The organism is Arthrobacter sp. AK01, from assembly GCF_021109375.1.
Taxonomy (GTDB): domain Bacteria; phylum Actinomycetota; class Actinomycetes; order Actinomycetales; family Micrococcaceae; genus Arthrobacter.
In genome coordinates this window covers 111,739-156,094 of record NZ_JAJOHP010000002.1, presented here as the reverse complement: position 1 = coordinate 156,094, position 44,356 = coordinate 111,739, and the positions used below count along the sequence as shown (strand labels likewise).

At 62.8% G+C, this 44,356-nt stretch carries 40 protein-coding genes (1 of these 40 cut by a window edge); 14 read left to right on the top strand and 26 right to left on the bottom strand.

The genetic code is table 11. The features are described from left to right. Positions 1-839: 839 nt before the first annotated feature. From LN996_RS01525 to LN996_RS01515, 3 genes are read right to left on the bottom strand one after another with little or no spacing between them, the layout of a single operon-like run. On the bottom strand, positions 840-1,319 hold the full coding sequence (locus LN996_RS01525) for a phage tail protein (protein WP_231338438.1): 480 nt from the start codon (positions 1,317-1,319) through the stop codon (positions 840-842). Between the two features lies 1 nt (position 1,320). Next, on the bottom strand, positions 1,321-2,724 hold the full coding sequence (locus tag LN996_RS01520) for a phage tail sheath subtilisin-like domain-containing protein (protein ID WP_231338437.1): 1,404 nt from the start codon (positions 2,722-2,724) through the stop codon (positions 1,321-1,323). 29 nt (positions 2,725-2,753) lie between these two features. Beyond that, positions 2,754-3,446, bottom strand: a complete 693-nt coding sequence (locus LN996_RS01515; protein WP_231338436.1) for a hypothetical protein — start codon at positions 3,444-3,446, stop codon at positions 2,754-2,756. 348 nt (positions 3,447-3,794) lie between these two features. On the opposite strand from LN996_RS01515, the gene LN996_RS01510 reads away from it, so the two are divergent. The 3 genes from LN996_RS01510 to LN996_RS01500 all read left to right on the top strand — a co-directional run bounded on the left by LN996_RS01510 (position 3,795) and on the right by LN996_RS01500 (position 6,297). Then, positions 3,795-5,021: a hypothetical protein gene (locus LN996_RS01510; protein ID WP_231338435.1), complete on the top strand. Its 1,227-nt coding sequence runs from the start codon at positions 3,795-3,797 to the stop codon at positions 5,019-5,021. 126 nt (positions 5,022-5,147) lie between these two features. Further along, positions 5,148-5,513: a hypothetical protein gene (locus LN996_RS01505; RefSeq protein WP_231338434.1), complete on the top strand. Its 366-nt coding sequence runs from the start codon at positions 5,148-5,150 to the stop codon at positions 5,511-5,513. 10 nt (positions 5,514-5,523) lie between these two features. Continuing rightward, positions 5,524-6,297 (top strand): hypothetical protein, encoded by a 774-nt coding sequence (locus LN996_RS01500; protein WP_231338433.1) that lies wholly within the window; start codon positions 5,524-5,526, stop codon positions 6,295-6,297. A gap of 307 nt (positions 6,298-6,604) precedes the next feature. On the opposite strand, the gene LN996_RS01495 is transcribed toward LN996_RS01500, so the two are convergent. The 3 genes from LN996_RS01495 to LN996_RS01485 form a co-directional block, all read right to left on the bottom strand. Continuing rightward, positions 6,605-7,825 carry a hypothetical protein gene (locus LN996_RS01495; protein ID WP_231338432.1) on the bottom strand — a complete coding sequence of 407 codons (1,221 nt, stop codon included), beginning with the start codon at positions 7,823-7,825 and terminating at the stop codon, positions 6,605-6,607. A 178-nt stretch (positions 7,826-8,003) separates the two neighbouring features. Next, positions 8,004-8,168 carry a putative toxin gene (locus LN996_RS01490; protein ID WP_231338431.1) on the bottom strand — a complete coding sequence of 55 codons (165 nt, stop codon included), beginning with the start codon at positions 8,166-8,168 and terminating at the stop codon, positions 8,004-8,006. A gap of 476 nt (positions 8,169-8,644) precedes the next feature. Further along, positions 8,645-10,225, bottom strand: coding sequence for an alkaline phosphatase (locus LN996_RS01485; RefSeq protein WP_231338430.1), 1,581 nt, complete (start codon positions 10,223-10,225; stop codon positions 8,645-8,647). Positions 10,226-10,358: 133 nt separating this feature from the next. On the opposite strand from LN996_RS01485, the gene LN996_RS01480 reads away from it, so the two are divergent. Beyond that, entirely contained in the window at positions 10,359-10,769 is a 411-nt protein-coding gene (locus tag LN996_RS01480) for a hypothetical protein (protein WP_231338429.1), read from the top strand. On the opposite strand, the gene LN996_RS01475 is transcribed toward LN996_RS01480, so the two are convergent. The 5 genes from LN996_RS01475 to LN996_RS01455 all read right to left on the bottom strand — a co-directional run bounded on the left by LN996_RS01475 (position 10,751) and on the right by LN996_RS01455 (position 17,589). Further along, entirely contained in the window at positions 10,751-13,198 is a 2,448-nt protein-coding gene (locus LN996_RS01475) for an HAD-IC family P-type ATPase (protein ID WP_231338428.1), read from the bottom strand. The two genes, LN996_RS01480 and LN996_RS01475, sit on opposite strands and share 19 nt — an antisense overlap. A 136-nt stretch (positions 13,199-13,334) precedes the next feature. Beyond that, positions 13,335-14,348: a hydroxyacid dehydrogenase gene (locus LN996_RS01470; RefSeq protein WP_231338427.1), complete on the bottom strand. Its 1,014-nt coding sequence runs from the start codon at positions 14,346-14,348 to the stop codon at positions 13,335-13,337. After that, on the bottom strand, positions 14,345-15,277 hold the full coding sequence (locus LN996_RS01465; RefSeq protein ID WP_231338426.1) for a carbohydrate ABC transporter permease: 933 nt from the start codon (positions 15,275-15,277) through the stop codon (positions 14,345-14,347). The genes LN996_RS01470 and LN996_RS01465 overlap by 4 nt, the downstream gene beginning before the upstream one ends. Further along, positions 15,274-16,206: a carbohydrate ABC transporter permease gene (locus LN996_RS01460; RefSeq protein ID WP_231338425.1), complete on the bottom strand. Its 933-nt coding sequence runs from the start codon at positions 16,204-16,206 to the stop codon at positions 15,274-15,276. The genes LN996_RS01465 and LN996_RS01460 overlap by 4 nt, the downstream gene beginning before the upstream one ends. A 69-nt stretch (positions 16,207-16,275) precedes the next feature. Continuing rightward, positions 16,276-17,589, bottom strand: coding sequence for a sugar ABC transporter substrate-binding protein (locus tag LN996_RS01455; protein ID WP_231338424.1), 1,314 nt, complete (start codon positions 17,587-17,589; stop codon positions 16,276-16,278). A gap of 288 nt (positions 17,590-17,877) precedes the next feature. On the opposite strand from LN996_RS01455, the gene LN996_RS01450 reads away from it, so the two are divergent. Next, positions 17,878-19,899: a PQQ-binding-like beta-propeller repeat protein gene (locus tag LN996_RS01450; protein WP_231338423.1), complete on the top strand. Its 2,022-nt coding sequence runs from the start codon at positions 17,878-17,880 to the stop codon at positions 19,897-19,899. 129 nt (positions 19,900-20,028) lie between these two features. After that, positions 20,029-21,108: a substrate-binding domain-containing protein gene (locus tag LN996_RS01445; protein WP_231338422.1), complete on the top strand. Its 1,080-nt coding sequence runs from the start codon at positions 20,029-20,031 to the stop codon at positions 21,106-21,108. Positions 21,109-21,130: 22 nt separating this feature from the next. Here the strand turns inward: LN996_RS01445 and LN996_RS01440 are convergent, their stop codons facing one another. Then, positions 21,131-22,117, bottom strand: coding sequence for an ornithine cyclodeaminase family protein (locus LN996_RS01440; protein ID WP_231338421.1), 987 nt, complete (start codon positions 22,115-22,117; stop codon positions 21,131-21,133). Positions 22,118-22,528: 411 nt separating this feature from the next. On the opposite strand from LN996_RS01440, the gene LN996_RS01435 reads away from it, so the two are divergent. From LN996_RS01435 to LN996_RS01415, 5 genes are all read left to right on the top strand, one after another. Further along, positions 22,529-23,731, top strand: a complete 1,203-nt coding sequence (locus LN996_RS01435) for an amidohydrolase (RefSeq protein ID WP_253464633.1) — start codon at positions 22,529-22,531, stop codon at positions 23,729-23,731. Between the two features lie 88 nt (positions 23,732-23,819). Next, positions 23,820-24,755, top strand: a complete 936-nt coding sequence (locus LN996_RS01430; RefSeq protein WP_231338419.1) for an ABC transporter substrate-binding protein — start codon at positions 23,820-23,822, stop codon at positions 24,753-24,755. A gap of 2 nt (positions 24,756-24,757) precedes the next feature. Then, complete coding sequence (locus LN996_RS01425) at positions 24,758-25,723, top strand: amino acid ABC transporter permease (RefSeq protein ID WP_231338418.1); 966 nt, start codon at positions 24,758-24,760, stop codon at positions 25,721-25,723. Positions 25,724-25,749: 26 nt separating this feature from the next. Then, positions 25,750-26,502: an amino acid ABC transporter ATP-binding protein gene (locus tag LN996_RS01420; RefSeq protein WP_231338442.1), complete on the top strand. Its 753-nt coding sequence runs from the start codon at positions 25,750-25,752 to the stop codon at positions 26,500-26,502. A 23-nt stretch (positions 26,503-26,525) separates the two neighbouring features. Beyond that, positions 26,526-27,722, top strand: a complete 1,197-nt coding sequence (locus LN996_RS01415) for an amidohydrolase (protein WP_231338417.1) — start codon at positions 26,526-26,528, stop codon at positions 27,720-27,722. A gap of 70 nt (positions 27,723-27,792) precedes the next feature. On the opposite strand, the gene LN996_RS01410 is transcribed toward LN996_RS01415, so the two are convergent. The 9 genes from LN996_RS01410 to LN996_RS01370 form a co-directional block, all read right to left on the bottom strand. After that, positions 27,793-29,187: a phosphomannomutase/phosphoglucomutase gene (locus tag LN996_RS01410; RefSeq protein ID WP_231338416.1), complete on the bottom strand. Its 1,395-nt coding sequence runs from the start codon at positions 29,185-29,187 to the stop codon at positions 27,793-27,795. 91 nt (positions 29,188-29,278) lie between these two features. Continuing rightward, positions 29,279-29,467: a hypothetical protein gene (locus LN996_RS01405; RefSeq protein ID WP_231338415.1), complete on the bottom strand. Its 189-nt coding sequence runs from the start codon at positions 29,465-29,467 to the stop codon at positions 29,279-29,281. 46 nt (positions 29,468-29,513) lie between these two features. Further along, positions 29,514-30,257, bottom strand: a complete 744-nt coding sequence (locus LN996_RS01400; RefSeq protein WP_231338414.1) for a sulfite exporter TauE/SafE family protein — start codon at positions 30,255-30,257, stop codon at positions 29,514-29,516. Further along, on the bottom strand, positions 30,258-31,697 hold the full coding sequence (locus tag LN996_RS01395) for an NAD-dependent succinate-semialdehyde dehydrogenase (RefSeq protein WP_231338413.1): 1,440 nt from the start codon (positions 31,695-31,697) through the stop codon (positions 30,258-30,260). 58 nt (positions 31,698-31,755) lie between these two features. Further along, positions 31,756-32,571: a carbohydrate ABC transporter permease gene (locus LN996_RS01390; RefSeq protein WP_159706046.1), complete on the bottom strand. Its 816-nt coding sequence runs from the start codon at positions 32,569-32,571 to the stop codon at positions 31,756-31,758. A 4-nt stretch (positions 32,572-32,575) separates the two neighbouring features. Next, a complete protein-coding gene (locus tag LN996_RS01385) occupies positions 32,576-33,481 on the bottom strand; it encodes a carbohydrate ABC transporter permease (protein WP_231338412.1) in 906 nt (301 codons plus the stop codon). Positions 33,482-33,528: 47 nt separating this feature from the next. After that, positions 33,529-34,818 (bottom strand): ABC transporter substrate-binding protein, encoded by a 1,290-nt coding sequence (locus tag LN996_RS01380; protein WP_231338411.1) that lies wholly within the window; start codon positions 34,816-34,818, stop codon positions 33,529-33,531. A 70-nt stretch (positions 34,819-34,888) separates the two neighbouring features. Further along, positions 34,889-35,773 carry an aldolase gene (locus LN996_RS01375; protein WP_231338410.1) on the bottom strand — a complete coding sequence of 295 codons (885 nt, stop codon included), beginning with the start codon at positions 35,771-35,773 and terminating at the stop codon, positions 34,889-34,891. Between the two features lie 16 nt (positions 35,774-35,789). After that, entirely contained in the window at positions 35,790-36,689 is a 900-nt protein-coding gene (locus tag LN996_RS01370) for a PfkB family carbohydrate kinase (RefSeq protein WP_231338409.1), read from the bottom strand. Positions 36,690-36,823: 134 nt separating this feature from the next. Between LN996_RS01370 and LN996_RS01365 the strand changes: the two genes are divergently transcribed. The 3 genes from LN996_RS01365 to LN996_RS01355 all read left to right on the top strand — a co-directional run bounded on the left by LN996_RS01365 (position 36,824) and on the right by LN996_RS01355 (position 40,269). Then, positions 36,824-37,966: a Gfo/Idh/MocA family oxidoreductase gene (locus tag LN996_RS01365; RefSeq protein WP_308102684.1), complete on the top strand. Its 1,143-nt coding sequence runs from the start codon at positions 36,824-36,826 to the stop codon at positions 37,964-37,966. A gap of 74 nt (positions 37,967-38,040) precedes the next feature. After that, a complete protein-coding gene (locus LN996_RS01360) occupies positions 38,041-38,823 on the top strand; it encodes a DeoR/GlpR family DNA-binding transcription regulator (protein ID WP_231338407.1) in 783 nt (260 codons plus the stop codon). A gap of 189 nt (positions 38,824-39,012) precedes the next feature. Then, positions 39,013-40,269: an AGE family epimerase/isomerase gene (locus tag LN996_RS01355; RefSeq protein ID WP_231338406.1), complete on the top strand. Its 1,257-nt coding sequence runs from the start codon at positions 39,013-39,015 to the stop codon at positions 40,267-40,269. 353 nt (positions 40,270-40,622) lie between these two features. Here LN996_RS01355 and LN996_RS01350 read toward each other — a convergent pair whose 3' ends face one another. The 5 genes from LN996_RS01350 to LN996_RS01330 form a co-directional block, all read right to left on the bottom strand. Continuing rightward, positions 40,623-41,414, bottom strand: coding sequence for a glucosamine-6-phosphate deaminase (locus LN996_RS01350; RefSeq protein ID WP_231338405.1), 792 nt, complete (start codon positions 41,412-41,414; stop codon positions 40,623-40,625). A gap of 34 nt (positions 41,415-41,448) precedes the next feature. Then, positions 41,449-42,417, bottom strand: coding sequence for an ROK family protein (locus LN996_RS01345; protein ID WP_231338404.1), 969 nt, complete (start codon positions 42,415-42,417; stop codon positions 41,449-41,451). Between the two features lie 79 nt (positions 42,418-42,496). Next, positions 42,497-43,417 (bottom strand): Gfo/Idh/MocA family protein, encoded by a 921-nt coding sequence (locus tag LN996_RS01340; protein ID WP_231338403.1) that lies wholly within the window; start codon positions 43,415-43,417, stop codon positions 42,497-42,499. Then, positions 43,414-44,280 (bottom strand): carbohydrate ABC transporter permease, encoded by an 867-nt coding sequence (locus LN996_RS01335; RefSeq protein WP_231338402.1) that lies wholly within the window; start codon positions 44,278-44,280, stop codon positions 43,414-43,416. The genes LN996_RS01340 and LN996_RS01335 overlap by 4 nt, the downstream gene beginning before the upstream one ends. Continuing rightward, a protein-coding gene (locus LN996_RS01330; protein ID WP_231338401.1) for a carbohydrate ABC transporter permease crosses the window boundary here: on the bottom strand, positions 44,277-44,356 show its 3' portion. It continues 877 nt past the right edge of the window; the window shows 80 of its 957 coding nt (coding positions 878-957); the start codon falls outside the window, past its right edge; its stop codon occupies positions 44,277-44,279. The genes LN996_RS01335 and LN996_RS01330 overlap by 4 nt, the downstream gene beginning before the upstream one ends.

Here is a 44,356-nt window from a genome sequence, read left to right as displayed (position 1 = left end):
TCGTAGTGGTGTGGGCGGGGCGTGGGGTGAGCTCGGGCCACGTGCCGTTGACGGGCGGCGCGGGCGTGTGAACCCCGACGGCGCTTGGGTGTCCTTGGGGTTGGGCTTGGGGGATCGGGCGGGGTTCGTAGTGTCGGGGTTCGTTGCGTTGCGGGGTGTGTTGTGGGGCGTGCTCTGCGCGTTGGGGTTCGTAGTGTCGGGGGGTGTATTGCGGGGCCTGCTCTGCGCGCTTGGGTGCGCTCGAGTCACGCATATCGGGCCCCGCAACGGGTGGTGCCTCGCCCGGGGTACGTTGCGGGGCCTGTTCTGCAGGGTTTGGTGGTGTGGATGCGTGTAGAGCGGGCCTCGCAACGTTGGGGGGTGGTGCAACGGGAACGGGAACGGGTCCCGGCCGAACCGGGCGGAGCCTCAGCGCGGGTATGTGTTGTGGGGCCTGTTCTTCGCCTTCACGGGGAGCCGAAGGGTGCACGCCGGGCCTCCCAATGGGAGGGGTGCGTTGTGGGGCCTGTTCTGCAGGGTTTGGTGGTGTGAATGCGTGTAGAGCGGGCCTCGCAACGGGTGGGGAATCGCGGCGAGGAACTTGTGGGGCCCGCTGTGCTCGCCTGAAACGGGTCCAAGGGCGTAGAGCGGGCCTCGCAACGGGCGGGGCCAGCCCGGCGTCGCGGAGTAACTGGACCCAATGCTCGGGTGCGCCATCCAGCTCAAACCCTCGCACCGGCGTCGTCCCTTCCGGCGAAACAGGCCCCACAGATTCAAAAGACTCACGCGGCCCACCATCCAGCCACCCCGCCACGCCCCGCAACCGTCGCGCTGCCGCCCGGCGCCAGGAAAACGCAGGCTCAGGCGACGGGAGCGCGGGCATCGTCGAGCTCCAGGCGGTCGTACGCGATGCTGAGGGATTCGATGGCGAGGTCCTTGCCCAGGGCGTCAAGGGGCGCGCCGAACCAGTCGCACGGCCAGGCGCCCAGGAGGTTCCAGCGCCGTACTTCCACGGATCCGGCGTCGTTGAGCATTGCGACGGACACGTTACGCCGCTCCACTTTTCCGTCCACTGCCTTGAAGAGCCATTGGAGCATTTCGGTGGAATCGGTGAGCCCGTACTTGAGGGTCACTGGCGTGTACTCCACCTGGCCGGGGATGACTCGGACGGTGCTGTTCTCGCCGCCGGAGCGGTAGAGGATGCGGTCGATCTTCAGTCCGAGGCCCTCCACTTTGGTGAAATGCCCTTGGACGACGCCTTGGATGACGAGCTTGAAGTTGTAGGCCCGATACGGGTCCACCACGTTTCCGGGCTGGGCGGCAGGTGTTGGGGTTGTCATGTCAGGCTCCTGCGCTCTCTGTCTCGCTGGTGTTGTCCGCCGACTGCATGAGCTTGAAGATCACGAATTCGGCCGGTTTCACGGGCGCGATCCCGATCAGCGTGACCACTTGCCCAGCGTCGCGGACCTCGGGCGGGTTGGTTTCCTCGTCGCATTTCACGAAGAACGCTTGTTGAGGAGTAGTCCCGAGCAACGCTCCATCCCGCCAGACATTCGTCAGGAACGCGCCGATGTCGCGGCGGATCGACTTCCACAAGGTGTGGTCGTTGGGCTCGAACACCACCCAGCGCGTCCCGTCCGCCACGGATTCCTTGATCATGTTGGTCAGCCTCCGCACGTTCACATATCTGTATTCGCTGGCCTCAGGTGCCTTGGTCCGTGCGCCCCAGATCCGGATGCCCTCACCGGGGAAGTAGCGGATGCAGTTCACCCCCGCAGGGTTCAGGACCTCCTGCTCGCCGCGGCTCACCCGCCGCACCAGATCGATGGCGCCCTGGATGGGCTCGTTGGCAGGTGCCTTGTGGACGCCGCGGGTCGCGTCAACGCGCGCCCACACACCAGCGATATGGCCCGACGGCGGTTGGGTCACCTTCTTGCCCGACACGGGATCGATCATCACGATCCACGGGTAGTACAGGGCCGTGTAGCCGCCGGGGGATTGCGGGGCGCCGAGGTCCTGCTGCTCACCGGCCTCCGCTGTGGGGCCGGCAGAGGCGGACGCAGCGGGTCGCGTTGAGTCGGGCCAGTCAGGTGCATCGGAGGCTACCGAAGAGGAGGACGACGACGGCGGGTTGCCGCCGGCGTCGTCCGTCTCCTCCGTTGAGTCCCCGGCTCCTTCAGGGTCGTCATCCGAGTCCGCGTCCGCCGTCGTGTCTTCAGCCGAGTCCGCAGCCCGGGCACCTTCTGGAACGCCCGATGTCGCCGCCCGTGTGAGCGCGCCGACGTCGTCCACCTTTTCCACCGTGTCCAGGATGGCCATGCGGTCCTGGCGTAGCGGATGCTCAACGTGTGCCTGGAGGGCGGCGTAGGCTTCGGCGGTGGCGAAGCCAGGAGCGGCCACCATGGAGATGTCGTCCACCGCTTCGAAGAGCGTCAGTCCGGTAGGCTTTGCGGCGGTTCCTGTGAGGCTGCCGTCCTCGCCAATGTTCACCACATAGCAACGGCTTCCTCCGTTGGAGAAGAAGCCGTACACAGCGTTCGAAAGCGGTGTGCCCGCTGTCGCGTTGCCGACGTATTGGTCCACGAACTGGGTCCAGTTGTCCAGGACCCGGAGCTCGTCGACCAGGGCGTCCCGGTTGGGAGCGAGGCCCACGAACCCGGCGATGCTGGTGTTGACCTGCCCAATCGCGCGTGCGCCACTGGGAACTTCCTGTACATAAACGCCTGGCGCCTGATAGTTCGCCATGGTGCGCTCCCTCTTACTTTATGGACGGTTCACGTCCACCGGATGATGACCGGCAGGCTGCTGGTGCTGGCCGAGACTTCCCGTTCGGTGCCGAGGACAGCCACGGCAAAGTGCTGGAGTTCATCCGTCGAGGCCAGGACCTCAAAGTGGCCGGTGGCATCGCTGACCACGGCCGTGGCGGAGGAATGGGCGTGGATGTAGGCGTCGGGGATGCCTTTGTTGTGGGCGTCCACGAGGCGTCCGTGGATTCGGCGGGCAACGCCTGTCTTGGCGATGAGCGACTCCAGGACGGGAGGCCCGGAGGGTTCTTCGAAGCGGAGGGCAACAGGGATACGGACAAGGAAGCCCAGTCCTTGTCGGATGGCGCCGGAGTATTCCTCGGGACGGAATTCCCCGGTGGACACCACTGAATACTGGCTGTGGTGCTCTACTGCCAGCAGGAGCTTTTCCATGGTGTCGAGTTGTTCCGGACCATGGCATTCGACCGCAACCCGGAGTTCCAAGTCCAGGACCGGGCCGTCGCGGCGTGACCTTCCCACGCGGTTCAAGGTGATGGCGTGGACGGTCACGGGGGTGTCCGGAGGGGGAACATCTGCATCGGGGGAGCCGTCGTCGAACCGCACGCGTTGGGGAGAGATGGCGTCGGAAAGTACACCCAGAAGGTCGGTCAACGACGAACGCACATAGCCCACGGCAGAACCCAGAACTCGAAAGGTGACCACTAATGCAACTGGGACTAGGGTACTCCCGCTGTTGCGCGTAGTCACTGGGGTTTCAGGGGTAATTCCATTCGATTGATGGTGGACCCTAGGTGCCTCACCCGCCCATTGCCTCAGAAAGTCCACAAAAGCACTCGGCTAAGACGGTATTCATCGAGACGACTTTCCAAGACAAGAACCATGCCGAAAGGATGCGGTAGTCCGCTGGCACCTTCGACTCGGGGCGGGCGTCTTGAAAACCTGTACTTTTCCAAGACGACCAGTAAACCGGTGCCATGTCGATTACCGACTTCGCTTCACACACTCTTGGGGCAGGTTTGATGGAGGAGCGAACACATCTAGCCTGTGGTCATGTCATATGACCTTGCTGTGTACCTGCCCGAAGCCCTGGACGCAGAAGTCCTTGCCGCTCTCGTGGACGCTTCACCAGGTTTGCAGTTGGAAGAAATCGTCGACGGAAGCGCTGACGGCCCGCAGAACCGGCACATCCTGCGCGGCAAGAAAGCCGCGTACTGCTTCACCCTGGAAGGCCCGTACCTGGTCGAGCCCGAAGACGTTCCGTATGAGGTCACAGCCGCCGTCCTCGGCGCGGGCGTCATGTACAGCATCCTGGTTGAAGGCTCCGATCCGGGATCCATCCCGCACGCTGTCCGATTCACTAAACGCCTGGCCAAGGAAGCCAACGGAGCAGCGCAGGACCTCCAGACCGAAGAGGTCTGGCCCAAGACCAGCAATCGCGGGGCGGCAAAACCCGAACCGAGAACCATAGTCGACATGGTTGAAGTCCGCTGGTACCACCTCATAAATGAGGTTCGAGACAATTTCCCGCAGCGCTACCTCGATCTCGCGCGACAGTATTTACCGGAGGCAGTACCGAAGCGCTTCGGCAGCTATGAACCCCATCAGGGAAACCTGGCCCGTGACGGTGACCAGGCATTTGTCCGCGCCTTCGCTGAAAATGAGAGAGTATCCACAACCGGGACCTTCCCTGTTACCGGCGCTTACTTCAGCGGCGTCTACGGCGGCAACTGGAACCAGGACCGCCCCATCCGCCAAGGCGACGTGCAAGCTGTGTCACTCACTATCCATCGCGACGTCCTCGAGGACCCGCAGTGGCGGGACGGATTCCAGCGGTTCTTTGTTGCTGTGGCCGCAGAGCTTCGCAGCTTCTACGCAACGGCCGAAGTCGACCCGGGACGCTGGGAATGGACAGGGCGTACGCTTTGGTCACTTCCCTCGCCCCTCACTCTCTACTATCAAAAAACAGCTTGGGGCCGCTGGAAGGGCCTCACCGCTCATCCGACGTGGATGGCCTGGTTCTCCCCGCTGTACACCGATCTTGTCCGACCCCACCTGCAAGGAGCCGTTCAGGAATATCCCGAAGGGCTGTTGCACCACGTAGGGGATGGGCCCTTGGATCGCGAACAAATCATGGAACGTTGGCCGGAAGCCTCCCAGTGGGTACCGGTTGAGCTGACCGCCGTTCCGAACCCCAACGAAGAAGACCGGTTCGCTGAGACCATGCCCGAACGGCTCACCCGGATGCTCGTGCCGCCGCCGAAGCCGGACTGGACATAGAAACATACAGAAAAATCTTGTCCAGCAGAATCCGTCACTTGCGGCCCGCCCACCATACTAACCAGAGGACCTCATTTGTCTTATGACCCGACGCTCTACTGTCCTGGTTCCCCCACCGTTGATCAAGTGCGGGTGCTCGTGGGAAATACCCGTGGACTGCATGCCGATCCGGAGAATTCCGATGGCACCGGTGTAGTGGTGCTTCGAGGTGTGAAGCGTGGCTACAGCTTCACCGTCGATGGCCCGTTCTCCATCGAAACCGAGGACGTCCCGGAGGAAACCATCGCGGTCCTACCTGAGGCCACGACGATGTTCCAGGTCCTGGTGGAGGGAACCCCCAGGGGCAGAGATCCCACATGGGGTCCGCTTCGCACGGAAACTAGCCAAAGCCTGCCAAGGTCTCGTTATGGACGAGCAAACCTCGGAAGTATGGCCGCAACCCAAGACGGAAAAGGAACAACCACCACGGACGGAACCACAAAAGGAATATAAGGACGTCTGGATGAGCTGGTTTCTCCTCCAAGACGACCTCCCGGCAGACTATCTGGAGGGCTATCTCCGGATAGCCCGAGAGCTACTTCCCGAAGCTGTCCCCGTGCGTTTCGGCAAGTACGAACCCCTTCAATTCAGGTTCGATTCGAGCGGCGAAAAAGGCTTCATCGACGAGTACTACAACGACGAATCCAATGGCTGGGACATCTACTACAAGAACCCGCCACCGGTTCGGTACGGCAGCATCGAAGCCGCGGAGCGTGCCTGGGGTATCCCGTTCACCCGAATCACCCTAGTCGTGGACGGCCATGCTCTTGCCGAGAGTGCGCTCAGGAGCGCACTGCGCCGGTACTTCCTTGCGGTGACCACCGAGCTCGGCGCGGTCTATGCATCTGCCGAAATGGTTCGCGGGCAAGACATGCAGCGGCGTCCGTTCTTTCGGCTTCCACCTGATCAGTGGGTAGGATTCCCGCCCTACCCACTCTGGTGGGTTTGGGCCGGCCCCCGGCTCGTACCCGAGATTGGGCAATTTCTTGGGCCCGAGGCTTCCGAACACGCCGGTGGCCTTTTTCGCGCTTTCAGCGACCAACCCCTCGACCGCTGTGAGCTCGCCGAAAAGCTCGGAGCTCAGAACCTACCGTGGGTCCCTGCCGAATACTCCGCAACCTACTCCGACCAACAAATGGCGCCACTCGCTGTCGCGTCCGTGATCCCTGAAGTCCTCCGCAACCGCGAACCCCTCGACCTACCACCAGACACCTACAACCCACCGAGGAAACACTGAACTACGAGGCCCTAGAGGGCAGGCTTAACCGGCTGCAGAAATTCAGAAATCACACGCTCGGCTAAACCCTTGCGGACAGCGTACGCGACAGATAGCGCTGCAGAAACACCGCCATTTAGCGCTGAACTCCACAGGTGGGGGAGCGTCCCAGGGGGAGTGTCCCACTTCTAAGGAAGTGGAATAGCCGCATCGGCTTGTTTAGTGGTGTTACACCTAGGCACTGATTACCCAGGGCGCAGTTCATTGTGACTTTCGAGGCCTATCATTTCCCGCCACGTCGTCGGTTTCATGGTGGAGACCTGAACTGCTATTCGCCTAGGTTGTTCGGGGTGTTTACTGGCATTCGAGCCTCCCGGAGGCGGGGAGGCACGTTCTGGGCGAGCTCGGTGGGCTCTATGGTGTGGTCATTTTCGTAAACACCGCTGTATTCGTTTGGGATCCATGCGTGGGCCGGTCCTGGGAGCAGGCTGCTGAGTTGGCGGCGGTCCGACGGGCTTTCGGTCCAGGAATGGAAAATACCTTCGGGATACTCCTTTACGTGGCCCGTCAGGTAGGGTCGAATCATGTCTACATAAAGTGGCCCAAACCACATCCACCACTGTGGATGAGCTTTCAGGCCGACCCATTGGTAGCGGGCACTGGGCGAGGTGCACGTGGTTGACGAGTAACGAAATATGTCTGCGTAGAATCCGTTGGGCAGAACGGGTATTACTTCTGCGTGCGCATGGAAGGCGCCTATCTCTATCGCAAACTGGACGAAGAAGTCCTTTGTTCTGGCACGAAATTCCCCTGATTCAAGGGCACTGCGCTGGATGGTCATGCTCATCACGCGCACGTCACCCATCAAAGGGTCCGTTATGTACTTGAGCGACGCGCTTTTCACAGGCAGCGCTGTTTTGAGAACGAGCGTTGCTGCCGCGGAGCCTTCCCATTCTCGTTTGAGTCCGTCGATGCCGTCTCTAGCAAAGTCTCCTTGATAGGGATAGAAGGATCCAAAGCGTATGGGCAGTGCTTCGGGAATGTATTCCCGCGCAAGATTTACATAGATCTCTGGAAGATCTTCGGGCAATTCATCGGCGAGGCAGTACCAAGCGAACTCCACTACGTCGCCATGTTGGTGGGACGGGGAGACGTCGGTCGCCCCCATTCCGGATTTGGGCCACATTTCCTGCCGTTGTTCGTCGAACGCAACGCCGTGACATGCCTTGGCCAGCTTTTTGGCGAATCGGATTCCATGGGCAATCTCAGATTCGTCGTTTCCCTCTACGAGCACCTGAAAGAGCGTCGAAGCCGATGGGAGTGCGGCAGCAACCTCATCGGGGAGGTCCTCCCTGATGACGTTGAATGGGCCATCAACGGTGAAGCTGTAAGTGGCCTTCGCTCCGCGCTGCACAAGCACTCCGCTTGACGGTTCATCGAACAGGCCGGTTCCTTTGTTCCAACTCAGGCCGCGGGTGTTATCGATTAGTAACAACACCCGCTCCATCGATGGCGTGTCAGGGCAGTAAACGGAGAGGTCGTAGGACATACGTCTATTCTCTTCACATTCCGTAGCTCTATGGGGCAGGAGGGGGCGTGCCGTCCAAGGCGTAGGGGAGATCTTTGAACTCGATACTGGCGTTACGGATAGCGGCAGCTACCTCCGGGCTAGTCCGGGGATCAGAAAGCTTCGTCCCAATCGTGTTGTACCGAACGTGAATGACTACCTACGTTCCCGCTGGCTTAGTGGCATCGCCATGCTTGGAGTACGTCATGAAATCTCGGATCTGCGGTGTCATCCTGAACTCTTTAACGTTCTTGACTTCAACTACGTTTCCGGTGAGGACACCGTTCACTCGTTCCATGGAGTCCGGGAACCGCAATTTGCTCATTCCCGGGACCTTGACACCGGTCTTGCCCGTCGGCCTGATCCGTGCGATGGAAAATGCAAACTGCGGATCGGAAATGGAGAGCGGGTCAACGGCGCGCCCTCACTATGGGGCTACGTCAGCGTCAGGAAGTCTCCTGTTGATTGGCGCGGGAAGTTTGGACGCAGTTGACGTAGAGGTGGGTTATTCCGAATTACAGTCCTGCCTCAGTAAGTGGGACGACGTTCTCCGCGATTGCGAAGCCATCGTGGAAGCCTTCACGACCAAAGGTTCCTACGCCGCGTCCTAAGATATCGACTCCCAAGCTTTTTTCGAGGACTGCTGGCACCTGATGGGGGGACTGCTGGGGTTTACGGCAACATCGAGGCCTGTCTCAAGCCGTGCCAAAATAGGCCCCACTCGATCCTCTGCCCGATGACCGGCCGCGCCGCAGGGATCACCCGCCGAGCCAAGCACGTGCTGTTACCTACTTGGGTGAATCAGGCGAGCCCCGGCACGCCGTCGGTGATCGTGAAGGACTTCCTTGTGCTGACCGGTGCCCCCGGTGTGGTGACGTAGTCCAGCACACGGAAGTCCGCGGTCATGGCGTCCCTGGTGATGCGCGTGTTCACGTAGCCGCGGTTGTCGTTGTAGAACTTCAGGTGCGGGTTCCACGCCATGGTGGGGTCGGTGGTGGAGCCATTGCCGTCGCCGGTGGAGGTGATGGACGAGCACACCAGTTCCGAGCCGACCACCGCCCCCGCCGGGTCCTTGTAGTCCACTTTGAGGTCGGTGGCCCAGTGGCGGTGGACGTCGCCGGTAAGTACGACGGCGTTGCGCACCTTGGCGTCCACCCAGCCTTGGGTGATGCGGCGGCGGGAGGCGGCGTAACCGTCCCAGCCATCCATGGAGACGTCGTCGATCTCCGGCGCCTTGTCGCGGTCCCGTTCGGCGAAGAAGACCTGCTGGCCCAGGATGTCCCAGCGCTGAGTGGAGTTCTTGAAGCCGTCCAGCAGCCACTTCTCCTGCTCGGCGCCGGTGATGGTGCGGTTTTCGGCCAGGCGCTCGGCGACGTTCTTCCGCCAGCCGTCACCTGCCAGCTGGTCGTCCCGGTACTGGCGGGTGTCCATCATGTGGAAGTTGGCCAGCTGGCCCCATTGGATGGTGCGGTAGATCTTCATGTCGAACCCGGCAGGGACCGAGGACGCTCGCAGGGGCATGTTCTCGTAGTACGCCTGGAATGCTGCCGATCGACGCTGACGGAAATGCTCCGTGGTGTCATTGAGTTGGCCGGGATCGCTGTTCTCGGGGATGTCATCGGCCCAGTTGTTGTCCACCTCGTGGTCGTCCCACACCACCAGCCACGGCGCGATGGCATGCGCAGCCTGCAGATCGGCGTCGGCCTTGTACTGTGCGTGCCGCTGTCGGTAGCCCGCGAGGCTGACGGTCTCCGGTCCCTCATGATCGCGGGGGTTGCCGCCGCCGATCACGTAACTGTCCTTCTTGTATTCGTAGAGGTAGTCGCCCAAGTGCAGCACCAGGTCCGGGTGGTCCTCGGCCAGGCGTTTGTACGCAGTGAAGTAGCCGTGCTCGTACTGGGCGCAGCTGGCGAATGCCATGGCCAGCGCGGCGGGCGTCTCGCCGGGCGCTGGGCTTGTCAGCGTGCGGCCAATTTCGCTCACGTGCCGTCCGGTGCGGAAACGGTAGAAGTACTCCCGGCCCGGCCGGAGGCCCTTCAGTTCGACGTGCACCGAGTGGGCGGTTTCGATCCTGGCATGTTCGACGCCGCGGGCTACTACCCGGCGCATCGCGGGGTCTTCTGCGACCTCCCACGCGACGGCGACGTTGCGGGAAGGCATGCTGCCCAAGCCGTCTTCGGCCACGGGATTCACCGCCAGGCGCGTCCAGATCACGAAGCCGTCGGGCCACGGTTCGCCCGACGCGATGCCAAGCGTGAACGGATCGGTGCGGAGACCGGCGTCGTCCGCTGTTGAAACCGCGACGGCGGTCTGCGGCAACGCGGCGACGAGTCCAGCCCCGAGCCCGGCTGAGATGAGGGACCTGCGGGAGATGTTTTCCATACGTCCGACCCTAGGAAGCCCGGGTTGACTGGACTCAAGAATGGCATGAATGAGTGGTTAATTGTGTGACAAAAGCTGTTATCCCGGGCTGAGCCGGTGCCGGCCTCGAGGAGGGCTCGTCTATGCTCAGACCATGACTACGGGGGAGAGCCCTAAACGGCCTGGTGCGGTGACGTTCTCGGTGGTGCTGATGTATATCGGCGGCATCGCGCAGATCCTTCTGGGGATCCTGACGATTTTCCTGCGGTACACACCGGAGGCCCAGTCCGGCGGCATTGCCTTGCCTATTACGCTGCTCGGCGCCGGCATGATCCTGTTCGGCTTGTTGGTGATCGGGCTGGCGTCCGGGGTAGCCCGGGGAAGCAGCGCGGCTCGCCGTGGTGCGACAGCGGTCATGCTGCTGGGACTGGTTTTTGCCGTGCTGGACCTTATCGTTGCCGCTGACGGTGACTGGTCAGCTGTGATCTCGCAATCCATCGCTACTGTGGCCGTGCTGGTTCCCTTGTGGTTCGGCCGGGGACGCCGCTACTTCGGGACGCGCTGATTTGAGACCCGCTGATGCAGGGCTTCCTGGGCGTCCCGGTACGCAACCCGGCGGTGAACAAAGCGGACGATCTCGATCAGCGCGATACAGGCCGCCGATGTTCCCAGGACCAGTAGCGCCGTGGGCAGCGTCGGATCGGTGAACTGCAGGAAGTCGCGGGCGATCGGTACTGAGTAGACCAGGACCAGCCCGATCATCATGGCGCCGATCACCAGCCCCTTGAACCGGGTGACAGGGCGCGACAGCACCACGAGGATCCAGATACCGATGATCGCCAGGATGAGGGTGGACCCGGTCCTGATCTCGGCTTCCGGAATCTGCAGATTGGCCGCGAGCCGGGCGTAGGAGGCAAGGCCCAGGGTCACTGATACACCCGCCGGCACGGCGAAGGTCAGGGATCGCCGGAGGAAACCCGGAATATAACGCTGGGCGTTGGGCAGCAATGCCAGGAAGAACGCCGGAATGCCGATGGTCAGGCCGTCCGTTACCGAGAGCTGCCGTGGAAGGAACGGGAACGGCAGCAGGAGGATGCCGAAGGAGATGGCAAGGAAGGTTGCGTAGGCGGTCTTGGTGAGGAACAGCATGGAGACGCGCTCGATGTTGGCGATGACCTGCCGGCCTTCAGCCACGACGCTGGGCAGGTGTGAGAACTTCCCATCAAGGAGTACCAAACGGGCAACAGCCTTGGTAGCGGCGGCACCTGAGTTCATGGCGACACCGATATCGGCCTCCTTGATGGCCAAGGCGTCGTTCACCCCGTCGCCGGTCATGGCCACCGTATGGCCGGCCGCCTTCAACGCCACCACGATCCGCTTCTTCTGGTCCGGGGTGACCCGGCCGAAAACAACGTTGTTGTTGATGACCTCCAGGAATTCCTGGTCATCGTCCGGCAACTCGCGGGCATCAAAGCCATGCGGTGCATCCAGGCCAACCTCGCGGGCGATCGCAGCCACGGTCTGCGGGTTGTCACCCGAAATGATCCGGACGTCAACATCCTGGGCGGCGAAGTACGTGAGCGTCTCCGCAGCATCGGGACGGATGTTCTCCTTGAACGTCAAAAGCACCACCGGGACGGCGTCTGCTGGGACGGTCTCGTCGTCGGTGGGTGTGCCGTGGGCAAGGACCAGCGTGCGTCGGCCCGTCGTCGCCAACTCGGCGGCCTGGATGGCGAGCTGCTGAAGCACGGGATCAGCCGAGTTGCGTGCTGGAAAGACCATTTCGGGGCCGCCCAGGATCCACATTCCGTCGTCGAAAATTACCGCGCTCCACTTGCGGGCGGACGAGAAGGGCACCCGGTCAAGTGGGGCGCCAGACGGCTCAGTGAAGTGCCCGGCGAGGCTCCGGGCCGTTGCGTTGGCATCCTTCTGCACTCCGTACCAGGAGAGCACAGACTCCCACCCTTCACGGGCGCTCAGGGGATGCGCGGCGTCGAAAACGATGTCGCCTTGGGTGAGTGTGCCGGTCTTGTCCAGGCAGATGATGTCCACGCGTGCCAGTCCCTCGACGGCCGGAAGCTCCTGCACCAGCACTTGCTGGCGGGCGAGTTTCACCGCCCCCACGGCGAAGGTGATGCTGGTCATCAGCACCAATCCGAGGGGGACCATGGCGACGACGGAGGCGATGGTCGCCGTCGCTGCGTCCCGCCAGGCGCCGCTTGCGGAGGCCTCGGCCCACCCGCCCTGCGCAATCATCTGCGCGTTCAGGACCAACAAAGCCACGGGACCCACGAACCAGGTGACCCACTTGAGAACGCGGTCGATCGAGGACCGGAGTTCCGAGGCCACCAGCGAGAACCGCTTGGCCTCGGCCGCGAGTGAATTGGCGAAGGAATCCGCGCCCACCCGGTCCACTACTGCGGTGCCTTCTCCTGCGACCACCACGGACCCGGACAGGACGCGGTCGCCGTCGGCCTTTTCCACGGCATCGGATTCGCCGGTGAGCATGGACTCGTCCACTTGGAGGCCGCGGGATGCGGACACCAGTCCGTCGGCGGGCACCTGGTCACCGGCCCGCAGGACAAGGGTGTCGTCCAGCACCACGGCGTCCAGGTCGATTTCGGCCTCGGAACCGTCGCGCATCACCCTGGCGTGCGGGGCGTTCAGGAGGGCGAGGCGGTCCAGGGCACGTTTGGCCCGGTACTCCTGGACGCTGCCGATCACCGCGTTGGCGATGGCGCTGAAGCCGAACAGGGCATCCTGCCAGCGGCCGATCGCAAAAAGGACGATGAAGCAGGCCAGGATGATGCCGTTGAACAACGTGAGCACGTTGGCGCGGACAATGCTCCACACGCTGCGGCTGGTGTCCTGGACAAACGCGTTGGTTTGTCCCGCGGCCACCCTTTCGGCTACCTCGGCGGAGCTCAATCCCTGCACCGATGACCCGACGAAACGGACCGCGGCCCCTGAATGATCCTTCTCGTTTTCCGGCACCCAAAGCCCCCTGCTGTCGAGCCGATCCAACATCGATCCCAGGAACTGAGTCTGTCCAAGGACGGGTGGAGCGATGCGTCTGAGTATGCCAGCCGCGGGGCGTTAAGTCGCCGTCGTCAGTGTTGTGGCGTGAAGGTCATGCCGTGAAGGCGAGGTCCTTCGCTTGGAGCCTGTGGAGGAGTGGTTCGCCCCGTGAGATCCGCGCGGCTTCCTCAATGGTGCTGACCGCCATCCGCTCAAGTTCCATGCCCAGTGAGCCCGCCAAGTGCGGTGTGAGCAGCACGTTGGGATGCGTGTAGAAGCCTGAATCGGCCGGGAGCACCCAGGGTGTGGTGACGTCCAGGACCGCGTACAGGTCGCCTTCTTCGATGCGTCGGAGCAGGGCGTCCTGGTCCACCAGTTCACCGCGGGCGGTATTGATGAAAGTAGCCCCCGGCTTGAAGCTGGCCACCAGCCCTTGGTGGATCAGGTTGTAGGTGGACGGGAGCGACGGCGCGTGGAGGCTGACGACGTCGCAACTGGCCACCAGTTCCTCAAGGCTGAGAAGTTCGACGCCGAGCGCGGCTGCCGCTGGCTGGTCCAGGAAGGGGTCGGAGACGACGACCTCGACGTCGTAGGACTTCAGGAGGCGGATGACGTGCTTGCCGATCCTGGATGCTCCGATGATGCCCACGCGTTTGCCGAAGTTGCCCATGTCCGGGAACACGTTGTCTGGCTCAATTTCGGTCTTCTCCGAGTGCAGCTTCCGGGCGATCTGCAGGACCCTTTTGTTGGCCAGCAGGATCATGGCCACCGTGTATTCGGCTACGGGGATTGAATTGGCATCGGCTGCCGTGCTGATTTCGATGCCCCTGTCCCAGCACTCCTCGCCCACATGATGCTTGACCGTGCCGCCAGCGTGAAGGACATGGGTCAGGCGCGGGGCCGCAGCCAGGGCGGCTGCGTCGAGCTTCGGGCAGTTCCACCCCGTGATGAGGATGTCCGTCTCCGCCAGGAGTTCCACTGAACGTGGGGAGGTGAAGTCCTCCATGGGCTCCGGGCTGAGCAGCCGCAGGCCGGAGGGCATGGTCTCCAACCTGCGTTGGGGAAAGACCCGGGATACGACGCCGGGACCCATGGCGAGTGCGACGTTCAGTGGGGTTGTGGTCACTTGACGCTCCCTGCGGTGAGGCCGGACTTCCAGAACCGCTGCAGCATGATGAAGGCCAGCAGCAACGGGATGATCGAGAGCAATGAGCCGGTGATGACCATGGGCGTGAACTCAGGCTGCGGAACTGAATAGCCCTGCCAGATGGAGATGCCGACACTGACCGGCAGCAGTTGCTGGTCCTGGAGCATTACCAGCGGAAGCATGAAGTTGTTCCAGACACCCACGAACTGGAACAAGGCGATGGTGATGTAGCCGGGCATCATCATGGGTAGCCCCAGGGAGAAGAAGGACCGGATGGGCCCGGCACCGTCCATGCGGGCAGCCTCGAGTGTCTCTGCCGGGACGTAGCTGGCGGAATAGACCCTGGCCAGGTACACGCCGAAGGGGTTGCAGAGCACCGGGATGAGGATGGCCCAAATGGTGTTGGTCATGCCCACCAAGGAAGCCAACAGGTACATGGGCAGCACAGTGGCGGTGTTCGGAATCAGCACGCCCACCAGGACGAAGCCGAACAGTGAGTCCTTCCACCGGAACTGGAACTTGTCGAACGCGTACCCGGCCATGACCGAAATCAGGCTGCCGAACACGGCACCAACGCCGGCGTACATCACTGAGTTGCCCAGCCAACGGAAGAACAGCCCGCCGTCCTGCTTGGCCACGTTGGCGATGTTCTCGAACAAGGAGAAGTTGCCCAAGGCATAGGCGCTGGTGCCGTACAGGTCTGCAGCGTTCTTGGTGGAGGCGAACACCAGCCACAGGACCGGGACCACCATGTAGGCCGAACCGATGATCAGGAGTCCGTTGACGGTGAACTTGCTGGCGAAACCGCCTCCGCGGTTGGAACTGCCACGGTTGGAACGGGATCCGGGGCGGCGGCTCGCTGGTTTCGGCGGGGCCGTGTGGGGACGGGAGAGTGTTGAGGAGCTCATGATTTGTTCATCCTGGAGCTAAGGCGGGTGACGGCCAGGGACAGGATTGCGGCCAGCCCGGCGATGATGATGGAGGCCGCCGCGGCCTGGTTGAGGTTGTGGCGGATGAAGGCTGCGTCATAGGCCCACAGGTTGGGAACCCACGTACTGGTCACGGAGGCGGTGGCCTTGGAAATGATGTTCGGCTCCGTGAACAGCTGCAGGGTGCCAATGATGGTGAAGAGCATGATGACGCTCAGCGCCGGCAGGATCAGCGGGAACTTGATGCTGATAGCTGCCCGGATTTCGCCGGCCCCATCCACGCGGGCGGCTTCCAGGATTTCCCGGGGAACGGCCTGCAAAGCGGTGAACAGGATGATCACGTTGTAGCCGGTCCATTCCCAGACGCCGATGTTCACGATGGACGGGAGCACCATGTGTGCGTCCAGGAAGTTGATCTGGATCCCGCCGCCCTGGAGTGCTTGGACCAGCGGGCTGATCCCAGGGGTGTAAAGGTAGGCCCAAATGAGGGCGGCGATGACGCCCGGAACCGCGTGGGGAAGAAAGACAAGAAGCTGGAAAAGTTTGCGTGCTTTGGCCACCGTAGCGTCCAGGAGGAGGGCGAAGACCACGGCACCGCCCACCATGCAGGGAATGTAGATCAGGCAGTACAGGCCAAGGCGGGCGATGCCTTCCATGAACGTTTCGGACTGGAAGACCTGAACGTAGTTCTCGACTCCAACGAAGACCGTCTTGGCTTCACCGAAGCCCAGCCCGGACTTCTGCTGCGAGTGGAAACTCAGCACCAGTGAGTAGATCACCGGTGCGATCATGGCGATCGCGAAGACCGCGAAGAAGGGGACCAGGAACAATGCGGCAGTCCGTCCGCCGGTTCCCGCCAGTGCGCGGCCTCGGCGGCGCACTGTGGTGGTGAGGGCCTGGGTGGCCATGGGATTCTCCTAGCTTGGGAGGGGGCCCCTCAACGAGGCCCCCTGCCTGTGTGGCTACTCGGTGAGTGGCTATTCCGTGACGGAGAGGCCGTTTTGCTTCAGGCTGGCCACGGTGGCCTCCTGGGCGGTATCGACGGCGTCATGAATGGTGCCGCCGGTGGTCAGCTTGCCGTAGGCGTCCTTGAGGGCTGTGTTGGTGATGTCCCAGTTGGGTCCCCACTGCCAGCCCGGGGTGATGGTGCCGTAGGCCTTGGTGAAGACCGAGTAGATGTCGTTGCCGAAGTAGCTGGCGTCGTAGGCCTGCTGTGCTACCGGCGTCAGGCCCGGGAAGGCAAGGAACGCGGAGCCGGTGTTGCCGCGGGCTTTGATGGCTTCCTGGTTGGTAGTGAGGAACTCGACGAACTTGGCGGCCGCTGCCGGGTTCTTGCTGCTCTTGGTCACGTTGAAGCTGGAGCCGCCATAGAAAGCGCCCGATTCGTTGCCCCAGTTGGGCAGTTCGGCAGCGATCCACTGGCCCTTCTGTCCGCTGGCTTCAGTGCGCTTCTGGATACCCGTGGCGCTCCAGTTTGCGCCAACCACGCCAACAACAGTGCTATTGGCGAGGTCCAGGCTCCACTCGTCGCTGTAAGCCTGGGTGACCTTGACGATCTTCTGGTCGATCAGCTTCTGCCAGTAGCTGGCCACCTTCTGCGTAGCTTCGTCGTTGACTCCCACCTTCCAGCTGTCGCCTTCGGTGCCGAACCACTTGGCACCTGCCTGCCAGGCCAGACCGGCGCTCGCCGCTACCTCGTTGGGGTTGAAGCTGGCCAGGTAGGAGTCTGGCGCTACGGCCTTGAGTTTTTTGCCTGCCTCTTCGAATTCGTCCCAGGTTTTAGGGACCTCGACGCCGGCCTTGTCCAGCATGTCTTTGCGGTACCACATGAGCATGGGGGCCGCGTCGTACGGAAGTGCGTAGGTCTTCTCACCGAACTGGACCAAAGCCTTGGTTTCGTCCGTGAGTTTGTCCACTGTTTCGGCCTTGTTGATCAGGCCATCGAGCGGGATGACCTGGCTGTTGCTGACGAACTGCGGCAACTGCGGGTATTCGATGGTGGCGACGTCCGGGCCGTTACCTGCCGTGATGGCGGTGGAAAGTTTGGCGTAGCCGCCGTTGGCGCCGTTGGGGATGGTTTCGAAGCTGACCTTGATCTTGTCCTGGCTGGCGTTGAACGCGTCAGCCACTTTGTCCATGCCTGCCAAGGAGGACCAGAAGGTGATGGATCCTGACGGATCTTCCGTGGGCGTGGGAGCAGAGGAAGTGCTGGGGCCCGTGCCGCAGGCTGCGAGCAGCAGGGTGCTGGCGGCCAGGCCGGCCACCCCTGTAAATAGGTGACGACGCTTCATGGTGTTCTCCTTTGAAGACTGTGCGATGCGAAGAGGGAACATGTGGTTGGGGCCACAGGCGATGGATCCATGTAATCCGCAAGTTCGAACATCTTCAATATTTCAAACAAATTCAAACATTCTGCTGGGGAAAAATCGCCGTCAGGGGCAGATGAGGCCAAAGAATCTGCAACCGTTTGTGTTTGAACGAACAGAAACGCTGGACGACGTTCGCTCGACGCTGCTATGAATTCTGGACACCCGAACGGCGACTACTGAAAAAGTCACTACCTAAGAACAGGGATTCCAATGGAGAAATCGAACATCAGCAGGCGGGCAGTCCTACAGGTCGGCGGTGCTGCGTCCCTCGCCGCCGCCATCGGCATGGCAGCCGGCCAACCGGCGTCGGCGTCCGCCTTCCTTGCGTCCAAGCCGAAGGCGACGGAAATCCTGGACCTGGGTCCCGCCGTCGTGCAGTTCTCGCTGATGAGCGGGCTGCTGGTGGGCGACGTTCTTTACATCGGTTCCCGCAACCTGGAGCCGGTCCGGATCATCGCCTTCCATGTCCCCACCGGAAAGGTCATCGGCCAGACCGAGCTCACCAACGGGCACTCCATCCAGACCCTGGCTGCTGACGCCTCGGGCCGTTACCTCTACGCCGGTGTTCTGCAGAAGTCGACCGGCACGCAGCCGAACCTCTTCCGCTGGGACCTCAACAGCCTTGGCACCAAGGCCGCGGCGATTGGCTACATCGGCGACCGGGATGTCCGTGACCTCAGCGTGGCGCCCAACGGACGCCTCTATATTGTCGGTGGCGGAAGCCCCACGGCGCCGGCGCTGTGGGAGTTCGACCCCGCAACCAATCAGATCACCAGCCTCGGCATCCCCGATGCCGGCGCCACTCTTGCCCGTGCCGTGGCCGCTACCGACTCCACGATCTTCTTCGGTGCCGGCAGCACGCTCAATGGTGGCAGCGGCGCCAGCCGGGCCTGTTTGTTTGCTTACGACCGCGCTGCCAAGACCTTCACCAACGTCACTCCGGCTGAAATGCTGAAGGATCCCAGCATCCGCGACCTTGGCATCGTGGGAGACAAACTGATGGTGAGCTCCGCCGGTTCACTGGAGAACTCCAAGATTGCCGCTGTGAACCTCAGCAACCCGAAGACGTATGTGCAGGCCCTGTCCGAGGGGAAGACTGCCAAGAACTTTGCGGCCATCGGGGATAAGGTCTACTTCGCCAACGAGACCGGGCTGGTGGCCTACAGCTTGTCCGCCAACGCAATATCGGCTGTGCCGTACCAAGGGCCTTCGTTGGGTGAAATCTGGGGCGTCGACGCCTTGGGCGGCAAGCTGCTGGTCACCTCGGGCTACGGCTTCGTCGCTGAAATTGACCCGGCAACCGGAACCACCAGAACTACCGACCTCGGCGAAGCCGGCGCACCCTCTGATCCGCAATCGGTGATGGGAATTGCTGCCGGAGCAGGCTACGTCTATGTGGGAGGCAACGGCGTCATTGCGCGCCGCTCGCTCCGGACAGGGGACGTTGCCAATATGCTCGCCCCTGGTGAAGCGAAAGATGCGATCGTGGTCAACGGTGCCCTGTATACAGGGCAGTACAGTGGCCAGGGCATTTGGAGCTACGACCCCCGGAATGGGAAGCCGATCACGCAGGTGGCGGAATTCCCCAAGGAACAGAACCGACCCCTGGACGTCTGCTGGGACGAGCGCAACAAACTGGTCCTCGTGGCGGCGCAGGCGGACACCGAGGGCGGTGGTTCGCTGTGGACTTATGACCCGCGCACCGGTAAGAAGGGCTTCTTCCTGAATCCGATCGACAACGTGCAGTTGCTCCGGGCGGTGGCATCCCGCGACGGCGTGGCCTATTTGGGGGGCGGCAATCCAGGTCTCGATGGCGCAGGAACCGTGGTGGCATTCAACCCTGTGGCAGGGAAGGAATTGTGGCGACTGGATGCCGGGGAAGGGGCAGGCATCGCGGCCCTCGCCGTACAGGGTAAGTACCTCTACGGTGTGACGCGCAAGGGCGGTCTTTTTGTCATGGACCTCCCCAAACGCAAGATTGTGCACCGCTCGGACATCAGCGCCGTGAGTTCCGGCTTCGCCGCCTTGGTGACAAACCGCGGTGCTGTCTACGGCGTCTCGAATACGCACGTCTTCCGCTTCGATCCCAAGACCTTCGAGGTAGCCACCGTGGTAACTGATATCGACGGCGCCTGGTACAGCGGCGCACATATCAACAACGATGAGGACGGTTACCTTTATACGATGCGGGGCCGGAACCTCGTGCGGATCGACGACCACCCCCGGCGGTAGTGGCTGGCGTTGCGGGGCCTGCTCTGCGCGCTCTGGCGAGTGTTTTACGCGCAGAGCGGGCCCCACAACGTTGTTTGTATTCGGTCATTTATGCTTGTTTGAACATTGGGATTCCGGAAGAGGATTGGCATGCTCAGCGGGGAACGCCACGAGAAGATACTCCGTGAGTTGGAGCTGCGCGGGACCCTGACCGTGAACGACTTTGCCGAAAAGAGCGGCCAGTCCACCATGACCATCCGCCGGGACCTGACGCAGCTTGCTGCCCAGGGCCTGCTGCGAAGGGTCCATGGCGGGGCAGTCCGGATAGTCGTGGAGCGCCCCGGTGACACTGTCCACAGAAGGCCGCGCCAGCCGCTGGCTACCCTTGGACTGATCGTTCCCACCACCGGCTACTACTTCCCGGAAGTCATTCGTGGCGCTGAAGCCGCAGCCAGGGCGCTGAATGCGCGCCTCATCCTGGGTGTCAGCAACTACTCCGAGGAAGACGAGTTCCGGCAGCTCCAGCGCATGGTGGCCAACGCCGTCGACGGCATACTCCTGGCAACCGCTGGACCCCTTGAGCCCGGTTCGCCGACGTTCGAATTGCTGTCCGGACTGCGCATCCCCGTGGTGCTCGTGGAACGCTCAAGCCGGGTTTTCGAATCAGTGATGTCCGATCACAGTTACGGCGCCGAGCTTGCCATCGAGCACCTTGCTTCCTTGGGCCACCGCCGGATCGGGCTGGCCATCGCCACCAGCCCCACGGCCCCTTGGCTCCGTGAAAGCCATGAGCGCATGGTAGCTAAGTTGGGACTGGAAACTGATGCTCCCATCATGGAATATGTACGGTCAGTAGTGGGCGCAGGCAACAACCAAAAGGAGTTCGCAAAATTCCTGAAAGATTGCCGGCGCACTGGGACGCACGCTGTCCTGGTCCTTCCCGATGAGGAAGCCATCACCCTGATCAACCTCGCTGAGGAGTCCGGCGTCGACGTGCCTGAGGACCTGGCGATCGTCGCCTATGACGACGAAGTGGCCGACCTCGCTCCCGTACCCCTGACCTCGATCGCCCCGCCAAAACGCGACGTCGGATACGCGGCGGTGACCATGTGCATGGAACGCCTCGCGGGAAAGACAGGGTCTGTGGTGTCGCCTGCCCTCCGTCGCGTGAGCCTTGCCCCGAAGCTGATCATCCGGGAGTCAACGGTGATAGGGGAGGACGCGGAGTAGGGAGCCACTCGACTCGCGGACTTCAGCGGGACATGTCAATGGCCGTTCCGAGACCGTTCCGGAGGGCCGCGTCATAGAGCAGCCGGCCGATGGCCAGGTCCTGCATGCCGATGCCGACTGAATTGAAAAGAGTGACGTCGTCGTCGTTGTCACGCCCGGCCAACTGACCGGTAATGACCGCGCCGAGCTCACCCCGCACGTCGTCGAGCGACATGAATCCTTCGGACACGGCCAGCATGAGGTCGCCTGACTTCTGGACGGCGGTTTCCATGTTGTCGACGAAAACCCTGGAGCGGCCCATCCCGTCCGCATCTATTTCACGGTGGGTGGGCCGGGGGCGGGCCCCCACCGCGTTGATGTGAAGCCCCGGACGGAACCATTCGCCGTGGACCAGCGGCTCTACGGACGGTGTAAGCGTGCAGAGGACATCAGCGGCCTCCACCGTTTCCTGGACACTGGATGCTGCCACGATCTCGATGGCGCGATGCGTGGTCCTCGCCTGGAAGGCTTGGACAGTGGCGTTGGTGCGGGACCAGACGACTACCTTCCTGATGGGTAGCACGTGCAGCATGGCCTCGACATGGGCAATCGCAAGGGCGCCTGCGCCGATCAGGCCGAGTGTTGAACTGTCGGGCCGGGCAAGGTACTTGCTCGCCACAGCGCTTGCCGCAGCCGTCCGGACCCGCGTGGGAACTCTGCCGTCGAGAAGGGCGAGGGTTTCCCCAGTGAGCTGGTCCGCCAGCAGGATGCTTGAACGCTGCGTGGGGAGTCCGGCCTCGCGGTTGGCGGGAATATCGGACAGCAGCTTCACGGCCGCGAGTCGCTGTGTATCGGCCAGTCCGGACATGAGCAGATACCGTGCGTCCGAAGACGGCAGGTGAAGGGACAGCGGAGCTGGCTGCTGGGCGGTGCCTCGGGCGATATCGACGAATCCACGTTCGACGGCGGATATCGTTTCGGACATGCTGGCCAGATCTTCAAGGGCTGAAGCGGTGAGAATGAGTGTCATGGGCACCTTCGGAGGTTGAGCGCTATGAATCGGAGTCGACTGCGCTCAAGGTATACCAAGCTTGAAATCCCCGTCAATGATCCGCTGGATAACTCGCTGGATCACGGTGTTAATTAGTCACCCAACGACACCAACTCATATAGATAACTCTACTTGGTATACCAGCTATCCGGACCCGAGATGCAGGCGGGCCCTCTCCATCTAGGGAGCGATGTGGGACCTTCGCGCATCAAAAATTCTGTTTGGTATGCCAAGTGGCAACTCCCATATCTCAATTGATAGCTGAATCCCCTGGTTGCCTAGAAAATATTCGGAATCTTTTGCCTTGACTATTGCCATGGGATACCAAATGAATCTACTGTGTGCCTATCTAGTTCACGTGACGATCGTCATGAAAGTGGGAGATTTGGGATGCAGGACATGATTATCGAGCGCGTACGGCTGGCTCATGGATCGCGGCCAGTGGACCTGCTCGTCCAGGACGGCCTCATCGCACAGATTCAGCCAGCTGGCATCATTGACCCCGCTACGGCGGTGCGCGAGGACGGTGCTGGTGCGCTCGCCCTGCCCGGAATGGTCGACGCCCATTGCCACATCGATAAGACCCTCTGGGGCCGCAGCTGGGTTCCGCATTCCGCGGGGCCCGCGCTCGAGGACCGCATCGCCAACGGCGAGCGGGGCCGCGCGGAGTTCGGCCTGCCGAGCCGCGACAGTGTGTACGCGCTGCTCGGGCAGATGGCCGCCGCGGGGACGACCCTCGCCCGCACCCACACCGATGTCGATCCCGACATCGGGCTCCGCGGTCTCAAGCTCGTCGCCGGCGTCGCCGAAGAGCTGGCCGACGTGATCGACGTCGAACAGGTCGCTTTCCCGCAGGGCGGACTGCTGACCCGTCCCGGCACGGCCGAGCTGCTTGAGTCGGCTCTTCAACAAGGGCTTGTCGGATGCCTGGGAGGCATCGACCCCGCCGCGCTGGAGCGTGACTCGGTGCGTCACCTCGATCTGATCTTTGGGCTCGCCAAAACCTACGGCACACGGCTCGACATCCACCTGCACGAGCGTGGCACTCTGGGCGCGCACACGATGGAACTCATCATCGAGCGAGTGCTGCGGCACGGGCTCGAGGGCAGGGTCGCCATCTCGCACGGCGTAGCCGTCATCGAGGTCGACCAAGCCCAGTCCGAGCGGATCTCGGAGGGCCTCGCGGAAGCAAGGATCTCCCTGCTGACGGCAACGGTCTACAACACGCCGGTGCTGCCGATTGCCGAGCTGCGAGGGCGGGGTGTCAACATCGGCGCAGGCAATGACGGCGTGCGGGATCACTGGGGACCGTACGGTAACGGCGACATGCTCGACCGCACCTTTCACCTGGCATATCGCAACGGTTTTCGCACGGACGAACAGATCTACTCGGCATTCGACGTCGCAGTCACCGGCGGGGCCCTCGCCCTCGGGCGCGAACCCGCCCGGATCGAACCCGGCGCACCCGCCGATCTCTTCCTCATCGATGCAGCGAGCATCGGCGAGGCAGTAGCAGCCCGGACGCCACGGCGGCTCGTGCTGAAACGCGGCAAGGTCGTCGCGCGCCAGGGGAACCCCCTGCGCGCGGGATGACCCAGGCCCCGGCGAGCGGGATCCCGCTCGCTTGCTCCCCCCAACCAGTTCCGCATCCCGCGGAACTCCGCCCCGAAAGGCAAGAACAATGTCGTTCTACCGCAACACCTACGCACGCCGCGCTGCGGCCATCATCGTGGCAGGGGGCCTCGCCGTGCTCGCCATGACCGGCTGCGGCGTCTCAGGCTCCACGGCCACGGCCGCCGGGCCATCGGAGAAAACTGCCGTCCTCGATGAGAAGGCGCCCCTCTTTGACCTGCTGCCGCAGAAGGTCAAAGACAAGGGGGTGCTTACCGTCGCCACACAGCCCGACTTCGAGCCGGCCAACTTCACCCCGGCCGGCGAGACCGGCATCCAAGGCTACAACGTCGATCTCATGGAGTCGATGGCGAAGCAGCTCGGTATCCCGGTCAAGTGGGAGAAAGTGCCATTCGACCAGATCCTGATCGGCATGCAGAGCGGAAAGTTCGACGCGGCGATCGCCGGTATGACCGACCGCAAGAAGCGGCAGGAACAGGTCGACTTCATCGATTACCAGTGGGCCGGCACGGTCTTCATGGTGCAGAAGGGCAATCCCAAGGGCATCACGAGCGCCGTCGACGGCGGCTGCGGCGTCAAGATCGGCGACGTAAAGGGCTCCGACGCCCACCGCCTCGTCGACCTGATGGCCGCAGCCTGCACCGCGATCGGGAAGCCTGCCACCGAGCTCATCTCCTTCCCGAACTCGAGCGATAAGAATCTGGCGCTAACCTCCGGCCGCATCGACGCCATCTTCTGGCCCGATATGGCGGTCTCGGTCATCCAGCGCGAGACCGGCGACAAACTGGAGTCGCTCCCCGTAGATTTCGAGGAGAAGGTCTACCTTGGCATGACTTTCAACAAGGCACAGACCGACCTTCGCGACGCTTTCCTCACCGCCCTCAAAGCAATCCACGAGGACGGCTCATACGACGGAATCCTGAAGAAGTGGCACGTTGAGGTCATCGACCTCGACACCCCGGGCATCAACCTGGCGAAGAAGTGATCATGCCCGACATCACTCAGTCACCACTCCCGACCTCGACGATGCCGTCGCACTTTGTACGCAGGGCCGGCGACGAGCCACCCGTGCAGGACGCACCGATCCGTGCGAAGCGGCGACCCCAGTACGGCCAGATCGTCACGGGCTTCGTTGCCATCGCGCTGCTGGTCCTCTTCATCCAGTCCCAGGCCCAGAACCCCAATATGGAGTGGAACGTCACCTGGGAGTACATGTTCAACCCGGTGGTGCTCCAGGGCGTCGGCGTAACGATCCAGTTGGCGATCTTCGCCATGCTCATCTCCATCGTGCTCGCCTTCGGCATCGCATTGATGATCCAGAGCAACAACAAGGTGGTCAGTGTTATCGGACGCGCTTACGTTTGGTTTTTCCGCGGAGTCCCGATGCTTGTTCAGGTTCTGCTCTGGTTCAACCTTGCAGTGCTCTTTCCCGTGATCCTCGGACAGGATACGAACGCCCTCATCTCGGGCTTCACGGCAGGCCTCATCGCCCTCTCACTCGCCGAGTCGGGCTACATGGCCGAGATCATCCGGGGCGGCATCATCTCGGTGCCGACTGGCCAGACCGACGCGGGCGTGAGCATCGGCCTCACCCGCAACCAGGCCCTGGCCCGCATCGTGCTGCCCCAGTCGATCAGGGTCATCATCCCGCCCACCGGCAACCAGTTCATCGGCATGCTGAAGGCAACCTCGCTCGTGTCAGTGATCGGCGGCAGCGACCTGCTGACCCGTGTCCAGCTCATCTATGGGCAGAACTTCAAGATCCTGCCCCTGCTGATTGTTGGGGTGCTCTGGTACCTGATCTTGGTGACCATCGCCGGCACCGGGCAGCATTTCCTTGAGCGTCGCTTCAACGCCTCGCAGCCCGGGTCACGGCGTTCCTCCAAGAGCGCGAGGCCGGCGAAGACCACGAATATTCGGACCATCATCGGAGGTGCGCTGTGGCGCAAGTAGCTCCCGCAGGACCGTCGACCGACACCATGCTGCGTATCGACGGCGTGCACAAGTGGCTCGGGCACAACCATGTGCTCCGAGGCGTGGACCTCGAGGTGCGAACCGGGGAGATCGTCTGCATCCTTGGGCCGTCGGGCTCTGGCAAGAGTACGTTGCTGCGGTGCATCAACCACCTTGACCCCGTCGACGGTGGCGTCATCGAGGTGAACGGGGAGCGCGTCGGCTACCAACTGCACGACGGGCAGCTCTACGAACAGAGCGAACGCCGCGTGGCCAAGGCACGCCAGCACATCGGCATGGTGTTCCAGCACTTCAACCTGTTCGGTCACATGACAGCCCTCGACAACGTCACCTATGGCCCGGCCCGGGTCCTGGGCCGCCCGCGTCGGGAGGCAGTCGCGAACGCGCGGCAGCTGCTGGCCAAGGTCGGCCTGGCAGATAAAGACGACTCGTACCCCAGCCAGCTCTCGGGCGGCCAGCAGCAGCGTGTGGCGATCGCCAGGGCGCTCGCCATGGAGCCTCGACTCATGATGTTCGACGAACCGACCAGTGCGCTCGACCCTGAGCTCGTCGGCGAGGTGCTGCAGACGATGAGGCAGGTGGCTGAGGAGGGCATGACGATGATCGTTGTCACCCACGAGATCGGCTTTGCCCGCGAGGTCGCTGACCGGGTGGTCTTCATGGACCAAGGCCGTGTGCTTGAGGACGGACCGGCACGCGACGTGCTCGACAACCCGCAGCACGAACGCACAGCGTCCTTCCTGAGCCGCGTGCACTGAGTCCGAATAGATAGAGGAACAGAATGACTGACAAGAAATTTACCCTGAGGAACGTGCGCCCGTGGGGCGCCGAGGCTGCGGACATCACGATCAGTGGTGGCGTCATCACGGAGGTGGCACTCGCCGGGGGCACGTTCGACGCCGGTGACCTTGACGGTGGCGGTTTGCTGGCTGTGCCCGGGTTCATTAACGCACACGCCCACGTCGACAAAAGCTGGTGGGGCAAGCCGTGGGTGTCGTACACCTATTCCGACCACCCGACCGTCGAGGGCTGGATCGCGAACGAGCGCGCAGAGCGCGGGAATTACGACATCCCGAACGTGAATTCGGCCGTAGCGGTGCTGCGCGAGTTCCTCCGTCACGGCACCACAGCGACCCGTACGCACATCGACGTCGACCTCGGCATCGGGCTGAAGGGCCTCGAGACCGTGCAAGCCGCGGTCGCTGAGCTGGATGGGGCGATCCAGGTCGAGACGGTCGCTTTCCCGCAAGACGGCGTTCTTCGCAGGCCGGGCGTGCTGCGGCTGCTCGACGAGGCTGCCCAGGCCGGGGCGGATGCCATTGGCGGCCTCGATCCGGGCACCATCGACGGCGACGTCGAAGGCCAGCTCGACGGGTTGTTCCAGATTGCCGTGGAGCGCGGCGTTGGCCTTGACCTGCATCTGCATGACTTCGGCTCGCTCGGCGCCTACGAGTACCGTCAGGTGATCCGCCGCACCATCGACGCCGGCCTCCAGGGCAGGGTGAACATCTCCCACGGTTTCGCCATGGGCTCATTGCAGAAGGGCGTGCAGGAGGAGATCATCGAGGGGCTTGCCGAGGCGGGCATCTCGTGGACCACCGTCGCGATGAGCGGCACCGCGCCGCTGCCCTGGCAGCAGCTGAGGGATCGCGGCGTTCCGCTGGGCCTCGGCACCGACGGCATCCGCGACCTGTGGTCGCCGTTCGGCGACGGGGACCTGCTGCGCGTGGCATTCGCCTTCGCGCGCCTGCATGGGTTCCGCCATGACGATAAGCTCACCAACGCGGTCGAGTACGCGACCAAATACGGCGCGCCTTTCGTCGGTCGGGAGCAGCACGACCTCGTCGCCGGTGCACACGCGGACATCGTGCTCCTCGACGCCGAGAACGTGCCGGACGCGCTCGTGCGCTGCCCCCAGCGGCGGCTCGTGGTCTCGGCAGGCCGCGTCGTCGCCCGCGACGGCGAAGTGCTGGTCTGACGCCACGCCCGCAGCACCTGATCGTTACGATCCTGGCCGCTGCGGGCACCGTGGGGTAGTCCGCTGACGACTACTTCCGGATCATGTCCAGGACAGCATCCCGCATGCGGCCCATGGTCTTTGCATCCTTGGCTTCGACATTGAGCCGAAGCAATTCTTCGGTGTTCGACGCCCGGAGGTTGAACCACCACTCTCCCGACTCTGCGATCACGCTCAGTCCATCCAGGTCATCAATGCGGACACTGGTTGATTGATCGTAGGTTTGGCGCACGTCCGCAATGGCTTGGGCGACATCCACCACAGTTGAGTTGATTTCGCCGCTGGCAGAGTACGGCTCGTATTGCCTTACAAGCTTGGAAAGAGGCGCGGGCTGCCCGCCCAGGGCGGCGAGGACGTGCATCGCTGCCAGCATCCCGGTGTCCGCGTTATAGAAGTCACGGAAGTAGTAGTGGGCCGAATGTTCTCCACCGAACACGGCGTCCTCTTCGGCCATTTGCGCCTTGATGAACGAGTGGCCTACTCGGGTACGGACCGGCCGGCCACCTGCAGCCTGAACAAATTCGGGCACTGACCGGGACGTTATCACGTTGTGGATGACCACTGGATCGGCCTGGCCCGCTGCTTGGACCCTTGAAATCTCGCGTACCGCGATCATGGAGGTAATCGCCGACGGCGTGACTGGTTGTCCGGTCTCGTCGACCACGAAACAGCGGTCAGCGTCGCCGTCGAATGCCAGTCCAAGGTCGGCGCCGTGCTCCAGCACGGCAGCCTGCAGATCCCTGAGATTATCCGGCTCCAAGGGATTGGCTGGATGGTTGGGGAACGTGCCGTCCAACTCAAAGTAGAGCGGAACGATGGCCAGCGGTAAAGCTTCCAATATCTGGCTGCCCAACACTGCGGGAACGGTCAGCCCGGCCATGCCGTTTCCGGCGTCGACGACGACTTTGAGAGGTCGCACGGCGCTTAGGTCCACGAGCGAACGCAGCTTGCGTGCGTAGTCCGCAAGGACGTCGAGCGGGGCCACGGTCCCAACTGTTTCGGCCCCAAGGAAGCCGTGGTCCAGATAGCGCTGGGCGAGGTCCCGGATGTCGAACAGCCCTGAGTCCGAGGAGATGGGGACTGCTCCGGCCTTGGCCATCTTGATCCCGTTGTACTGGGCTGGGTTATGGCTTGCTGTGAAGATAGCACCCGCCGCGTTCAGGGCGCCGCAGGCAAAGTAGAGCTCGTCGGTGGCGATGAGCCCGAGGTCGTAAACGTTGGCGCCCCGGGTTGCTGCACCTTGTGAGAACGCCGAGACGAACCCGCGGGACGAAGGGCGCATGTCACCCCCGCAGAACACTGTCTTGCCCGCAAGGTCCAAGACATCCACAAAAGCTGCCCCGATGGCCTCTGCGACGTGATCGGTCAGCGAAGAGCCGACTATGCCACGGACGTCGTAGGCCTTGAAAGACGTGGAAAGATCCATATTTCTCCTTGCGCGCACGCATCAATGACAGGAAGCGAACGAATTGTGTTGGAAAAGCAACACTATCAGGTAGCTAGCGGCGGGCCTTCACCTAGCGAATGCCGAAGTCCGTATCTGTGTAGGCACCGACGCGTCGACCAGAACCCTCGGCACAGCCGCAGGTGTTATCAACTTCTAGCCGAACGGCCACAGGGTCGGAAGCATCAATCCTGAGTTCAACAGGTTCGCCCTTGGTTGTGGAAACGCGGAGGGTGCCTTCTTTTGATGAAGTGATGGACATGAGAGTCCTTTCGATGGTTGGGGATCTTGAGTTTGTTGGGCGGGTTTCAGCCCATAGCGTCCAGCACACCGCGAATAATGGTGGCGGCTGCTCCGACATAGGCCAGGATGATCAGGAGAATCTGGGCGGCCCTGGTGGAAACCCGCTTGGATGCGAGGTCACCCAGAACCAGTCCGACCAGGCAGGCGGCGGCGACCGCGAGCCACATTGTCATCGGCAGGACAGGAAACGAGGCTGGTGCGGTGACCGCCTTGGAGATCAGGGACAGCGAGCCGATGGTGAAAAAGTAGGGTTGCATTGTGGCGGCGAACGACTTGTGCTGCCACCGGGTGGCGATGGAGTACATACTTACCGCCGGTCCGCCCACCCCTGCCGCAGTATTCATGAAGCCGCTGAGCCCACCTGCGGTGAAGAGGTAGCGACGACGCTGGGGCAGGACGGCTGACTTCATGACCAGCAGGACTGTCAGGCCCACGGCAAGGGTCACTCCGATCGAGATCTCCAGCACCGACGGTGGCAGATAGCGGATGAGGATCGCCGCGGGGACAATGCCCAGGAGGGCTGACGCGGCCAGTGCCAGGTATCTTTTCCAGTCAATGTCCCGCCTGACGCGGAAGATGATCGCTCCGGCCGTCACGGCTCCGCAGACATTGACCAGCACCACGCCTTCAACAGGGCCCAGGAGCAGGACCAGGAACGGGGCCGCCACCAAAGCGAATCCCATGCCGGTGACGCGCTGCATCCCGGCACCCATGACGACTGCTCCCAGAACAAGTCCTGTGGTCAGCATTTATGGCCTCCAGGCTACGTACTGGACCTCCTCGAACTCCTCCAGGCCCAGACTTGATCCTTCCCTGCCCAGGCCGGACTGCTTGGCGCCGCCCATGGGTGTAAAGGCCACGGAAGGGAGGGGATCGTTGACTCCAACAATGCCTGCCTCCAGCTGTTCGGGGATATCCCAGGCGCGCTTGGAACTGCTGCTCCAGACGTACGCGGCCAGACCCATTTCGGTGGCGTTCGCCTTGCGGATCGCTTCCTCTTCCGAGGAGAAGGTCACCACGCCTGCTGCGGGGCCGAAGACTTCCTCGCTCACCAAGGGCGCGTCGTCGGGAACATCGGCCAGGAGTGTGGGGGCCACGAAGGAACCCTGGGTAGGAACCTGGGTCCGTTCGGTGACCCGGCGGGCTCCACGGCTGAGGGCATCGTCCACCAGGGCCTGGACAGCGGCCACGCGCTCGGCGTCGATGACGGGACCAAGATCCGGTACGGGTGTCCCGCCGTCGGGAACACCATGCCCAATGGTCATCGCATCAAATTTGGCAGCAAGTTTCCGGGCGAATTCGTCCGCGATGCTGTCTTGGACCAGGAATCGGTTTGCGGCGACGCAGGACTGTCCTGTGTTGCGGAGCCTTCCGAGTACAGCCCCCTCGACGGCGGCGTCGAGGTCTGCGTCTTCGAAGACGATGAACGGCGCGTTGCCGCCGAGCTCCAGCAACGGCCTCACTACACGTTCGGATGCCGAGGCCATGATCTGGCGGCCCACCCCGGTGGACCCCGTAAAGCTGACGGCGCGGACAGCGGGATGCTTGAGCAGGGCGCCGGTGATTTCGCGTGAAGGGCCGTGGACCAGATTGACGACGCCGGCGGGGAACCCGGCATCGTGCAGGATCTCAAACAGCCCGGTCGCAGCCAGCGGTGCCTTCTCAGAGACCCGGCCCACCACAGTGCAGCCGGCGGCGAGCATGGCAGCGAGTTTGCGGGCTTGGATGGAAACGGGAAAATTCCATGGGGTGAGGCTAAGTGCGACTCCGATGGGCCTGCGAGTGCTGAGGTGCCGGCGGCCGCGGAGCTCGGGTGGGCTGACGGTGCCAGTGGTGCGGCGTACTTCCTCGGCGAACCAGCGGAAGTATTCCACTGAGAAGTCCACTTCGCCTTGCGCCTCGGGGAGTCGCTTGCCGGCTTCCAACGCCAGGGTGAGCGCCAGTTCGTCGCGGCGTTCGGACAACAGCGCAGCGGCATTGTGGAGGAGGTCGGCGCGGGTGCGGGCCGTGGAGCGAGACCAGTCACCAAATGATTCGGCGGCAGCGTCAGCGGCTTTGGTTGCGTCCTCGGCAGTTCCCCAGGCCACCTCGCCTACGGTGCTCCCGTTCCCGGGGTCTGTCACGTCCTTGGACGTTCCTGCTGAGTGCCAGGTTCCGTTAATCAGGTGTTGTGCTGATTTCAGGTTCACTTTGTGTTGCCTTTCGTTGGCTGGGAGGGGTGCGCTGTCCGGCGCGCGGAACGGTGCCTCATCCCTTGCTGGCGCCTGCGGTGATGCCCGCGACGAAGTAGCGCTGAAGGAAGACGTAGGCCACCACCACAGGCAGGGAGGCAAGGATGACTCCGGCGAACAGCAACGGGTAGTTGGTTTGGAATTCTCCCTGGAAGCTCAGCAGGGCCAGCGGCAGGGTGCGGTTACCGGGGGACTGGATGAACAAGAGGGGGTACAGCAGTTCATTCCAATGGATGACGAACAGGAAGATGGCAGCAGCGGCTATCGAGGGCGCCGAGAGCGGGAGTGCGATGGATACGTAGGTCCGCCAAGGTCCGGTGCCATCTATGGAGCATGCTTCGTAGAGTTCTTTGGGCAGTGTGCGCATGAAACCGCCGAGGATGAAGACGGCGATGGGCAGTGTGGAGACGATGTTGGCCACGATGAGGCCGGTGAGGTTGTCCAGAAGGCCCATGCGGCCGAACAAGACATACAACGGCACCATGTTGGCTTGGGCGGGGATGGCCATTCCCAGAACCAGGAATCCGAAGATGGCCCAGGATGCGAAGCCCCTCAGCCGGGCGACCGCATAACCAGCGAGGCTGGCAATGAAGAGTGTGATGGGAACGGAGATGCCGGTGACGATGACGCTGTTCAGGAAGGACGAGCCCAGGTCCTGGCCGCCAATGACTTCCGCGAAATTATCGGGCGCCAGGGACTGGGGCAGGCTGAAGGGACCCTCGAAAAGTTCCTGTGTGGACTTGAAGCTGCCGAACAGCACAACGGTGATGGGGACGATAATGATGACCGCATAGATGGCAAGGATTCCGCGGCGGCTGATTGATGCAAGCATGCTGTCATTCCCCCTTCGGGGTCAGACGGAGCAACCGGCGCTGCAGCCAGGTAACCAAGGCGATCATCCCCATGAAGATGATTGACTGAGCGGCGGCATATCCGAACTCCGAGTTGGCAAAAGTGCTGTAAATGCGGGTGGAGAGAATGTCCAGGGACCCTTTGGGTGGGTTGCCCGCGATACCCAGGATCAGGTCGAAGGCCTTGAACGATTGCACCGTGGTGTAAGCGACGACGATGGACGTGGCCGGGGCTACGAACGGCCAGGTGATGGACTTGAACTGCTGCCATTTGTTGGCTCCGTCCATCTCGGCCGCTTCGTACAGTTCGCGGGGAATGGCCTGAAGACCTGCGATGTAGACCACCATCATCTGGCCCGCATGGAACCAGACTTGCGTGACGGCTACCCAGTACAGTGCCTGGGAATTGTTGCCCAGGTAGGAACCTTGAAGCCCCTCCAAGCCGATGGCGCCCAGTGCCGAGTTGGCGAGACCGAAGTTGGGATCGTAGATGAACTTCCAGATGAAGGCCACCGATACTGAGGACAGGATGGTGGGGAAGAAGAACAAAGCGCGAAGCACCACGTTCCCCCGGGAATTCTTTGTCAGCAGCAGCGCGAGCAGTAAGGAGAACAGCGTTTGTGCAATGACCACCAGCAAAACGAACTTCAGGTTGTTGGTCAGGGCGTTGGTGAACAGTGAATCCTTGGTGAAGGCCCGGACGAAATTGTCCACACCCACGTAATTGAAGGCTGCCGAGAATCCATTCCAGTCCGTGATGGCGTACTGGAACGCCTGCAGCGTGGGCATCACCAGGAACACGGCGATGATGGCCACCGCTGGCAGCGGGAAGAGGTAGAGGGCAGGATTCACGCGGGTTGGGGACCGGCGCTTCTTCGATGCGGCTTCCATAGTGCTGTCCGGCGCCTTTCGCTTGGGAGCCGTTCCGGTATGGGTACTCACAGCCGTTCGTCGACAATCTTCTGGGCTGCCTCGGCTGCTTGTTCAGGGCTGGTGCCTGAAATGACAGCCGTTGCGCTGGCTTCAACGGCGTTGCGGACGTCCAGGTTCTGGAACTGGAACCGGGCGGCCAAGGCCGTCTTCTTGTCCAGCCACGGGCTCAAACGCTTGAGGTCCGAGTTGGTGTATTCGACGTCCTTGACGGACACATGCTGGGCCGTCTGGTTGGCGTAGTAGCCAGCGTTGGCAGGTTCGGACAGGAAGTCAATCCATGCTGCGGCGGCCGCCTGGTTCTTGCTGGCGGAGTTGACGCCCAGGATGAACGTGGCATTGTAGGCGCCCTCATACTTGGCGTTGCCGTCCGTGGACGTGTTGGGGAAGACCAGCTCGATGGGGAACGTCGCACCCAGGTTGCGGACAGCTGCGATGTGGTACGAGCCCGTGGCCAGCATCGCGGCCTTGCCTTGGGAGAAGAGATTCTGTGCAGGCTCCACAGCAGTACCTGTGGCATTGGGCTGGAGGTAGGGGACCAGATCCTTGTACTGGTTCAACATCCTGATGAACCAGTCATCCGTGCACTTGAGCTTGCCCTGTTCGATTTGGGCACACATGTCATCCACCGGGGCGTTGTTGGCAATCATGCAGTTGAAGAGCTGGCCACCATTTCCAACGTCGCCGCCGGGCCAGGAGATGGGGACGACGCCGGATGCAGCCAACTTTTCGCACATGCCCAGGAAGGCGTCCCAGTCTTTTGGCGCCAGTTCGGCGCCGGCTTTGTCGAACAGGTCCATGTTGGCCATCGGCATGGGGAAGACCACCTGATACGGCAGGCCCAATTGGCTGTCGCCCGACTGTCCGGCCGTCAGAAGGCCCTTCTGGTAATTGCCAACAGCTTTGCTGTTCTTCAGCTCGGTGTAGATTCCGGCTTCACTGAAATTGTTGAACTGGGCACCGCGGAAGGTGGCAAACGCGTCACCGATGGCCGCGCCACGCACCTTTTGCAAACCCTGGGCGTTGTAGTCGTTGGACGTGGAGATATCCTGGGCCACCTCCACGCCGGCGTTCTTTGCAGCGAAACGTTTGATGAGTTCGTCGAAGACTGCCTTGTCCTCGCCACGCCAGTGGGCGAAGGACACCCTACCTGTGATGGCACCGGTGGCAGGCGCGGAAGGACCTGTGGCGCCACCTGGGGCAGTGGAGCCGCCGGGGCCGGCGCATGCTGCGGCGGTCGCGCCGAGACCCAGAGCTCCGAGAACGGCCATGGCCTGCCTGCGTGAAATCTGACTCACAATAATCTCCTCGTTGAGTGTTGCTGTGCCTAGTTGTTGGGGAATCGGGCACACATGGTGCCCTGAAGGATCAGGCGGTGGTTCGCTGGGCCGAGACCACCTCGTCGACCACAGCGCAGAGTCGCTGCAGACGACGGACTGCGTCCGTGGACAAGGATTCGACGACGTCGGACGAGCCGATGCAGGACGCCCACACGGCGCGACCGGACAGGAACCCGCTGGCACCTTCCAGGCAAGCCCATCGGACGGCGTCCGGGAAAATCTCCTCCGGTACGCCCGAGGAGAGGACTACCCAGGGACCGTCGATGGCCTTGGTGAGTTCGGCGCAAGCTGCACGGACTTCGGCTTCAGAAGCCTGGCCCTTGAACGGGACCTCCGCTTTATAGAGGTCAGCTCCCAGGCTGCCGAGTTCCTTGGCCGCAGCCAGAATGCCGGCGTTCCAGTCGAAGTCGCCTCCTGCCAGGGGTTTGCGGGAAACAGGTTCGATGATGCTGATCAGCCCGGCGGACTTGCAGCTTTCCACGAATTCGCGGACCATCGCCACCCGCCCTTCGGCGGGCTCATCCGGTCGGTAGAGAACCAGCAGCTTGAGGGCCTTCGCGCCCAGGGCGGCATATTTCTTCGGTTCAACAAGTTTGTCGATGGTCACTTCGCCCACAAGCTCGCCATGGGCAGACTCGAAATGGTCGGCTGAGGCGATGAGCCCGCAGCTTGGGTCAACGACGTTGGCCTCAATGGCCTGATCCAGCGCGAACTGGCGGTCAATGAGAACTCCGGAGGCGTAGGGAGTGAGAATGCGGGCAGCTGCGAGCTTGAAGTCGCGGAGGTCCTCGTCAGTTACGGGTTGGTCGGTGTGCTCGGCAAACATGTTCCGCATGGCTTCGCGCTGGTCAACGGCGAGCATGGCGAAGGCACCCGACGGGCGCTGGAGTGAAGAAAGGTCGATGGTGCTCATTGGCTGCTTCTTTCGGCTAGAGAGTGGGATTGGCGGTAAGAACTGAGGTGACGGTCTGGCGTGGAATCATGGAACGGCCATCCAAACCTGCGCAGGATGCGGAGGCGGTGCGGCCTGCGAATGACGCAGCCTCCACAAGGGGAAGCCCTGCTGCCACGGCTGCCAGGATGGCGCCGTGATAGACGTCGCCGGCGCCCAGTGTGGAGACGATGTCGGCGGGGGTCGACGGGACGTGGAACGGAATGCCATCCCGTTCAAGGCCCCAGGCTCCATCCGACCCCGCCGTGGCGACCACGGCCGAGGCGCCCCCATCTATGGCCCTTTGCAGGAGGACCTCAGGGGCAAGGTCGTCGCCGTACTCGGCCCGCAGGCGTTCGATGGTGGGGACATACAGCTCGACACCCTGAGGGCTGAAGGAGGGAATGGGGTTTCCGGCATCCACGCTGATCCGTAATCCGGGCAGATCTGCTACCGCATTCCAGCCCAAGTGATCCACATGGACCCATGCTGCAGTGCGCAGCAGTTCATGAAAGCGGCTGCCGGCCGGAAAACGGACTGGCGGCACTGGCCGGGTGACGATGGCCCGGCTCTCGCTGGCCTTGCTGACGATAATGACGCTCGCGCCCGTGGCGACCTCAGGGTCACGGATGACAGCGGAAGTGTCCACGCCCTCGGCGTCGAGTCCCGTGATGATCCGGTCGCCTTCTTCGTCCGTGCCGAGGACGCCCGCGAAAGCAGTCCTGGCACCGGCCCGGGCCGCTGCCACGGCTGCCGTGGCGGCCGGCCCACCACCTGCCGTAACGAAATCGGCGGCGACCGTGCGGCTGTCGGCGGCAGGATAATCCTGCACGAGGGCAATGGAGTCCAGAGTGGCACACCCGACAAAAAGCAGGGTTCCGGATTTCGGTTGGGGCACGTTCCACCTCGTTGTAGTTGGACTGGTAGTGAAAAAATATACACACGCTATGTGTGAAAAACAACACATTCGGTATAGTGATGTTCGGGATGCAACGTCGATCCCTTACTCAACGCAGAGAAACGGAGCAATTCATGTCATTGCCTTCTGGAGAGATGGTTCAAACCATTCGCTACGGCCTGATCGGCGCCGGCCACATGGCCCGCGAACATGTCCGGAACCTCGCACTGATACCGGGAAGCCGCATCACCGCGGTTTCTGATCCCACACCTTCCTCCCTTGCGGAGACCTCGCGTGAAATTGGCTACGGGGTGCAGACCTACTCCACGCATCAGGAACTGCTGGCATCAGGGCTTGTGGACGCCTTGGTGATCGCAAGCCCCAACGACACACATCTGGGAATCCTCAAGGACATCTTTGCCAGTGGAACCAACCTCCCCGTCCTGGTGGAAAAGCCGGTGTGCACCAGCGCGGAGCAGGCAGATGAGCTTGAGATACTTGCAGCTGGTTACCCGGCCCCCGTCTGGGTCGCAATGGAATACCGCTACATGCCTCCAGTGCAGGAAATCATCCAGGCCGCTCATGGCGGCAAGCTCGGCACCATCCACATGCTCTCAATCGTTGAGCACCGCTTCCCGTTCCTGCACAAAGTGGACGCCTGGAACAGGTTCGCCGAGCGCACCGGCGGGACCCTGGTGGAAAAGTGCTGTCACTTCTTCGATCTGATGCGCCTGATCCTGCAGGACGAACCCACCCGCGTCTACGCCAGTGGAGGACACGACGTCAACCATATGGACGAGGTCTACGACGGCCGGGTATCGGACATGGTCGACAATGCCTACGTGATCGTGGACTTCAAGGGCGGGCGCCGCGCCATGCTGGAGTTGTCCATGTTCGCCGAGGGGTCCCAGTTCCAGGAAAGAATCTCCGTCGTGGGTGACGCTGCCAAGATTGAAACCCTGATTCCCGTCGCCGCCAACCATTGGATTGAGGGGGACGAAACCGAAGCCACCGTCGAATTCAGCCCGCGTTCGCCGCTTGGCCCTGAAAAGCATGAAGTTCCCGTGGACGAAGCGGTTTTGGCTGCCGGGGCCCACCACGGTTCGACTTACTACGAGCACCTCGGCTACCGGAAGGCCATTCTGGGCGAAGGACCCGTGGAAGTGACTGTCGCTGACGGCCTTCAATCCGTGCGGATGGGCCTCGCAGCGGAGCGCTCCATCGTGGAAGGACGCCCCATTGGACTCCTCGCTACCCATGTTGGTGCGCAGAAGTAAGTAAGATTGTGTTGGAATTACAACACTTTCCCACACCGATGATCGGTCCGGGGGGCGTCAAACGAAGGGAAGCCATGAGCATCGCACGAGAAGAGGCGCCGCTGACACCGCGGCAGCAGACCATTCTGGACGAGCTTGGCAGGCGGGGGTTCCTTTCCACCGCAGACCTTGCCGGCACATTCGACGTGTCGGACATGACGGTCCGCCGTGACACGCGTGCCTTGTCCAAGCTGGGGCTGGTCAAGGTGGTCCACGGTGGGGTCAGCGCTGTCGAAGGTCACGGCCAAAATGCTGACTTCGCTGCGCGCGTCCGGGAGGACGCTGACGCGAAGCAGAGGGTGGCAAAAGCGTGCGTGGACCTCATCGCCGAACGTGATGCGATCATCCTGGACGCTGGCACCACTACCTACCAGATCGCACAGGAGCTGCCGGCTGCCTTCATGGGCACGATCATCACCCACTCTGCTCCCGCCATACAACGGTGCCTGCAGCTGACATCCGCACGCACCATTTGCCTGGGTGGTGAGCTGTTGTTGGACAGCCAGGCGTTCAACGGACCCATGACGGTCAACGCAGTCCAAGGGCTTCGCGCGAAGACAGCCTTTATTGGTGTGAGTGGGATCCACGATGAGGGTTTCTACATTGAACGGGACGTGGAACGGGCCACGAAGTTGGCCCTGATGGGATCTGCGGAGCAAGTTGTAGTGGTTGCCACCCACCAGAAAATGCTTCGGTATGCGCTCGCTCGCCTGGCTTCTTTTGAGGCGGTGGACATTCTTGTCACCGACGCGCCGCCGCCCCGGGAAGTGGCAGAGGCGTTGGCGGCATGCAGCGTCAGGCTGATCGTAGCGGAATAGCCGCCTGCCCGCGGGAGTAGTCAACGCCGCGTCGAATCGTATAACCGACTCCTGGCAGTCGGCCTTTGAGGCTAGGACTCTGCGTTATCAATGTCCGAAAACAAACTTTATCTGGTGGAATTCAATCATCAGGCAATAAGATGAGAACAGGCTTCCCTTCGGCGGCCGCAAATTTTTGAGGAGATCCATATGACGTGGCTGAACAGCGCCGCTCACGCACGTTGGCTCGAAGTAGAGACAGACAGGCTCATTAACTTCGCTGCCGGTTCCAAGGTCCCCACAGGCTTCGGCTGGCTCGACAACTACGGCAAGGTCCTTGCCGACAAACCGACCCATCTCTGGATCACCGCCCGAATGGTCCATAGTTTTGCAGTTGCTGCGTTGATGGGGCGCCCCGGTGCCGCGTCCATGGTGGACCATGGCATTGCGGCGCTCAACGGAGCCTTCCGCGATAACGAATTCGGCGGCTGGTACGCGGAGGTCGACGAAAACGGGCCCGTGAACGACACGAAGTCCGGTTACCAGCATTCGTTCGTGCTTCTGGCCGCGGCGAGTGCCGTCGCGGCCCGCCGGCCCGGTGCCCAAGAATTGCTGGACGAGGCACTGCATATAGCTGACTCGAAATTCTGGGACCACGAAGCCAATATGTGCTTCGACTCATGGAATCGGGATTTTTCGGAAACCGAAGCCTACCGGGGCGGGAATGCCAGCATGCACTCGGTGGAGGCGTACCTCATCGTCGCTGATGTGACGGGCGAGAATCGCTGGCTCGAGCGCGCACTCCACATCGCTGAGGTGCTCATCCACCAGTTTGCGCGCAACAACAACTACCGGGTCTTCGAGCACTTCGACCCGGACTGGACCCCGCTTCCGGAGTACAACACCGATGACCGGGCCAGCCAGTTCCGTGCCTATGGTGGAACGCCTGGCCACTGGGTCGAGTGGGCCCGGCTGCTCTTGCACCTCCGCGCCGGCCTTGAGGCCCGCGGTATGGACGTTCCTGCGTGGCTCATGGAAGACGCAAAAGGCCTGTTCGACGCCGCCATCCGCGACGCATGGGAGCCGGACGGCCATCCCGGATTCGTGTACTCGGTGGATTGGGACGGGAAGCCAATTGTCACCTCCCGCATTCGCTGGGTGCCGGTCGAAGCAATCGGGGGTGCGGCCGCGCTGTACATGGCCACAGGGGACCAGAAATACGCGGACTGGTACGAGCGGATCTGGGACCACGCCCGCGACTGGTTCATTGACTACGAGCACGGTTCCTGGAAGCAGGAGTTGGACGAGCACGGCAACGTCGCCTCCACCGTCTGGTCCGGAAAGGCCGACATCTATCACCTTTGGCACTGCCTTGTGGTTCCGCGACTTCCGCTGGCACCCGGCCTCGCTCCGGCAGTTGCGGCAGGGTTGCTGGACGCCCATCTCCGTGCCGGCCAAGGAAACTGAGGAATCACCGAGACTGCCGCGTCAACTCCGAGCACTGACATCAATAAGGGGAAGGCGTACCGGGGGATCTTTTTGACTTACCCCTGTTAGGGGACGACCTGCGCGGCAACAACAGAAGCGGGGGGGGGGGGGGGGGGGGGGGGGGGGGGGGGGGGGGGGGGGGGGGGGGGGGGGGGGGGGGGGGGGGGGGGGGGGGGGGGGGGGTGAGGCGGCGCCCCGGCCGCGCCCCCCCCCCCCCCCCCCCCCCCCCCCCCCCCCCGCTTCTGTTGTGGTGGAACTACAGACGGTCGGTTCGGACAAAGGCGCGCGCTGGGACCGTCCCCGCACGCGGCAAGGACCAGATAGTGCCCGCTCTACAGAACTCCTGCACCCAGGTCCTGTGCCGACTGCCAGGCGTGCCGGTAGTACTCGGCGTGTGCCAACCCTGCGGCGGCGTCCTCGTCGATGATCACAGTGGCCCGTGCGTGCTGCTGAATGACCGAGCCCGGCACGGCCGAGGAAACCGGCCCTTCCAATGCAGCGGCAACGGCCTGGGCCTTGTTCGCTCCGAAGGCGAGGAGCACCAAGCGCCGTGCCCGGAGTATGGTTCCCAGGCCCTGGGTGATGCAGTGGGTCGGGACCTCGTCCGGAGAACTGAAGAACCTGGCGTTGTCCTTGCGCGTTTGGGCGGCCAGTGCCTTGATCCGGGTGGACGATGCCAGGGAGGACCCGGGCTCGTTGAATCCCACATGGCCGTTGGAACCGATGCCCAGGATCTGGATGTCCACTCCGCCGGCGTCCGCGATCATTGCTTCGTACTCCGCTCCGGCCTGGGTGATGCCGCTGCCAGTGCCCCGCGGCGTGAACACCTGATTCGGGTTCAATCCCAAAGGCTCAACCACCTCGCGGGTGATCACCGAGCGGTAGCTCTCAGGGTGCTGCGGAGGGACGCCCAGATACTCGTCCAGCGCGAAGCCGCGTACGCCGGAAACATCGATCCGGTCGCGGCGGACGGTCCTCGCCAATGCCGCGTACGTGGACAGTGGTGTTGAACCTGTGGCCAGCCCCAGCACGGTGGCGGGGTTGGCGATGATCTGCTGTGCGAAGATCGACGCGGCGACACTTCCGGCCTCGGTGTGGTCGCGGACAATGATGATTTCTGCCATGGGTCTTCCTTTGAATAACTGCTGGGGGACGTTGCTAGTCGGCGGTGATCGCCGCGCCGACAGAGCCGATGGAAAGCCCCGGCGGGACCAACTGGACGCGATCGCCAAGGGCCAAGCCGGAAAGGAATGGGGAGGGAGCGCCGAACCGGGCAAGCTCCCGCTGGATACCGTTGAGTAGTGGCTGTCCGAGGGCGTTCAGGCCGCCGCCAATGTAGATGGAAGCGGGGTCGTAGGTCAGTCCGAGGATTCGGATGGCTGTGGCAGCACCTTCGAAGAACCGCTGCTGAACAACTTTGGCGACCGGATCGCCGTCGAGCACTGCCTCAAAAAGCGAGACGGCCGGCCACCGGCCGGGGCCCTTCCACTGTCGGGCAATGCCCGACCCCGAAGCGATGAGCTCCAGGCAGCCCTTTTGGCCGCAGGGGCATTCCTCGCCCTGCATCCCGAGGGGGAGGTGGCCGATTTCGCCCGCCGCTCCGGACGTGCCCCGGACCACAACGCCGTTGCTGACGTAGCCCGCCGCCAATCCGGTGCCGAGGTTCAGGTATGCGCTGGAACCGGAGGCATCGCCGTCGGCCAGCAAATAGTGGGCTCCGATGGCGGCGGCATTGACGTCGTTTTCCACCACGACCGGCAGCCCCTGCTCAGCCTCCACCAGGCTGCCGAGGTCCAACCCGGCAACACCAACATTGACGGCATTGGCCACATACCCGGACTCCGTATCCACCGTTCCTGGGATTCCAATGCCCAGCCCGGACACGGTGCACTCCGCCAGGGTTTCCGCGCTGCGCAGCTCCTCGAGGACGCCGAAGAGCGAGCTGAGCAGGGCACCGTTTCCGAACCCGGTGGGACGCCGGACCGTGTGCAGGACGGTGCAGTCCTGGTCCACGGCGACGGCCTCAATCTTGGTGCCGCCGATGTCGACGCCGATCCTCACCGTGCGCGTGGCGGAGGGGCCGGATATGCGCGGGGCAGGCAAAACGGGAGTGGAGCTCAGTGTCATCAGTGATCTTTCGGGGTTGGCACCCAAGCAGGTCGCAGCAGATGTTCCAACGAGGGCTCAATCGGGCATCTGCTGCTACTTAGTTGGGTGGGAGGGGGACGGGGAGTCCGGCTTCGAGGCTTCGGTTGGCGGCTTCGACGATTGCGACGATGCTGAGGATCTCCCGCAGGGGTACGTTCGGTGTCCCGCTCCGGATGGATTTCACGATCCCCTCCAAGAGGCCAACCAGCATGGGAGGGCCGGCTTCGATCGAGAACTCCGCGCAGCCGCCATCGGATTCGATGCGCCCGGTAGTGAACGGACTCCAGTCCGCCTCGCCCTTCATGGCGACCACGCGTCCGTCACCCCACCTCACCGTCACCGTGGTGGCGTCTCCGTCGGAACCGGGCCTCCCGGCGTCGACCGTTAGTGCCTCCGGGCCGGCACCGAGCGCTGCCACTGCGAGGTCTACCAAATGCACGCCATACCAGGCCAGTCCCGGGTGGCCGGGCTGGGTAGGCAGGGGCCCGTCCAGGGAAACGGACTGACAGGGCCCTCCCGTCAGGGCCGCTTGGAATTCCGGCGTGAACCTCTTGGGGGACCCCGCCAGGACCAAAGCGCCGGAGGCTTGCGCCTGGGCGAGCATGGTCCGGGCCTCAGCCAGGGTGGGGGCGAAACGCGTGTCCACATAGATCGGCTTGCCGAACCGCACCACGCGCTGAAAGTAGCGCGGGTGCGTCCGTGCATCGGAAGACACGATGAGCAGCGCGTCGCAGGCCTCGGCCACGGCCTCGGGCGAATCGCACATGACGACACCCAGCCCGCTCACTTCTTCGGCGAAGTCATCGATGCGGTCGCGGCTCAACGGAAAGTCCGACGCCGGTTCCCCCTTCCACGCGTGCGTCACCACGCCGCCGGGGACCACGCCGTCGAAGCCGTTCCCGAAGAGCCGCGTAAACGACGGCGCGTGCGGGGAGTCGACGCCGATGAGACCGAAACGGAGGGGCGCAATAAGCGTCATCCCTTCACCCCGCTGTGCGTGATGCTGGCGACGATGTGCTTCTGCAGGAGGGCGAAGATCACCAGGCAAGGGATGAAACTGACCAGCGTTGCGGCCATGACGTTGGACGTGGACGCGGTCTCGGTGTTCAACGTTGCCAAGCCCACAGTGAGTGTCCGTGCTGCGTCCGACTGGCCCACCACCAACGGCCAGAGGAGGTCGTTCCAATGCCAGAGAAAGACGAAGATGGCCAGGGTTGCCAGGACGGGACGGATCAGCGGAAGCACGATCTGCCAGAAGGTCCGCCATTCGCCGGCGCCGTCGATGCGGGCGGCGTCGAACAGTTCCTCCGGCATGTCCCGCACGAACTGCCGGATGAGGAAGATCGCCTGGGCGTTGGCCAGCGTGGGCAGGATCAGGCCCCAGAGGGTGTTCACCCCGCCCATCTTGGAGATGAGGATGAACGTAGGAATCAGCGTGGCCTGGACGGGCACCATCATGGTGGCGATGATGGCCCACAGCAGCGCATTACGGCCGGGGAACCTCTTGCGGGCCAAGGCGTAGGCGGCCATGGATGCGGTCAGCAGGACAACCACCACGGACACCGCCGAGTACAGGAACGAGTTCCACAGCCAGAGCGGGAATTCGCCCACGTTGAAGATGCGGATGATGTTGTCCAGCGTCAGCGACGACGGCAACGCGTAGGGCAGCGTGGGTGCGTCCTCGGGGGAGAGGGCCAGCACGGCGACGGCAATCAGGGGCGCCACTGTGAACAGTGAGATCACTGCCAACACCCAGGTCAGCGTGCGCTGCCGGCGCTTCTCGGTGCTGCGACGGGGGCTGGGGATCCGGCCAACAGTTGGAGTGGAGACGGTGGCAGTCACTTGGAGTCCTTACCTTCGAAGAAGCGCTGCTGGATGAGCGAGAGGATGAGCACAATGACGAACAGCACCACGCCAA

What these genes read in the sequence shown, in the direction of transcription:
- LN996_RS01485 (WP_231338430.1), bottom strand. Translation starts at nt 10,225, where the DNA reads ATGGAAAACATCTCCCGCAGGTCCCTCATCTCAGCCGGGCTCGGGGCT.
- LN996_RS01510 (WP_231338435.1), top strand. Translation starts at nt 3,795, where the DNA reads ATGTCATATGACCTTGCTGTGTACCTGCCCGAAGCCCTGGACGCAGAA.
- LN996_RS01435 (WP_253464633.1), top strand. Translation starts at nt 22,529, where the DNA reads ATGCAGGACATGATTATCGAGCGCGTACGGCTGGCTCATGGATCGCGG.
- LN996_RS01420 (WP_231338442.1), top strand. Translation starts at nt 25,750, where the DNA reads ATGCTGCGTATCGACGGCGTGCACAAGTGGCTCGGGCACAACCATGTG.
- LN996_RS01495 (WP_231338432.1), bottom strand. Translation starts at nt 7,825, where the DNA reads ATGTCCTACGACCTCTCCGTTTACTGCCCTGACACGCCATCGATGGAG.
- LN996_RS01390 (WP_159706046.1), bottom strand. Translation starts at nt 32,571, where the DNA reads ATGCTTGCATCAATCAGCCGCCGCGGAATCCTTGCCATCTATGCGGTC.
- LN996_RS01450 (WP_231338423.1), top strand. Translation starts at nt 17,878, where the DNA reads ATGGAGAAATCGAACATCAGCAGGCGGGCAGTCCTACAGGTCGGCGGT.
- LN996_RS01360 (WP_231338407.1), top strand. Translation starts at nt 38,041, where the DNA reads ATGAGCATCGCACGAGAAGAGGCGCCGCTGACACCGCGGCAGCAGACC.
- LN996_RS01460 (WP_231338425.1), bottom strand. Translation starts at nt 16,206, where the DNA reads ATGGCCACCCAGGCCCTCACCACCACAGTGCGCCGCCGAGGCCGCGCA.
- LN996_RS01375 (WP_231338410.1), bottom strand. Translation starts at nt 35,773, where the DNA reads ATGAGCACCATCGACCTTTCTTCACTCCAGCGCCCGTCGGGTGCCTTC.
- LN996_RS01480 (WP_231338429.1), top strand. Translation starts at nt 10,359, where the DNA reads ATGACTACGGGGGAGAGCCCTAAACGGCCTGGTGCGGTGACGTTCTCG.
- LN996_RS01350 (WP_231338405.1), bottom strand. Translation starts at nt 41,414, where the DNA reads ATGGCAGAAATCATCATTGTCCGCGACCACACCGAGGCCGGAAGTGTC.
- LN996_RS01400 (WP_231338414.1), bottom strand. Translation starts at nt 30,257, where the DNA reads ATGCTGACCACAGGACTTGTTCTGGGAGCAGTCGTCATGGGTGCCGGG.
- LN996_RS01415 (WP_231338417.1), top strand. Translation starts at nt 26,526, where the DNA reads ATGACTGACAAGAAATTTACCCTGAGGAACGTGCGCCCGTGGGGCGCC.
- LN996_RS01405 (WP_231338415.1), bottom strand. Translation starts at nt 29,467, where the DNA reads ATGTCCATCACTTCATCAAAAGAAGGCACCCTCCGCGTTTCCACAACC.
- LN996_RS01440 (WP_231338421.1), bottom strand. Translation starts at nt 22,117, where the DNA reads ATGACACTCATTCTCACCGCTTCAGCCCTTGAAGATCTGGCCAGCATG.
- LN996_RS01410 (WP_231338416.1), bottom strand. Translation starts at nt 29,187, where the DNA reads ATGGATCTTTCCACGTCTTTCAAGGCCTACGACGTCCGTGGCATAGTC.
- LN996_RS01455 (WP_231338424.1), bottom strand. Translation starts at nt 17,589, where the DNA reads ATGAAGCGTCGTCACCTATTTACAGGGGTGGCCGGCCTGGCCGCCAGC.
- LN996_RS01490 (WP_231338431.1), bottom strand. Translation starts at nt 8,168, where the DNA reads ATGAGCAAATTGCGGTTCCCGGACTCCATGGAACGAGTGAACGGTGTC.
- LN996_RS01500 (WP_231338433.1), top strand. Translation starts at nt 5,524, where the DNA reads ATGAGCTGGTTTCTCCTCCAAGACGACCTCCCGGCAGACTATCTGGAG.
- LN996_RS01365 (WP_308102684.1), top strand. Translation starts at nt 36,824, where the DNA reads ATGTCATTGCCTTCTGGAGAGATGGTTCAAACCATTCGCTACGGCCTG.
- LN996_RS01445 (WP_231338422.1), top strand. Translation starts at nt 20,029, where the DNA reads ATGCTCAGCGGGGAACGCCACGAGAAGATACTCCGTGAGTTGGAGCTG.
- LN996_RS01430 (WP_231338419.1), top strand. Translation starts at nt 23,820, where the DNA reads ATGTCGTTCTACCGCAACACCTACGCACGCCGCGCTGCGGCCATCATC.
- LN996_RS01385 (WP_231338412.1), bottom strand. Translation starts at nt 33,481, where the DNA reads ATGGAAGCCGCATCGAAGAAGCGCCGGTCCCCAACCCGCGTGAATCCT.
- LN996_RS01465 (WP_231338426.1), bottom strand. Translation starts at nt 15,277, where the DNA reads ATGAGCTCCTCAACACTCTCCCGTCCCCACACGGCCCCGCCGAAACCA.
- LN996_RS01425 (WP_231338418.1), top strand. Translation starts at nt 24,758, where the DNA reads ATGCCCGACATCACTCAGTCACCACTCCCGACCTCGACGATGCCGTCG.
- LN996_RS01520 (WP_231338437.1), bottom strand. Translation starts at nt 2,724, where the DNA reads ATGGCGAACTATCAGGCGCCAGGCGTTTATGTACAGGAAGTTCCCAGT.
- LN996_RS01355 (WP_231338406.1), top strand. Translation starts at nt 39,013, where the DNA reads ATGACGTGGCTGAACAGCGCCGCTCACGCACGTTGGCTCGAAGTAGAG.
- LN996_RS01525 (WP_231338438.1), bottom strand. Translation starts at nt 1,319, where the DNA reads ATGACAACCCCAACACCTGCCGCCCAGCCCGGAAACGTGGTGGACCCG.
- LN996_RS01345 (WP_231338404.1), bottom strand. Translation starts at nt 42,417, where the DNA reads ATGACACTGAGCTCCACTCCCGTTTTGCCTGCCCCGCGCATATCCGGC.
- LN996_RS01340 (WP_231338403.1), bottom strand. Translation starts at nt 43,417, where the DNA reads ATGACGCTTATTGCGCCCCTCCGTTTCGGTCTCATCGGCGTCGACTCC.